The sequence below is a fragment of the Pseudomonas sp. GM74 genome, from assembly GCF_000282455.1.
Lineage (GTDB): Bacteria > Pseudomonadota > Gammaproteobacteria > Pseudomonadales > Pseudomonadaceae > Aquipseudomonas.
The window spans coordinates 1-57,671 of record NZ_AKJG01000039.1 but is presented as its reverse complement, the minus strand read 5'-3'; the positions used below and the strand labels follow the sequence as shown (position 1 = coordinate 57,671).

Below are 57,671 nucleotides of genomic sequence, written 5' to 3'. Positions count from 1 at the left end.
TGGCTTCTCGACGTTTTCTGCCGGGGCCGCCACCGTTGTGCCGCTGTCCTTGCCGAGAATGGCTTCGTCACGGCTCACGCCTGGCATGAAATCACCAGAGAGGCTGACAAGCTGATCATTTGGGTTGAAGATAACGCTGATGCGTTCCTGTTGGCGTTCACCGCCACCCGGTTGCAGGCTGTACAGATAATCCCAGCGATCGGCATGGAACGTGTCAGTCAGCAGAGGGTTGCCCATGATAAACCGTACTTGCTTACGGGTCATTCCCGGGCGTAACTGGTCTATCATGTCCTGCGTGACGACATTGCCCTGCTGGATGTCGATTTTGTAAACCCCGGGGAATGAACAACCGGCGAGTGCGAGCAGTCCCACAAAGGTGAAACTGGTTAGCAAGAGCTTGGTGTTTTGCATCGGTGGGCGACTTCCACTATCTTGGCTGGGACAACGTAAACGCCGATCATACCCGCATTAAGAGAAGCTGCGAAGCAGCATCGCGAGAAAGCTGACCATGGTTGAAAATAGCGAACTACGCAAAGCCGGCCTCAAAGTGACCCTGCCACGGGTCAAAATTCTGCAAATGCTCGATTCCGCCGAGCAGCGCCACATGAGTGCCGAGGATGTCTACAAGGCCCTTATGGAGGCTGGTGAGGACGTCGGTCTGGCCACGGTTTACCGTGTACTGACTCAGTTCGAGGCAGCTGGCCTTGTGGTGCGGCACAACTTCGACGGAGGCCATGCGGTCTTCGAGCTGGACGACGGAAAGCATCACGACCATATGGTCAACGTCGAAACCAGCGAAGTGATCGAATTCTTCGACGAAGAAATCGAGCGGCTTCAGAAAGCAATCGTCGACAAGTATGGCTTCGAGATGGTTGATCACAATCTGGTGCTGTACGTGCGCAAGAAAAAGTAAGCATGTCGCGCGAACTTGAGGTTCGCGAAACGAACGAAGGCGACCCCAGGGTCGCCTTCGTGCTTTCTGCCTTTATTCAAGCTTTTGCGGCGACCACCATTTTTTTTGCGTGCGCCAGGGATTCCTTGGTGAGATCTATGCCCCCCAGCATCCGTGCGACTTCTTCGACGCGGTCGTTTTTGCTCAGTTTGGAAACGGCCGTGCGGGTGGCATCTTCGCCGCGCACTTTATGCACAAATAGATGTTGATGACCTTGCGCCGCCACTTGCGGCAAGTGGGTCACGGTCAGTACCTGCCCACGCTCGCCGAGCCTGCGCAGCAACTGGCCGACGATTTCCGCGGTTGGACCGCCAATGCCGACATCGACTTCGTCGAACACCAGGGTCGGTACGCGGGAGGTCTGCGCGGTGATCACCTGGATGGCCAGGCTGATCCGTGACAGTTCGCCTCCGGATGCGACTTTTGCCAAGGCTTTCAATGGTTGGCCCGGGTTGGCGCTGACCAGCAGTTCAACCTGTTCAAGTCCGTTAGGCAGCAGTTCGTCGCTGCTGTTTGGGCGCAGTTCGATGGTGAAGCGCCCGCCTGGCATGCCCAGGCGCTGGATTTCCTGTTCCACGGCGCTGGCCAGGCTGCTCGAGGCTTGATGACGTAGGTCGCTCAGTTCCCGAGCCTTTTCCTGATAATGGCGAGCGTATGAAGAGAGCTCGTCGCTCAGCCGCTCGATGGATTCGTCGTTGGCGTTGAGGGTTTCGATTTCATCCAGCAGTTTCTGCTGCATCTCGGCGACTTCGGTCGGCTGGATGCGGTGTTTGCGCGCCAGGGTGTAGATCGCGTCGAGGCGTTCTTCGAGGTATTGAAGGCGCGACGGATCGGCATCGAAGTTGTCGAGGAAGCGGTTGAGCTCACCTACGGCCTCTTCAACCTGGATCTGTGCACTGGTCAACAGGCTGCTGGCCTCGCCCAGCGCACCGATCGAGCTGTTCACGCTCGACAGGCGGTTGAGGCTGGCGGTGAGGGCGTTCAGTACATTTCCGGAATCACTTTCACTGCATTGCTCGACAACTTGCCGACAGATCCCGAGCAGGGTCTCGGCGTTGGTCAGGTTCTTGTGTTCCTGCTCCAGTTGCTCCAGCTCATTGTCACCGAGGCCAAGGTTTTCCAGCTCTTCGAGTTGATAGCTGAGCAACTGATGGCGGGCGCGTTGCTCGTCGCCGGAGTTGGAGAGTCGCTCCAGCTCCTGGCGAGTCTGGCGCCAGCGCTGGGCGGCGAGTTGAACCTGGCGGGCCAGATCGGTCGCACCGGCATATTCATCGAGCAGGCGACGGTGGGTATCGGTCTTGAGCAGGGATTGGTGCTCGTGCTGGCTGTGAATGTCGATCAGCAGCTCGCCCAGCGCCTTGAGGTCGCCAAGCGGGCAGGGCGTGCCGTTGATGTAGCCGCGCGAACGTCCTTCGGATGTGATGACCCGGCGCAGGATGCACGGGCCGTCGTTCTCGAGGTCGCGCTCGGCCAGCCAGGCGCTGGCTTCCGGAATGTCGACCAGATCGAAGGTGGCCAGGATGTCGGCCTTGTCGGCGCCGGGGCGGACCACGCCGCTGTCGGCGCGATCGCCCAGGGTCAGGCCCAGCGCGTCGAGCATGATCGACTTGCCCGCGCCGGTTTCCCCGGTGATCACGCTCATCCCGCGATCGAGTTCGAGATCGAGATGTTCAACGATGGCGTAGTTGTGTACGGACAGGTGCACCAGCATATGGGCCGCTCCCAGGTGTTAGGTCTGGTTATTTATACAGTGTTTTGTTTCTGGCTGACAATGCCCCTCGTTAGCTCTATTCGCTCGGTCCGACGAAAGCCTTATCGCGACCGGGAATGACAAAGCAGTTGTTTTTTGTAGGGTTAATCGTCGGACCCCCTTGAAGCCGGATTTTGCGGCCCCATATAGCTGGGCAGAAGCGCGAGTTGAGCTCGCGGACGAAATTGAAAGGAGAAATCTATGGCTGACGAACAGACAGTGGATACGCAAAACCCAGACGCCAACCAGGCGCCCGAGGCTTCGGGTGATGACCTGGCGGCTCGTGTACAAGTGCTCGAAGAGCAACTGGCAGGCGCTCAGGATCAGGCTTTGCGTGTAGCCGCCGATCTGCAGAACGTCCGCCGTCGCGCCGAGCAGGATGTGGAGAAGGCTCACAAGTTCGCGCTGGAAAAATTCGCCGGCGACCTGCTGCCGATCGTCGACAGCCTGGAGCGCGGCCTGGAACTGTCCAGCCCGGACGACGAAAGCATCCGTCCGATGCGCGAAGGCATCGAGCTGACCCTGAAAATGTTCCAGGACACCCTCAAGCGTTATCAGCTTGAAGCGATCGATCCCCATGGCGAACCGTTCAACGCCGTTCACCATCAGGCGATGGCCATGCAGGAAAGCGCCGACGTCGAGCCGAACAGCGTTCTGAAGGTGTTCCAGAAGGGCTATCAGCTCAATGGTCGCCTGCTGCGCCCGGCGATGGTCGTGGTCAGCAAGGCGCCTGCGCCGGTTTCGCCTTCGATTGACGAGCAGGCTTGAAATCCGCCGCAAGGCCCCCATTTATAAGTCAAGCGTTTAAGTGCTACCGCAGTTAGCCACCACTGCTGCGGCAACCAAATCCAAAGTTTCGGGAGAGTGAACATGGGCAAAATTATCGGTATCGACCTGGGGACTACCAACTCCTGCGTCTCCGTGCTGGAAAACGGCAAGGCAAAAGTTATTGAAAACGCTGAAGGCGCGCGTACCACGCCGTCGATCATCGCTTACGCCAACGATGGCGAAATCCTGGTTGGCCAGTCGGCCAAGCGTCAGGCAGTGACCAATCCGCACAACACCCTGTATGCGGTGAAGCGTCTGATCGGTCGTCGTTTCGACGAAGAAGTCGTACAGAAAGACATTCAGATGGTCCCTTACAAGATCGTCAAGGCTGACAACAGCGACGCCTGGGTTGAAGTGAACGGCCAGAAAATGGCACCGCCACAAATCTCGGCTGAAATCCTGAAGAAAATGAAGAAGACCGCCGAAGACTACCTCGGCGAGACCGTGACTGAAGCGGTGATCACCGTTCCGGCCTACTTCAACGACAGCCAGCGCCAGGCGACCAAAGACGCCGGCCGCATCGCTGGCCTGGACGTAAAACGTATCATCAACGAACCGACCGCAGCCGCTCTGGCCTACGGTATGGACAAGGCCAAGGGCGATCACACCGTGATCGTTTACGACCTGGGCGGTGGTACTTTCGACGTTTCCGTGATCGAGATCGCTGAAGTCGATGGCGAGCACCAGTTCGAAGTACTGGCCACCAACGGTGACACGTTCCTGGGCGGTGAAGACTTTGACATTCGTCTGATCGACTACCTCGTCGACGAATTCAAGAAAGAAAGCGGCATGAACCTCAAGGGTGACCCGCTGGCCATGCAGCGCCTGAAAGAAGCCGCTGAAAAAGCCAAGATCGAACTGTCCTCGAGCCAGTCGACCGACGTGAACCTGCCGTACATCACTGCAGACGCCACCGGTCCCAAGCACCTGAACGTGAAGATCTCCCGCGCCAAGCTCGAAGCATTGGTGGAAGACCTGGTTCAGCGCACCATCGAACCTTGCCGCATCGCAATGAAAGATGCCGGTATCGACGTTGGCGCGATCAACGACGTGATCCTGGTGGGCGGTCAGACCCGTATGCCACTGGTTCAGAAGCTGGTGACCGAGTTCTTCGGTAAAGAAGCTCGTAAAGACGTCAACCCGGACGAAGCGGTTGCCATGGGTGCTGCCATCCAGGGCGCGGTACTGGCCGGTGACGTGAAAGACGTTCTGCTGCTCGACGTCAGCCCGCTGACCCTGGGTATCGAAACCATGGGTGGCGTGATGACCGCGCTGATCGAGAAAAACACCACGATTCCTACCAAGAAATCGCAAGTGTTCTCGACTGCCGACGACAACCAGGGCGCCGTGACCATCCACGTGCTGCAGGGCGAGCGTAAGCAAGCTGCTCAGAACAAGTCCCTGGGCAAGTTCGACCTGGCCGACATTCCACCTGCTCCACGTGGTGTGCCGCAGATCGAAGTGACCTTCGACATCGACGCCAACGGCATCCTGCACGTAGGTGCGAAGGACAAGGCTACCGGCAAGACTCAGTCGATCGTGATCAAGGCCAACTCCGGTCTGTCCGACGAAGAAATCGAGCGCATGGTGCGTGATGCCGAGGCGAACGCCGAGGAAGACCGCAAGTTCGAAGAGCTGGCCGCTGCCCGTAACCAGGGCGACGCGCTGGTTCACTCGACGCGCAAAATGGTTGCCGATGCCGGCGATAAAGTGAGTGCCGAAGAGAAGACTGCAATCGAAGCGGCTGTAGTTGCTCTGGAAGCCGCCGTTAAAGGCGACGACAAGGCTGCTATCGACGCCAAGGTTGAAGAGCTGTCGAAAGTCTCCGCTCCAGTGGCGCAGAAGATGTACGCCGAACAGGCTCAGCCTGCTGAAGGCGCGGCACCGCACGCTGAATCGGCTGAAAAGGCTGACGACGTTGTCGACGCCGAGTTCGAAGAAGTCAAAGACCACAAGTAAGTTGTTGGTCGGCCGGTTGACTGCCTTTAGGCGGTGACTGGTAGGATGTCGCCGCGCGGGAGCTTGCTCCCGCGTTGGCGTATCTGGAATACGCGAATTTTTACAGCATGCGACAGCGTTCGCGTGCTGCTGGCATGGCCGGGAATGCTCCTGCTTTCCGAGCCGAAAGTGCCACTTTGAAACAAAGACCAGGATCGTTGAATTGACGTGAGTTGGGTCCGGGCCTGTATTGGGGCTCAACGAGTTCGGCAAACTCAGGAGGGTTTTGTCGGACGTCCTCAAGAGTGCAAAGACTTATGGCAAAGCGTGACTATTACGAAGTGTTGGGTGTTGAGCGTGGCTCAAGCGAAGCGGACCTGAAGAAGGCTTACCGTCGCCTGGCGATGAAGCACCACCCGGACCGTAATCCCGATGACAAGGCGTCGGAAGAGATGTTCAAGGAGGCCAACGAGGCCTACGAAGTGCTGTCCGACTCCAGCAAACGCGCGGCATACGATCAGTACGGTCATGCCGGTGTCGACCCGAGCATGGGTGGCGGCGGTGCCGGTTTCGGTGGCCAGAACTTCTCCGACATCTTTGGCGATGTCTTCAGTGACTTCTTCGGTGGCGGTCGCGGCGGTTCCCGTGGCGGCGCTCAGCGCGGCAGTGACCTGCGCTACACCCTGGAACTGGATCTCGAAGAGGCGGTGCGCGGTACGACGGTGAATATCCGCGTTCCGACGCTGGTCAACTGCAAGCCTTGCGACGGCTCCGGGGCCAAGAAAGGTTCTGCGCCGGTGACCTGCCCGACGTGCGGCGGTATCGGTCAGGTGCGCATGCAGCAAGGTTTCTTCTCGGTGCAGCAGACCTGCCCGCGCTGCCATGGCCAGGGCAAGATCATTTCCGATCCGTGCGATTCCTGCCACGGCGAAGGTCGTGTCGAAGAGTACAAGACCCTGTCGGTGAAAGTGCCGGCCGGTGTCGATACCGGTGACCGCATTCGTCTGTCCGGCGAAGGCGAGGCGGGTGCCCAGGGCGGGCCGACCGGCGACCTGTACGTGGTGATCAACGTGCGCGAGCACGCGATTTTCCAGCGCGATGGCAAGCATCTGTTCTGTGAGGTGCCGATCAGCTTCGTCGATGCGGCGCTGGGTGGCGAGCTGGAGATTCCGACCCTTGATGGTCGGGTCAAGCTGAAGATCCCTGAGGGGACCCAGACCGGCAAGCAGTTCCGTGTGCGTGGCAAGGGTGTCGCGCCTGTGCGTGGCGGTGGTGCTGGCGACCTGATGTGCCGCGTTGCGGTCGAGACGCCGGTCAACCTGAGCCGTCGTCAGCGTGAAATGCTCGAGGAGTTCCGTAGTTCGCTGGCGGATGACAACAGCCATTCGCCAAAAACCACCGGTTGGTTCGAAGGCGTGAAGCGCTTCTTCGGCGATTTGTAAGGAGGCAGGCATGCGACGTATTGCAGTGATGGGCGCCGCCGGGCGCATGGGCAAGACCCTGATTGAGGCGGTGCAGCAGACCCCGGGTGCCGGTCTGACGGCGGCGGTGGATCGTCCCGACAGCACGTTGGTCGGCGCGGATGCCGGTGAACTGGCTGCGCTGGGTCGAATCGGTGTGCCTCTGTCCGGCGATCTGGATCGGGTGGTCGACGAGTTCGACGTGCTGATCGACTTCACGCACCCGACGGTGACCCTGAAGAACCTGGCTTTCTGCCGTAAGCACGGCAAGGCCATGGTCATCGGTACCACCGGTTTCAGTGTTGAAGAAAAGCAGTTGCTGGCGGAAGCGGGCAAGGACATTCCGATTGTCTTCGCGGCCAACTTCAGCGTGGGTGTCAATCTGTGCCTGAAACTGCTCGACACCGCTGCCCGTGTGCTGGGTGACGATGTCGACATCGAAATCACCGAAGCTCACCATCGCCATAAAGTCGATGCGCCGTCCGGCACTGCCGTGCGCATGGGTGAAGTGATTGCCGATGCGTTGGGTCGCGATCTGAAGAAGGTGGCGGTGTATGGTCGTGAGGGTCAGACCGGCGCTCGTGATCGCGAGACCATCGGTTTCGCCACTGTGCGCGCTGGCGACATCGTCGGCGATCACACCGTGCTGTTCGCCGCCGACGGCGAGCGTGTCGAGATCACCCACAAGGCGTCCAGTCGCATGACCTTTGCCAAGGGCGCGGTACGTGCTGCATTGTGGCTGGACGGGCGCGAGCCTGGTCTTTACGACATGCAAGACGTGCTCGAACTGCGTTAAGATGCACCCGAAATCGGGCTCGCGCACAGCGTTTGAGCCCGGTTTTGTTCCGCCAAGCGACGTCCTGTCGCATTCTCCAGCCTTTAAGGCTCATTGGCGGTAGACCAAAAAAGCCTTTTTCTGTAAGCTACAGCTTTAGTGTGTCCACTAAAAGCGCGCAGAATAATTCAGTGAAGAAGCGGGGTGACGTGTCCATACGTCACTCCGCTTTTTTACAACCTGCGATCGCCCTTTCAGGCTTTATTTACGGGAGGTCTTCTTGACTAAGCCAGCCATACTCGCCCTTGCTGATGGCAGCATTTTTCGCGGCGAAGCCATTGGAGCCGACGGTCAAACCGTTGGTGAGGTGGTGTTCAACACCGCAATGACCGGCTATCAGGAAATCCTTACCGATCCTTCCTACGCCCAACAGATCGTTACCCTGACTTACCCGCACATCGGCAACACCGGCACCACGCCGGAAGACGCCGAGTCCAATCGCGTCTGGTCTGCCGGCCTGGTCATCCGTGACCTGCCACTGGTTGCGAGCAACTGGCGTAACACGATGTCCCTGTCCGATTACCTGAAAGCCAACAACGTTGTGGCAATCGCCGGTATCGACACCCGTCGCCTGACGCGCATCCTGCGTGAAAAAGGCGCGCAGAACGGCTGCATCATGGCCGGTGACAACATCTCCGAAGAAGCTGCCATCGCCGCCGCCCAGGGCTTCCCTGGCCTCAAGGGCATGGACCTGGCGAAAGTCGTCAGCACCAAAGATTCCTACGAATGGCGTTCGACTGTCTGGGATCTGAAAACCGACAGCCACGCGACCCTCGAGGCGTCCGAACTGCCATACCACGTGGTTGCCTACGACTACGGCGTCAAGGTGAACATCCTGCGCATGCTGGTCGAGCGCGGTTGCCGCGTGACCGTTGTGCCTGCTCAAACCCCTGCTGCCGATGTGCTGGCGCTGAAGCCGGACGGCGTGTTCCTGTCCAACGGCCCTGGTGACCCGGAGCCTTGCGACTACGCGATCCAGGCGATCAAGGACGTGCTGGAGACCGAAATTCCGGTCTTCGGTATCTGCCTCGGTCACCAGCTGCTGGCCCTGGCCTCCGGTGCCAAGACCCTGAAAATGGGTCACGGCCACCACGGTGCCAACCACCCCGTCCAGGACCTGGACAGCGGCGTGGTAATGATCACCAGCCAGAACCACGGTTTTGCCGTAGACGAAGCGACCCTGCCGGCCAACGTTCGCGCGATCCACAAATCGCTGTTCGACGGCACCCTGCAAGGGATCGAGCGTACCGACAAGAGCGCCTTCAGCTTCCAGGGTCACCCGGAAGCCAGCCCTGGCCCGAACGACGTAGCGCCATTGTTCGATCGCTTCATCACCGAGATGGCCAAGCGACGCTGATCGCTCGCCCTGATGTAGCAAGGCTTGAGGGTGGTCCCGAAACCGGCGGCCCCCTCAAAGCTTCACAGATTGAACAAGACGGCTTGCCGACTGACCTGCGGATTTGAGTGACAAACCCATGCCAAAACGTACAGACATTAAAAGCATCCTGATTCTCGGTGCTGGCCCGATCGTGATCGGCCAGGCCTGCGAATTCGACTACTCCGGCGCCCAGGCCTGCAAAGCCCTGCGCGAAGAGGGTTACCGCGTCATCCTGGTGAACTCCAATCCGGCCACCATCATGACCGACCCGGCCATGGCCGACGCCACCTACATCGAACCGATCAAGTGGCAGACTGTTGCCAAGATCATCGAGAAAGAGCGTCCGGACGCGCTGCTGCCAACCATGGGTGGCCAGACTGCTCTGAACTGCGCCCTGGACCTGGAGCGCGAAGGCGTTCTGGAGAAGTTCGGCGTAGAGATGATCGGTGCCAACGCCGACACCATTGACAAGGCCGAAGACCGTTCGCGCTTCGACAAGGCGATGAAATCCATCGGCCTGGCATGCCCGCGCTCCGGTATTGCCCACAGCATGGAAGAGGCCAACGCGGTCCTCGAGAAGCTCGGCTTCCCGTGCATCATTCGTCCGTCCTTCACCATGGGCGGCACCGGTGGCGGTATCGCTTACAACCGTGAAGAGTTCGAAGAAATCTGCGCCCGTGGTCTGGACCTGTCGCCGACCAAAGAGCTGCTGATCGACGAATCCCTGATCGGCTGGAAAGAATACGAAATGGAGGTTGTCCGCGATAAGAAGGACAACTGCATCATCGTCTGCTCCATCGAAAACTTCGACCCGATGGGCGTGCATACCGGCGACTCGATCACCGTGGCTCCTGCACAGACCCTGACCGACAAGGAATACCAGATCCTGCGTAACGCCTCCCTGGCGGTACTGCGCGAGATCGGCGTGGAAACCGGCGGTTCCAACGTTCAGTTCGGTATCTGCCCGAACACCGGCCGCATGGTCGTGATCGAGATGAACCCGCGTGTATCCCGTTCCTCGGCACTGGCTTCGAAAGCCACCGGTTTCCCGATCGCCAAGGTCGCGGCCAAGCTGGCTGTGGGCTACACCCTGGACGAGCTGTCGAACGACATCACCGGCGGCAAGACCCCGGCGTCCTTCGAACCGTCCATCGACTACGTCGTCACCAAGCTGCCACGCTTCGCTTTCGAGAAGTTTGCCAAGGCTGACGCGCGCCTGACCACTCAGATGAAGTCGGTTGGTGAAGTCATGGCCATTGGCCGTACCTTCCAGGAATCCCTGCAGAAAGCCCTGCGCGGTCTGGAAGTGGGCGTTTGCGGTCTGGACGAGAAGGTTGATCTGGCCAACCCGGAAAGCATGAGCGTACTCAAGCGCGAGCTGACCGTGCCGGGCGCCGAGCGTATCTGGTACGTGGCGGACGCAATGCGCGCCGGCATGACCGTCGAAGATATCTTCGGCATGACCATGATCGACCCTTGGTTCCTGGTGCAGATGGAAGACCTGATCAAGGAAGAAGAGAAGGTCAAGACCCTGGGTCTGACCAGCATCGACCGCGATCTGATGTTCCGCCTCAAGCGCAAAGGCTTCTCCGATATGCGCCTGGCCAAATTGCTGGGTGTGACCGAGAAGAGCCTGCGTGCTCACCGTCACAAGCTGGAAATCTTCCCGGTCTACAAGCGCGTCGACACCTGCGCCGCCGAGTTCGCCACCGATACTGCCTACCTCTACTCGACGTACGAGGAAGAGTGCGAAGCGGCGCCATCGGGTCGCGACAAGATCATGATCCTGGGCGGCGGTCCTAACCGTATCGGCCAGGGCATCGAGTTCGACTACTGCTGCGTACACGCGGCACTGGCTCTGCGCGATGATGGTTACGAGACCATCATGGTCAACTGCAACCCGGAAACCGTTTCCACCGACTACGACACTTCCGATCGCCTGTACTTTGAGCCAGTGACCCTGGAAGACGTGCTGGAAATCGTCCGTGTAGAGAAGCCGAAAGGCGTGATCGTCCAGTACGGCGGCCAGACCCCGCTGAAACTGGCGCGTGCCCTGGAAGCTGCCGGCGTGCCGATCATCGGCACCAGCCCTGACGCCATCGACCGTGCCGAAGACCGTGAGCGCTTCCAGCAGATGGTCCAGCGCCTGAACCTGCGTCAGCCGCCAAACGCCACCGTGCGCAGCGAAGACGAAGCGATTCGTGCCGCCAGCAAGATCGGTTACCCGCTGGTGGTGCGTCCGTCCTATGTACTGGGCGGCCGTGCGATGGAAATCGTCTACGAAGAAGAAGAACTCAAGCGCTACCTGCGTGAAGCGGTTCAAGTGTCCAACGACAGCCCCGTGCTGCTGGACCACTTCCTCAACTGCGCCATTGAAATGGACGTGGATGCGGTCTGCGACGGCAAGGACGTGGTAATCGGCGCGATCATGCAGCACATCGAGCAGGCTGGTGTTCACTCCGGTGACTCCGCGTGTTCGCTGCCACCGTACTCGCTGCCGGCGCACATCCAGGACGAGATGCGCGAACAGGTCAAGAAAATGGCCCTGGAGTTGGGCGTGGTCGGCCTGATGAACGTTCAGTTGGCGCTGCAAGGCGAAGACATCTACGTCATCGAAGTCAACCCGCGTGCTTCCCGTACCGTACCGTTCGTGTCCAAGTGCATCGGTGTTTCCCTGGCGATGATCGCAGCGCGCGTGATGGCCGGTAAAACCCTGAAAGAGCTGGGTTTCACCAAGGAAATCATTCCGAACTTCTACAGCGTGAAAGAGGCGGTGTTCCCGTTCGCCAAATTCCCTGGCGTTGACCCGATCCTCGGCCCTGAGATGAAGTCCACCGGTGAAGTGATGGGCGTGGGCGACACCTTCGGTGAAGCGTTCGCCAAGGCCCAGATGGGTGCCAGCGAAGTTCTGCCGACCGGCGGTACTGCGTTCATCAGCGTACGTGACGACGACAAGCCACTGGTTGCGGGCGTGGCCCGTGATCTGATCAACTTGGGCTTCGAAGTGGTTGCCACTGCCGGTACTGCCAAGCTGATCGAGGCTGCAGGCCTGAAAGTGCGCCGTGTGAACAAGGTGACCGAGGGGCGTCCGCACGTGGTCGACATGATCAAGAATGACGAAGTCACGCTGATCATCAACACCACCGAAGGTCGTCAGTCGATCGCTGATTCGTACTCCATTCGTCGTAATGCCCTGCAGCACAAGATTTACTGCACCACCACCATTGCTGCTGGCGAAGCCATCTGTGAAGCGCTGAAGTTCGGTCCCGAGAAGACCGTGCGCCGCTTGCAGGATCTACACGCAGGATTGAAGGCATGAGCATAACGAAGTACCCAATGACCGTTCAGGGCGCTCGCGCCCTGGAAGAAGAACACACTCACCTGACCAAGGTCGTTCGTCCGAAGCTCAGCCAGGACATCGGTACGGCCCGCGAGTTGGGTGACTTGAAGGAAAACGCCGAATACCACGCTGCCCGTGAGCAGCAGGGTATGGTCGAGGCGCGGATCCGTGACATCGAAGGCCGCATGCAGAACGCGGTGATCATCGATGTGACGACCATTCCTCACACCGGCAAGGTGATTTTCGGCACAACCGTCGAAATCGCCAACGTCGAAACCGATGAAAGCGTGACTTACCAGATCGTTGGTGAGGACGAGGCTGACATCAAACTCGGCAAAATCTCTGTCGGCTCGCCGATTGCCCGTGCCTTGATTGCCAAGGAAGAGGGTGATGTGGTTGCAGTCAAAACGCCTGGCGGCGTTATCGAGTACGAGATTGTCGAAGTTCGCCACGTCTGAAGGCCGGCGCCCGTTTCGTGCGGGCGCCATGCTTTGGCAACTGACCCAGATGTTGTGGGTCGGCGGCCTGTGGCTGTTGCAAATCGGTCTGTTGCCGGTGCTGGGGCGAATTGGTCTGGCGCCGCTGCTGATCGATGAAATCGCAGGCATGCTCAATACGCTGGTAGTGGGATTCGCTACGGCGTGTGTGATTTTTCAGGCTTTGGTGCTGGTTAAGGCCGAGGGCCTTGCCAGTCTATGGCGGGATATTCGCGGGCAACTGCTGTTGATGGCGCTGTATGCGTGCGCGATGTACTTCGCGGTGCGTTTCGGCTGGCCGGATGCCGATCGTTGGCAGGCGTTCAGCTATCTTGTTCTGGGCTTTTCCGGGCTGGTGCTGGTGTTGCAGCCGATGCCGGGGTGGAGTGGCAGGGTGCGCGAAGCACACCCTTGACCCTTGCCATCACTTGAAGCGATGGACGTTCGACAGCTGCTTGTTGACGCTGAAGTTCTTGCGGTAGATCAGTGCCATCTTGCCGATGACCTGGACCAGATCCGCTTTGCCGACCTTGCAGAGCTCTGCAATGGACGCCAGGCGCGATTCGCGATCGAGGATGTTGAGCTTGATCTTGATCAGCTCGTGATCCGCCAATGCGCGTTCGAGTTCGGCTAACACACCTTCAGTCAAACCATTGTCTGCCACAATCAATACCGGTTTCAGATGGTGGCCAATGGATTTGTACTGTTTCTTCTGCTCTTGAGTGAGCGGCATAATCTGACCCCTGCGTCTGATCTTGTAAAAAGCGGCGGCCAGTTTACCCGAGCGAGTCCGGGACCGCCCAGTTAATCACGACCCGTTTTATTTCCGAGGTATCCCGTGGCCCGTTCCAAGACAAGCCTTAAGTGGCTGCAAGAACATTTCAACGACCCATTCGTCAAAATGGCACAAAAAGACGGGTACCGTTCCCGCGCCAGCTACAAACTGCTGGAGATCCAGGAAAAGGATCGCCTGATCCGCCCTGGAATGAGTGTAATCGACCTTGGTGCGGCACCCGGTGGGTGGTCCCAGGTGACCAGTCGTCTGATTGGTGGGCAGGGCACACTGATCGCTTCTGACATTCTTGAAATGGACAGCATCCCCGACGTCACCTTCATTCAAGGCGACTTTACCGAGGATGCCGTGCTGGCCCAGATCCTCGATGCCGTCGGAAATAAAGAAGTAGACCTTGTGATTTCCGACATGGCCCCCAATATGAGTGGATTACCGGCCGTGGACATGCCGCGAGCGATGTTCCTGTGCGAGTTGGCACTGGATCTTTCGACGCGGGTGCTCAAGCCCGGTGGTGATTTTTTGATCAAGATCTTCCAGGGCGAAGGCTTCGACGAGTTCCACAAGAGCGTTCGCCAGCAGTTCGAGAAGGTGCAGATGCGCAAGCCGACTTCGTCGCGCGACCGTTCTCGCGAGCAGTACCTGCTGGGCCGCGGTTTCCGCGGCCGCAGTGAGGAATGAGTGAATTTTCGATCGGGGTGATAGGATTTTTGTATTACGCCTTGTCAGAATTAGCGAATATTGTGTAGGAAGTGTTTCACAAAGGGTTACAGACGGCGCCTGCCAAGTTGTAGGTAATGTAGTAAGTTAGGCCGGTGAATATCATGCGAAGCGCGCGTCAGTAGCGGAGCTTGCTTCAGAGGGTAGTTAATTGAACGATATGGCAAAGAATCTGATCCTGTGGTTGATCATCGCGGCTGTCCTGGTGACGGTGATGAACAACTTCTCCAGCCCTAACGAGCCGCAGACCCTCAACTATTCCGACTTCATCCAGCAGGTTAAGGATGGCAAGGTCGAGCGCGTGGCGGTTGATGGCTACGTGATTACAGGCAAGCGCAACGACGGCGACAGCTTCAAGACCATTCGTCCCGCGATCCAGGACAACGGCCTGATCGGCGACCTGGTGGATAACCATGTCGTGGTCGAAGGCAAGCAGCCTGAGCAGCAATCCATCTGGACTCAGCTTCTGGTCGCCAGCTTCCCTATCCTCGTGATCATCGCCGTGTTCATGTTCTTCATGCGGCAGATGCAGGGCGGTGCCGGTGGCAAGGGCGGGCCGATGAGCTTCGGTAAAAGCAAGGCGCGCCTGCTCTCCGAGGATCAGGTGAAAACCACCCTGGCTGACGTTGCCGGTTGCGACGAAGCCAAGGAAGAAGTCGGTGAGTTGGTCGAGTTCCTGCGCGATCCGGGCAAGTTCCAGCGCCTGGGTGGCCGCATTCCTCGCGGTGTGCTGATGGTCGGTCCTCCGGGTACCGGTAAGACCTTGCTCGCCAAGGCCATCGCCGGCGAAGCCAAGGTGCCGTTCTTCACCATTTCCGGTTCCGACTTCGTCGAGATGTTCGTCGGTGTGGGTGCCAGCCGTGTTCGCGACATGTTCGAACAGGCCAAGAAACACGCTCCGTGCATCATCTTCATCGACGAAATCGATGCGGTCGGTCGCCATCGTGGCGCCGGTATGGGTGGTGGTCACGACGAACGCGAGCAGACGCTCAACCAGTTGCTGGTTGAGATGGACGGCTTCGAAATGAATGACGGCATCATCGTGATTGCCGCGACCAACCGTCCTGATGTACTGGATCCTGCGTTGCTGCGTCCGGGTCGTTTCGACCGTCAGGTCGTGGTCGGTCTGCCGGACATCCGCGGTCGCGAACAGATTCTCAAGGTTCACATGCGCAAAGTGCCGATGGGCGACGACGTTGCTCCGGCCGTGATTGCTCGTGGTACTCCTGGCTTCTCCGGTGCTGACCTGGCCAACCTGGTGAACGAGGCATCGTTGTTCGCTGCCCGTGCCGGCAAGCGCATCGTCGAAATGAAAGAGTTCGAACTGGCGAAAGACAAGATCATGATGGGCGCCGAGCGCAAATCCATGGTCATGTCCGAGAAAGAAAAGCAGAACACGGCTTATCACGAAGCGGGTCACGCCATCGTGGGGCGTGTCGTGCCAGAGCATGATCCGGTGTACAAGGTGTCGATCATCCCGCGCGGTCGTGCGCTGGGTGTGACCATGTTCCTGCCGGAAGAAGATCGTTACAGCCTGTCCAAGCGTGCATTGATCAGTCAGATCTGCTCGCTGTACGGTGGTCGTATCGCTGAAGAAATGACCCTGGGCTTCGATGGCGTGACCACCGGTGCCTCCAACGACATCATGCGCGCCAGCCAGATTGCGCGGAACATGGTGACCAAGTGGGGTCTTTCGGAAAAACTCGGTCCGTTGATGTATGCCGAAGAAGAGGGTGAAGTGTTCCTCGGTCGCGGCGGTGGCGGTCAGAGTGCAAGCTTCTCTGGTGAGACAGCCAAGTTGATCGACTCCGAAGTGCGCAGCATCATCGATCAGTGCTATGGCACCGCGAAGCAGATTCTCACGGACAACCGTGACAAGCTCGATGCGATGGCCGATGCCTTGATGAAGTACGAAACGATCGATGCCGAGCAGATCGACGACATCATGGCGGGTCGTACGCCTCGCGAGCCGCGCGACTGGTCGGGTGGCACGGGTACTTCCGGTACTCCGCCGGTGGTGCAGGATGAGCGTCCGGAAACACCGATCGGCGGTCCTGCTGCTGACGTATAAGGTTTGAAATGACTTCTGTTCAGTCCTCGACCCGGTTGCCTTGCGGCAATCGGGTTCTTGATTTGGCCCAGACGCATGTCATGGGTATTCTCAATGTCACCCCTGATTCTTTCTCCGATGGTGGCCAATACAGTCAGCTCGACGCGGCCATGCGTCACGCCGAAGCCATGGTGGCGGCAGGCGCTACGCTGATCGATGTCGGTGGAGAGTCCACCCGCCCCGGTGCCAGGGTCGTATCGCCTCTCGAAGAGCTGGAGCGCGTAGCTCCCATCGTCGAGCGCATCAGTCGCGAGCTGGATGTGATCATATCGGTGGACACCTCAACGCCTGCCGTCATGCGAGAAACCGCGCGCCTGGGTGCCGGGTTGATCAATGACGTACGTTCGTTGCGTCGCGATGGTGCCCTGGATGCTGCAGCGGCCACCGGGCTGCCGGTTTGCCTGATGCATATGCTGGGCGAGCCGGGCGATATGCAGGACAATCCGCAGTATCAGGATGTCACCAGGGAAGTCGGCGAGTTTCTCGCCGAGCGTCTGCATCAGTGTTCTTTGGCGGGTATTCCGGCTGAGCGGGTCATTCTTGATCCCGGCTTTGGCTTCGCCAAAACCTTGCAGCACAATCTAAGCTTGTTCAAGCATATGGAGGCCCTGCATGCCTTTGGGCGGCCACTGCTGGTCGGTGTTTCGCGCAAGAGCATGATCGGTCAGGCCTTGAATCGGCCGGTCGGAGAGCGTTTGTATGGCGGTCTTGCTCTCGCGGCGCTGGCTTTGCAGAAGGGCGCGCGTATCTTGCGCGTCCATGACGTGGCCGAAACAGTGGATGTGGTGAGAATGATTGCCGCAGTGGAATCAGCCGAATAAGAATCATGGAGCATTTATGACTAGGAAATATTTTGGTACCGACGGTATTCGTGGTCGGGTGGGTCAATACCCGATTACTCCTGATTTCATGCTCAAGCTCGGCTGGGCTGCTGGCATGGCTTTCCGCAAGATGGGCGCCTGCAAGGTGCTGGTCGGTAAGGACACCCGCATCTCCGGCTACATGTTTGAGTCGGCGCTTGAAGCGGGCCTGACGTCGGCAGGTGCCGATGTGATGCTGCTGGGGCCGATGCCGACTCCGGCAATCGCCTATCTGACGCGCACTTTCCATGCCGAGGCAGGCATCGTCATCAGTGCGTCGCACAATCCCCATGATGACAATGGCATCAAGTTCTTCTCTGGCAAGGGCACCAAGCTGCCGGATGAAGTCGAACTGATGATCGAAGAACTGCTCGATACGCCAATGACCGTGGTGGAGTCGAGCAAGATCGGCAAGGTGTCGCGGATCAACGACGCGTCGGGACGCTATATCGAATTCTGCAAGAGCAGCGTGCCGACCGGCACCAGCTTCTCGGGCCTGAAGATCGTGATCGACTGCGCACACGGTGCGACCTACAAAGTGGCGCCGAGCGTGTTTCGCGAGTTGGGCGCTGAAGTCGTCGTGCTGTCGGCGCAGCCCAATGGATTGAACATCAACGACAATTGCGGTTCGACCCATATGGGGTCGCTGCAGGCTGCCGTCGTGGCTGAGAAGGCCGATCTGGGCATTGCCTTCGATGGTGACGGCGACCGCGTTCAGATGGTCGATCACACTGGTGCGGTGGTGGATGGCGACGAACTGCTGTTCATCATTGCCCGTGATCTGCATGAGCACAACAAGCTGCAGGGCGGCGTGGTTGGAACCCTGATGAGTAACCTGGGGCTGGAGCTGGCCCTGGCGGACCTGGGTATTCCATTGGTGCGTGCCAACGTCGGTGACCGCTATGTCATTGCCGAGCTGCTGGAGCGCAACTGGGTCGTGGGGGGTGAAAACTCCGGGCACATTGTATGCTTCAGTCACACCACCACGGGTGATGCAATCATTGCCGCGCTGCAGGTGTTGATGGCTCTGAGCAGGCGTGACGAAGGTCTGGCGCAATCCCGACAGGCGCTGCGCAAGTGCCCTCAGGTGCTGATCAATGTGCGATTCGGTGGTGGCGCAAGCCCTCTCGATCATCCGTCGGTCAAGGAGGCCAGCGAGCGTGTGACCAAGGCCATGGCAGGTCGCGGGCGTGTGCTATTGCGCAAGTCCGGAACCGAACCACTGGTGCGTGTGATGGTCGAAGGCGAAGACGAAACGCAGGTTCGCGGCTACGCCGAAGAGCTGGCAAAACTGGTTACTGAAGTTTCTGCCTGAATTCGGCTTGCCAGCCATGATTGTGTTGGGTAACATCTGCGCCCACTTTGACCGACGAGGTACAGCATGCGTCGCCCTATGGTAGCTGGTAACTGGAAGATGCACGGTACCCGCGCCAGCGTCGCTGAGCTGATCGACGGCCTTCGTGACTTGGCCTTGCCGAGCGATGTTGATGTCGCGGTATTCCCGCCTTTGCTGCATATCAATCAAGTGATTGATGGCCTGGAAGGAAAGTCGATTTCGGTCGGCGCGCAGAATTCTGCGGTGGAATCCGGGCAAGGCGCGTTGACCGGTGAAGTTGCACCGAGTCAGTTGGTGGATGCAGGTTGTTCCCTGGTGCTTGTCGGGCACTCCGAACGCCGCCAGATCATGGGCGAGCAGGACGCAGTGCTGATCCGCAAGTTTGCAGCGGCACAGGCATGTGGCTTGATTCCGGTGTTGTGCATAGGGGAAACCCTTGAGCAGCGTGAAGCCGGAAAGACTCTTGAGGTTGTCTCGCGTCAGCTGGGCAGTATCATCGAGGAGCTGGGTGTCGGCGCCTTTGCCAGGGCAGTGATCGCTTACGAGCCGGTCTGGGCCATTGGCACCGGGCTGACTGCAACGCCGCAACAGGCGCAGGATGTGCATGCAGCCATTCGCGCCCAGTTGGCGGCAGAGAATTCTGAAGTCGCACAAGGTGTGCGGCTTCTATACGGCGGCAGCGTGAAGGCGGCCAATGCGGTCGAACTGTTCGGCATGCCGGATATCGATGGGGGCCTGATTGGTGGGGCTTCCCTGAATGCAGATGAGTTCGGTGCGATCTGTCGCGCCGCGGGAAACTGAAAAAATGCTGGAAACAGTCGTAGTCGTTTTTCATCTGCTGGGTGCATTGGGCGTAGTAGCTCTGGTTTTGCTGCAGCAGGGTAAAGGTGCGGATGCTGGCGCGTCTTTCGGAGCAGGTGCTTCAAATACTGTGTTCGGAAGCCAAGGTTCCTCTACCTTTCTTAGTAAGTTTACTGCTATACTTGCCGCAGGTTTTTTCATAACCAGCTTGGGGTTAGGTTACTTTGCTAAAGAGAAGGCTCATCAGCTGACTCAAGCAGGTCTCCCAAATCCAGCGGTACTGGAAGTTCCAAAGCAACAACCGGCTTCTGATGATGTCCCGGTGCTTCAAGAGCAAAAGTCGGCTACTCCAGCGACTGACGTGCCTCCAGCTCAAGAGCAGAAGTAAGAAGGGTTTCAAACGTAGTATTGCCGAGGTGGTGGAATTGGTAGACACGCAACCTTGAGGTGGTTGTGCCCATAGGGTGTAGGGGTTCGAGTCCCCTTCTCGGTACCAATTAGTCAGGAGAGCCCGCTGTTGCGGGCTTTCTTGCAGGTGGAAGGTTACATTGACCCTGTAGGGGATCGGTCGTATACTTCCGCCCCAGCTTTGTCGCGGGGTGGAGCAGTCTGGTAGCTCGTCGGGCTCATAACCCGAAGGTCGTCGGTTCAAATCCGGCCCCCGCAACCAGTTTAAGGAGCCCCTTTTAAGGGGCTTTTTGTTAGCTGGACACTTTCAACGCCGCTGTTCGACGGCGTTTCAAGGATGGGCGTTTCGCCCATTTTTTTATTTTGCATAGCATGCACATACATGCACTAGGGGGTTCAGGTGTCGAGCAAGCTAGAAGAGTTGCAGGCCTTGCTGGCCCCGGTGGTCGTGGCCCTAGGCTATGAATGCTGGGGTATCGAGTTTTCGGCTCAGGGTCGTCACTCGATGTTGCGCGTTTATATCGATAAAGAAGGCGGCGTGCTGGTGGACGATTGCGCCATCGTCAGCCGTCAGATCAGCGGTGTGCTGGATGTTGAAGATCCAATCTCCGTTGAGTACACCCTTGAAGTTTCCTCGCCTGGCATGGAACGCCCTCTGTTCACTCTTGAGCAGTTTGCAAAATTTGCCGGTGAACAAGTGAAGATCAAGCTGCGCTCGCCTTTTGAAGGACGACGCAACTTTCAGGGCCTTCTGCGCGGCGTAGAAGAGCAGGATGTCGTGGTGCAGGTAGAAGACCATGAGTTCCTGTTGCCGATCGATATGATCGACAAGGCCAACATTATTCCCAGTTTTGACTGAGGCGTGCCAGATACTGCGGATCCCGCGGATCCAATGGCTTGCGAAAGGCGAGGCGTACGATGAGCAAAGAAGTACTGCTGGTTGTTGAGTCGGTATCCAATGAAAAGGGCGTACCGGCAAACGTGATTTTTGAAGCGCTGGAGCTGGCCCTGGCCACTGCTACCAAGAAGCGTTTCGAAGACGAAGTTGATCTGCGTGTGGAAATCAATCGCCACACGGGTGCATACGAGACATTCCGTCGCTGGACGGTCGTCGAAGAAGCAGACCTGGACGATCCGGCCATCGAAACCTGGCCGAGCAAGGTTGCTGAAACGCACCCTGGCGCCAAGGTCGGTGACGTCGTAGAAGAGAAGATCGAGTCCATCGAGTTCGGCCGCATCGCTGCACAGACTGCCAAGCAAGTCATTGTGCAGAAAGTTCGCGAAGCCGAGCGCGCTCAGGTTGTTGACGCTTACCGCGAGCGCCTGGGTGAAATCATCTCCGGCACCGTGAAAAAAGTTACCCGCGACAACGTGATCGTTGATCTGGGCAACAACGCCGAGGCGTTGCTGGCCCGTGAAGACATCATTTCTCGCGAAACTTTCCGGGTTGGCGTGCGTCTGCGTGCGCTGCTCAAGGAAATCCGCACCGAGAACCGCGGCCCGCAGTTGATCCTGTCGCGTACCGCGCCGGAAATGCTGATCGAGTTGTTCCGCATCGAAGTGCCGGAAATTGCCGAAGGCCTGATCGAAGTGATGGCTGCGTCCCGTGATCCGGGGTCGCGCGCCAAGATCGCCGTTCGCTCCAAGGACAAACGCATCGACCCGCAAGGCGCTTGCATCGGTATGCGCGGTTCGCGCGTCCAGGCAGTGTCGGGTGAGTTGGGCGGTGAGCGTGTTGACATCGTTCTGTGGGACGACAACCCGGCTCAGTTCGTGATCAACGCCATGTCCCCGGCCGAGGTCGCGGCAATTATCGTTGACGAAGATGCCCACGCAATGGACATCGCCGTTGGCGCAGACAATCTGGCTCAGGCCATCGGTCGCGGTGGTCAGAACGTGCGTCTGGCCAGCCAGTTGACTGGCTGGACCCTGAACGTGATGACCGAATCGGACATCCAGGCTAAACAGCAAGCAGAAACCGGCGACATCCTGCGCAACTTCATCGACGAGCTGGAAGTCGACGAAGAACTGGCTCAGGTGCTGGTAGATGAAGGCTTCACCAGCCTGGAAGAGATTGCCTACGTACCGTTGGAAGAAATGCTCAACATCGACGGCTTTGACGAGGAAATCGTCAACGAGCTTCGCGCTCGTGCCAAGGATCGCTTGTTGACCAAAGCCATCGCTACTGAGGAAAAGCTGGCAGACGCCCATCCGGCCGAAGACCTGCTCTCGCTTGAGGGTATGGACAAGGATTTGGCGATGGAACTGGCGGTGCGCGGCGTAATTACCCGCGAAGACCTGGCCGAGCAGTCTATTGACGACCTGCTCGACATCGACGGCATTGACGATGATCGTGCCGGCAAGTTGATCATGGCCGCCCGAGCCCACTGGTTCGAGTAATTAGGCGCGGCCTGAGGAGAGAAGTGCATGACGCAAGTCACGGTGAAACAACTGGCCGATGAGGTCAAAACACCGGTAGAGCGCCTGTTGCAGCAGATGCGTGAGGCAGGTCTGCCGCACACCGCCGCCGAAGAACATGTGACTGACAGTGAGAAGCAATCGTTGCTGACTCACTTGAAAAGCAGCCACAAGGCGAAAGTGGAAGAACCACGCAAGATTACGCTGCAGCGTAAAACCACCAGCACCCTGCGTGTTGCTGGCAGCAAGAGCATCAGCGTTGAAGTACGCAAGAAGAAAGTCTTCGTACAGCGCAGCCCGGAAGAAATCGAAGCCGAGCGCAAGCGTGAACTGGATGAACGTCGCGCAGTAGAAAATGCTGCTCGTCAGAAGGCTGAAGAAGAAGCCAAGCGTCGCGCCGAAGAAGAAGCGCGTCGCCAGCCTGCTGCTGCGCCGACCGCTCAAGCCGAACCTGTTGCAGCGCCTGCTGCGGTGGCCGAGCCAGTTCGTGAAAGCGCACCGGTTGTGGCGGCAGCTCCAGCGCCTGCGGCCGATACCCGCAAGCGTGACGAACAGCGTCGTCCGGACAAGCCACGTGCCGACGACAACAGTCGTCGCGGTAGCGGCGATGGCGAGCGCAAAAACGCTCCGCATCGTGCTTCGGTCAAGGAAAAGGCTCCGGCTCCACGTGTTGCCCCGCGTACTACCGACGAAGAAAGCGATGGCTTCCGTCGTGGTGGTCGCGGCAAGGCCAAGCTGAAGAAGCGCAACGCCCACGGTTTCCAGAGCCCAACCGGCCCTGTCGTGCGCGAAGTGAAGATCGGCGAGACCATCACTGTGGGCGATCTGGCCCAGCAGATGTCGGTCAAGGCTGCTGAAATCATCAAGTTCATGTTCAAACTGGGTACTCCAGCGACCATCAACCAGGTACTGGATCAGGAAACTGCTCAGCTGGTTGCCGAAGAGCTGGGCCACAAAGTGACCCTGGTCAGCGACACCGCCCTGGAAGATTCCCTGGCCGAGTCCCTGAAGTTTGAAGGCGAGGCTGTTTCCCGTGCACCAGTCGTGACCGTAATGGGCCACGTTGACCACGGTAAGACTTCCCTGCTCGACTACATCCGTCGTGCCAAGGTTGCTGCTGGCGAAGCCGGTGGTATCACCCAGCACATCGGTGCTTACCACGTTGAAACCGACCGTGGCATGGTGACGTTCCTCGACACCCCTGGTCACGCTGCGTTTACCGCAATGCGTGCCCGTGGTGCCAAGGCGACCGACATCGTGATCCTGGTGGTTGCAGCGGACGACGGCGTAATGCCGCAGACCATTGAAGCTGTCCAGCACGCGGTAGCGGCTGGTGTGCCACTGGTTGTTGCAGTGAACAAGATCGACAAGCCAGGTGCTGACCTCGATCGCATCCGCAGCGAACTGTCGGTTCACGGCGTGACGTCGGAAGAGTGGGGTGGTGACACGCCATTCGTACCGGTCTCGGCGAAGATGGGTACTGGCGTCGACGAACTGCTCGAAGCCGTATTGCTGCAAGCCGAAGTTCTGGAACTGACTGCCACTCCATCGGCTCCTGGCCGTGGCGTCGTGGTTGAGTCCCGTCTGGACAAGGGCCGTGGCCCGGTGGCTACCGTTCTGGTTCAAGACGGTACCCTGCGTCAGGGCGACATGGTCCTGGTCGGTTCGAACTATGGCCGCGTTCGCGCCATGCTCGACGAGAACGGCAAGCCAATCAAGGAAGCCGGTCCGGCCATCCCTGTCGAGATCCTCGGCCTGGACGGTACCCCGGATGCTGGCGACGAGATGAGCGTGGTTGCCGACGAGAAGAAAGCCCGTGAAGTGGCTCTGTTCCGTCAAGGCAAGTTCCGCGAAGTCAAGCTGGCCCGTGCTCACGCCGGCAAGCTGGAAAACATCTTCGAAAACATGGGCCAGGAAGAGAAGAAGACGCTCAACATCGTCCTCAAATCCGACGTCCGTGGTTCGTTGGAAGCGTTGAACGGTGCCTTGAATGGCCTGGGCAACGACGAAGTACAAGTGCGCGTAGTGGGCGGCGGTGTCGGTGGTATCACCGAGTCCGATGCTAACCTGGCACTGGCTTCCAACGCTGTACTGTTCGGCTTCAACGTGCGTGCCGATGCCGGCGCTCGCAAGATCGTCGAGCAGGAAGGTCTGGATATGCGTTACTACAACGTGATCTACGACATCATTGAAGACGTCAAGAAAGCCCTGACCGGTATGCTCGGCAGCGATGTTCGCGAGAATATCCTGGGTATCGCCGAAGTGCGTGACGTGTTCCGTTCGCCGAAGTTTGGCGCGATCGCCGGTTGCATGGTTATCGAAGGTGTTGTGCACCGTAACCGTCCAATCCGTGTACTGCGTGAAGACATCGTTATCTTCGAGGGCGAGCTGGAATCCCTGCGCCGCTTCAAGGATGACGCTTCCGAAGTACGTGCCGGCATGGAATGCGGTATCGGCGTGAAGAGCTACAACGACGTCAAGGTCGGTGACAAGATCGAAGTCTTCGAGAAGGTGCAGGTTGCTCGCAGCCTCTAACTCGCGCACTTCAGGAGCCGTGACGGGTAGCCGCATGCAAATGCACGGCTCGTCACCAGGACTCTAAACGCAACGCCCGGTCTGGCTTTTGTCAGGCCGGGCGTTTGCCGCTTTCAGACCTCACGGGTTTCACCGTGGGGCAGTAACAGGTAACAATACATGGCAAAAGAATATAGCCGTACCCAACGTATCGGCGACCAGATGCAGCGCGAGCTGGCACAACTGATCCGTCGTGAAGTCAAAGACCCGCGCGTCGGTCTGGTCACCATTACCGCTGTGGAAGTCAGCCGTGACGTCGGTCACGCCAAGATCTTCATCACCGTGATGGGGCAGGACAGCGCCGAAGAAATCGCACAAAGCATCAAGGTGCTCAACTCCGCCGCCGGTTTCCTGCGCATGCAGCTGGCTCGCGAGATGAAGCTGCGCAGCGTTCCACAGCTGCACTTCCACTACGACGAAAGCGTCGTGCGTGGTGCGCATCTGTCGGCATTGATCGAGCGCGCAGTGGCTGAAGACAATCAGCATCCGGTTACGGCAGAAGCCGAAGACACCAAGGAGTAATCGGTGGCTCAGGTCAAACGTATCCGTCGTAACGTCAGCGGCATCATCCTTCTCGACAAGCCGCTGGGGTTCACCTCCAACGCGGCCTTGCAGAAGGTTCGCTGGTTGCTGAACGCCGAAAAGGCTGGTCATACCGGTAGTCTCGATCCCTTGGCCACCGGCGTGTTGCCGCTCTGCTTCGGCGAAGCCACCAAGTTCTCGCAATACCTGCTCGATTCCGACAAGGGCTATGAAACCCTGGCGCAACTGGGCAAGACCACCACCACGGCGGATGCCGAAGGTGAAGTTTTGCAGGAGCGCCCGGTGACCGTTGGTCGCACCGATGTCGAGGCTGTACTGCCGAAATTTCGTGGGCAAATCAGTCAGATACCGCCGATGTACTCGGCGCTCAAGCGTGATGGCCAGCCGCTGTACAAGCTGGCTCGTGCAGGCGAAGTAGTGGAGCGCGAACCGCGTTCTGTTACTATTACGCGCTTGGAATTGCTGGCCTTCGAAGGTGATACTGCGCGGCTGGCGGTGGATTGCAGCAAAGGCACCTATATCCGTACCCTGGTGGAGGATATCGGTGAGCAACTCGGTTGTGGCGCTTACGTTGCTGAACTGCGACGTACCCAGGCCGGGCCATTCACCCTGGCGCAGACGGTTACCCTCGAAGAGTTGGAAGCGGTACATGCCGAAGGCGGCAACGAAGCGGTCGATCGCTTCCTGATGCCATCGGACAGCGGCCTGCTGGATTGGCCACTGCTGCAGTTCTCGGAAGCGAGTGCGTTCTACTGGCTCAACGGCCAGCCGGTGCGTGCCCCGGATGCTCCGAAGTTCGGCATGGTGCGGGTACAGGATCACAATGGTCGCTTCATCGGTATCGGTGAAGTGAGCGAAGACGGGCGCATCGCGCCGCGTCGTTTGATTCGGTCAGAATGACCGAAACCAGTCTGTGTAACAGCAGGCTGGCGAGGGTGGCTGTCAACAGGCACGGTCACTACTCTTTTTTAGATACAGGGATTTGTCCCTGGCCTGTTGAAACTGTTTTTCGACAAACAGTTTCCTGATAAAAGGATTGCCTCATGGCTCTCGACGTTCAAGAAAAAGCTCAAATCGTTGCTGACTACCAGCAAGCTGTTGGTGACACTGGTTCGCCAGAAGTGCAAGTTGCACTGCTGACCGCCAACATCAACAAGCTGCAAGGTCACTTCAAGGCCAACGGTAAAGACCACCACTCCCGTCGTGGTCTGATCCGCATGGTTAACCAGCGTCGTAAGCTGCTGGACTACCTGAAAGGCAAGGATCTGGGTCGTTATCAGACTCTGATCGGTCGCCTGGGTCTGCGTCGCTAATAAGCGATTGCGCTAGAGGTTGGTTGTCTGTCGTGCACCAGCGGGTTTCCCGCCGGCGCATGGCAGGCTTCCAGCCTCAAGTTTTATCTGGATACCTGCTTTGCCTGAGTAACACCTGGACAAACCGGTCGGGCCGATACCCGGCATTGCCCAAGAATTTCGCAAGAAACCAGTTCCCCCAAGAGCCACAAAGAAGGTAGGACACCGTGAACCCGGTAATCAAAAAATTCCAGTTCGGTCAGTCGACCGTTACCCTCGAGACTGGCCGTATCGCCCGTCAGGCCTCCGGCGCAGTATTGGTCACCGTTGACGACGACGTCAGCGTATTGGTGACCGTAGTCGGTGCAAAACAAGCCGATCCAGGCAAGGGCTTCTTCCCTCTGTCTGTTCACTACCAGGAAAAGACTTACGCTGCCGGTAAGATCCCTGGCGGTTTCTTCAAGCGCGAAGGCCGTCCTTCCGAGAAAGAAACCCTGACTTCCCGACTGATCGACCGTCCGATCCGTCCGCTGTTCCCTGAAGGCTTCATGAACGAAGTGCAGGTTGTCTGCACCGTCGTTTCCACCAGCAAGAAGACCGATCCGGACATCGCTGCGATGATCGGTACCTCGGCTGCCCTGGCGATCTCCGGCATTCCTTTCGATGGCCCGATCGGCGCTGCCCGCGTTGCGTTCCACGAAAGCACCGGCTACCTGCTGAACCCGACTTACGAGCAGCAAGCTGCTTCGAGCCTGGACATGGTCGTAGCCGGTACTTCGGACGCCGTGCTGATGGTTGAATCGGAAGCCAAAGAGCTGACCGAAGACCAGATGCTGGGTGCGGTACTGTTTGCTCACGACGAGTTCCAGGTTGTGATCAACGCCGTCAAAGAACTGGCCGCTGAAGCTGCCAAGCCAACCTGGACCTGGGCTCCTGCGCCAGAAGCCACCGAACTGCTGGGCGCTATCCGTGCCGAGTTCGGCGAAGCGATCTCCCAGGCCTACACCATCACCGTCAAGGCCGACCGTTACGCTCGCCTGGGCGAGTTGAAGGACCAGGTCGTTGCCAAACTGTCCGGTGAAGAAGGCCAGCCTTCTTCCAGCGAAGTCAAAGCGGCTTTCGGCGAAATCGAATACCGCACCGTTCGCGAAAACATCGTCAACGGCAAGCCACGTATCGACGGTCGTGACACCAAGACTGTACGTCCGCTGAACATCGAAGTCGGTGTTCTGCCAAAAACCCACGGTTCGGCTCTGTTCACCCGTGGCGAAACCCAGGCTCTGGTTGTCGCAACTCTGGGTACTGCCCGTGATGCACAGCTGCTCGATACCCTGGAAGGCGAGAAGAAAGACCCGTTCATGCTGCACTACAACTTCCCTCCGTTCTCGGTGGGCGAGTGTGGTCGCATGGGTGGCGCTGGTCGTCGTGAAATCGGTCACGGCCGTCTGGCCCGTCGTTCGGTTTCGGCCATGCTGCCTGCCGCTGACGTGTTCCCGTACACCATCCGCGTGGTTTCGGAAATCACCGAATCCAACGGTTCGAGCTCGATGGCTTCCGTTTGCGGCGCTTCCCTGGCCCTGATGGATGCTGGTGTGCCGATGAAGGCGCCGGTTGCCGGTATCGCCATGGGTCTGGTTAAAGAAGGCGAGAAATTCGCCGTCCTGACTGACATCCTGGGTGACGAAGACCACTTGGGCGACATGGACTTCAAGGTAGCCGGTACCGCCAAAGGCGTCACCGCGCTGCAGATGGACATCAAGATCAAGGGCATCACCGAAGAGATCATGGAAATCGCTCTGGGCCAAGCCCTGGAAGCGCGCCTGAACATCCTCGGCCAGATGAACCAGATCATTGGCCAGTCGCGTACCGAACTGTCGGCCAACGCTCCGACCATGATCGCGATGAAAATCGACACCGACAAAATCCGTGATGTCATCGGTAAAGGCGGCGCGACCATTCGTGCGATCTGTGAAGAGACCAAGGCTTCGATCGACATCGAAGACGACGGTTCGATCAAGATCTTCGGCGAAACCAAGGAAGCGGCTGAGGCTGCCCGTCAGCGCGTTCTGGGTATCACCGCTGAAGCCGAGATCGGCAAGATCTACGTCGGCAAGGTTGAGCGCATCGTGGACTTCGGCGCATTCGTCAACATCCTGCCGGGCAAGGACGGTCTGGTTCACATCTCCATGCTGAGCGACGCTCGCGTTGAGAAAGTGACCGACATTCTGAAAGAAGGCCAGGAAGTGGAAGTTCTGGTACTGGACGTGGACAACCGCGGCCGTATCAAGCTGTCCATCAAAGACGTGGCAGCAGCCAAGGCTTCGGGCGTTTAATTACCCCCCGCGCTAACCGCTGAACAACAAAACGCCCCGACTGGTTCGGGGCGTTTTGCTGTGTGCAGGAAAAAACCGAGCGTGAAATTTGTTGTGGCGAGGGAGCAAGTTCCCTCGCCACAAGTTGCCGGAGTCGAAACTCAGTGCTAGGTTTAGCCCACCGCCCGTGTAGCTCAGCCGGTAGAGCAGCGCACTCGTAACGCGAAGGTCGCAGGTTCGATTCCTGTCTCGGGCACCATATCCCCCTCGGTTATTTCACCTTTCTGCTCAGGTCCTCGACGGTACGCTTGAGGTTCTCGAGTTCGCGGTCCTGATCGCTGACTTCCCGTTTCAGGCTGGAAATCTCGCTGCTGTTTGAACTGGAACTGGAGCCGCTGTTGCGTTTGAGTTCTTCAACCTGCTTGCCGAGGTTGTTGATGTCGCGCTCCTGCTCGGCCACCGTGCGCTTGAGTTCGTCGATTTCCTTGCTGCTGGAGCTTGAGCTGGAACCGCTGCTGCGCTTGAACTCTTCGATCTGTCGCGTCTGATTGTCGATCGTGTCCTGCATTTTTTTCAGATCGTCGAGGCTGTAATCGCTTCTGACGAGTACGTCTTTACCGTATTCATTGTGAATGACCGTGAGTCTGTCGCCGGAAGACGTGTAACCGCTACTCAATTCGACACTGGCCAGTGCGGTTCCCGGCAGCGCCAGGGCTCCCAGCAAGGTTGTCATCACCGTCGCGGACAGAACAGACGAAAACTTCAAAAAGCTGCGCATCACCGAGATTCCTTGTGACGTACCGATATGGCACATCGCTATGACTTCGGCGTTCAATTTATGTTCCCAAGGCCCGTTGGCTCTCGCGTACGCCGCTTTTTGTGGGAATGATGTAAAGAGCCATGTAAATCCCCAGCCAAACGTCCTATATTCGGAGCCTGCCTGAGCACCGCCCAGCAGTTTTCAGATGATCCAGAATGGTTCTGAAGGCCAGATGAACCGGGTTTAAGCCGGTTTTTGTGTCAGAGAGATCCTTGAAGATCCAGATCCATCTTCCATTCCCAGATCAGCGAGAACGCCATGACCGTTAAAGATATGACCCAGGAAGCCCGACACGAAGAGGCGCTGAAGAAGTATTTGCTCGATTCGCCCCAGCTAGCTGAAGAGATCAAGGACTTGCCCGCCGATGATCAGAAAGACCAGATTCAATGGGCGTTCGAGGACGAAGCGGAAGCCCAGGGCTTGCAGCCGTGGGAATTGACACTCAAGTACACCTCAACGCCGGAAGAGTACGAAGCAGAACGACTGAAGCTGCATAAAGAAGCGGCCGAAGTCTTGGGCGTCGAGTGGGAAGAGTACTGCGAGATGAACAATCTGGTGGTTTGAAAGCAGCTTCAAGCTTCAAGCGGCAAGCTACAAGTCAAAGCAGATTCGCTTGAAGCTTGCAGCTTGCCGCTTGTAACTGCTCCTAGAGACTCAGGCGCATCGACAGGTCGACCGCCTTCACATCCTTGGTCATCGCACCGATCGAAATGTAATCCACCCCGGTCTGTGCAATCGGCAGCAACGTGCTTTCGTTGATCCCGCCGCTGGCCTCCAGTTTGGCCTTGCCGGCGTTCAGGCGCACGGCTTCGCGCATGTCGTCCAGGCTCAGTTCGTCGAGCATGATGATGTCGGCACCGGCCGCCAACGCTTCTTTCAATTCATCCAGGCTTTCCACTTCAATCTCGACCGGTTTGCCCGGGGCGATCTTGTGCGCGGCGGCGATGGCCTGCGCGATGCCGCCACTGGCGGCGATGTGGTTTTCCTTGATCAGGAAGGCGTCATACAGGCCGATGCGGTGGTTGTGGCAACCGCCGCAGGTCACTGCGTACTTCTGCGCCAGGCGCAGCCCCGGCAGCGTTTTACGGGTGTCGAGCAGCTTGACCTGAGTCTCGGCGACGAAGTCCGCCAGGTATTGCGCGCGGGTCGCCACGCCGGAGAGCAATTGCAGGAAGTTCAGGGCGCTGCGTTCGCCGGTCAGCAGTGAGCGCGCCGGGCCTTCGAGGTGGAACAGCACCTGATTGGGCGTCACCCGTTCGCCGTCGGCAACCTGCCAGTGCACCGCCACCCGTGGGTCCAGTTGCCGAAACACGGTATCCACCCAGGCGGTGCCGCTGATGACGGCCGCATCACGGGTAATGATGGTGGCTTTGGCCAGGCGTTCGGCCGGGATCAACTGCGCGGTGATGTCGCCGCTGCCGATGTCTTCACGCAACGCACGGCGCACGTTGGCTTCGATTTCGGCGGTCAGATCGGCGAGACGTAGATTCGGCATAACGGACTCCACAAACAAAGTGGCTCGATTATAGGGCCATGTCAGCGACCAACCCAAGGCATCAGCGCGTTACGTTGGCGCTGGTGCCTGCATTTGGTCGAGTCCCTGACGTTGTCGGCGTCGGTCGTCGACTCCGAACAAGCGCCTGTTTGAGATCGGCAACCTCAAGCGCCTTAAACGCGGCAAGTGATCGCGCCCCGATGGATTATCGCGGCATACTGTGCCAACACAGTCGATGTTGAAGGAGTCGGTATGCAGTTGGACCCCGCGAGCGGTTGGTGTCAGGGTGTGCGTTTATGCCCTTCGCCCAACTTCAATGCGCGCCCCGAGGGCGAGATTTCCCTGCTGGTGATCCACAATATCAGTCTGCCGCCCGCGCAATTTCAGACCGGCAAGGTGCAGGAATTTTTCCAGAATCGTCTGGATGTCACGGAACATCCCTACTTTGCAGGGATCGCCGACCTGCGAGTGTCTGCGCACTTTCTGATTGAACGTGACGGCACCGTCACTCAGTTTGTCTCTTGTCTTGAGCGCGCCTGGCACGCCGGCGTCTCGTGTTTCCAGGGGCGGGAAACCTGTAACGATTTTTCCGTGGGCATCGAGCTCGAAGGCACGGATGATCTGCCGTTCACCGACGCTCAATACAGCGCGTTGACAGCCCTGACCCGCCAGTTGCAGCAGGCGTTCACGGCAATCACCACAGAGCGCATCTGCGGGCACAGCGACATTGCACCGGGGCGCAAAACCGATCCAGGGCCGGCGTTCGACTGGGCACGCTATCGTGCCGCCCTGGCACAAGAGGAAGGACGATGAGTTTTCTGGTGTTGCTGTTGGCGGTGTGGATCGAGAAGTTCTCGGCCCTGCGTCATCGGGTCCAGCGTGACAATGGCTGGACACACGAGCTGAACAAGCTTGAGGCCAGCCCGCGACTTTCAAACCGGCCATGGCTGGTGTTGGCGGTAATGGTCTTGTTGCCGGTGGCGTTGCTGGGGTTGCTGCTGGTCGTCATCGAGCCGGTGGCCTACGGGTTGCTGGCATTGCCGATCCATTTGCTGGTGGTGATCTACAGCCTGGGGCGCGGTGATCTGCTGGGCGATCTCGGACCGTTCCGCGATGCCTGGCGCCGGGAGGACCTGCAAGCGGCGGCCCATGTCGCCAAGCGCGATCTGGATATCTGTGCGGACAGTGGCGAGCAGTTGCTCGAGCAGGTCGAAGGGCATTTGCTGTGGGAGGCCTACCATAGCTTTTTCGCGGTGATTTTCTGGTACTTCCTGTTGGGGCCGGTCGCGGCACTGAGTTATCGACTGCTGGCGCTGGCCGAAGAACACGGGAAAACCCCTGCGCTGGTCGAGCGCGCCGGGCAACTGCGTCACGCCTTCGACTGGTTGCCGGTGCGTCTGCTGGCGGCGAGTTTGGCGTTGGTCGGCAATTTTGTCGCGGTCAGTCGGGTCATGCTGCATGAGCTGCTGAACTGGAACATCAGCGCAGCGCAATTGATCGTGAGAGTCGGGCTGGTGGCCGGTGAAATTCCGGCGCCGGTGACCGGCGCGGAAGGTATCAACAATCTGGACCGCATCTGGGCGCTGCTGCTGCGTGCGGCGGTGCTCTGGTATGCCGGGTTTGCTTTGTGGACAGTCCTGCATTAGCGGGGCCGCCGGAGCAGGCTCCCTCGCCACGGGGCGATCACTAGTCCGAAGTGCTTCGCCCTGTCGTTAACCTTAAGTTACAAAGCTTCCTGCCGATTTAAGTTATACAGAGATAGCGCCGAATAGTGGCTATCTGCCGTCTGTCTGCGCCCGCCAATAAAAAAAATAAGAAATTGAAGGGAGACATCCAGTGAAGAGCTTGCTCTATCCCGCTGTCGCACTGATGAACCGCCTGAGCTTCGGCATGAAGTTCAGCCTGATCAGCGTTCTGTTCCTGGTGCCGATGCTGGTGACCAACTTCTATCTGGTGCGTGACTCCTATCGCGAATTCCAGGGCACGCGCATCGAACTGCAAAGTCTCGACCTGTTGGGCAGCAGCCTGACGCTGCGGCGCGATCTGGAAACCCTTAACAACCTGGTGCAGATCAATGTCAGCCTCGGCCAATCCGGCAAGGCCGGCAATGTAGAGTCGAAGATCAGCGCCCTTGAGCAGAGCATTCTGACGCGCCTGCAAGGGCTGACGGCGATGACCAGCGACCCGGAGCAGGTCGCGGTGTTTGATGGCAAACGCGATGAAATGATCGCCGCGTTCCAGGCCCAGCAAACGGAAAACTCCCTGCAAAGCAAAAGTGCCTTGATCGGTAAACTGGTGGGCAGCGCGCAGATTTTCAGCCAGCTCATCACCAGCCAGTCCGGCCTCAGTCGCGACAACCAGAGCGACATGCGTCAGTTGAGCGAGCTCGTCACCCTCGTCACGCCGCGGGTCACCCAGATCCTGGGCGAAGGTCGGGCAATGGGGTCTTATTCGTTGGGGCAGGGGTTCATCAATTCGGCTTCGAGTACCCGTTTCGATGAATTGCTGGCGCAGATTGAAAAGCTCCAGGCCGAGTATGGCCTGAAGTTGCAGGATGCCCTGGGTTCCAGCAAAGCCGTACGCGAAACCCTGGCCGCACAGGCCGATAGCAGCCGGGCGTCGTTGAAGAAGGCCAGCGAGCTGTTCGAAGAACAAGTGGTTATGGCCGACACTCTGGATGCGCCGTGGCAGGGTTTTTACGATCAGGTCACTGCCCTGATGGACCAGACCTACCAACTCAATGAAGCAACCCTGAAGTATCTCGGCCCGCAGTTGCAGCAACGCCTGGACCAGAATCGTACACACATGATCATGCAGGCCGTGGCGTTGACTGTGGTGTTTGTACTGATCTTCTACCTCTACGGCGGTTTCTATGCCTCGACCCGCACCACCCTCAAACGCCTGGGTGGGGTGATGGACAAGGTGGCGGCCGGGGACATGACCGTGACCTTCAGCGCCCACAGCCGCGATGAGTTGGGTGAGCTGGGTGAGGTATTCAACGGCACGGTGAAAAAAATCCATGACCTGATCGAGCGGGTGGGGCAGACCGTCAGCGAAGTCGAGCGTCAGGCCGGGCAAGTGGAAAACGTTTCCGCGCAAAGCAACCAGGCCGTCGCCGGGCAGCGCACGCAGATCGAACAAGTGGCCACGGCGATGAACCAGATGTCGGCTACATCCCAGGAAGTGGCGCGCAGTGCCGCGGCGGCGGTGAGCAGTGCCCACAGCGTCAACGATGAGACCATCAATGGACGCGGCCTGGTGGAGTCGCAGCAAGGCAGCATTGCCGCACTGGCCAGCGAGATCGATCAATCGGTACTGGTGATCAACCAACTGGCCAGCGACAGCCAGTCCATCAGCCGCGTGCTCGAAGTGATCAAGAGCATCGCCGAGCAGACCAACCTGCTGGCGCTCAATGCCGCTATCGAGGCCGCACGGGCCGGTGAGCAGGGGCGAGGTTTCGCCGTGGTAGCCGACGAAGTCCGGACCCTGGCCAAACGAACCCAGCAATCGACCGAAGAAATCGAGCAGATGATCGCCAGGCTCCATGGTGGTGTCGGCGCAGCAGTCAAGGCCATGGGCACCAGCCATGAAATGGCCAGCGGCACGGTGGGGCAGTCGGAGAAGGTCCAGCGGGCGCTGGAAAACATCCTGGGTGCGGTCGGCATGATCGTCGACCAGAACCAGCAGATTGCCGCCGCCGTGGAGCAGCAAACCGCCGTGGCCCACGACATCGACCAGAACATCGTCGAGATCAATCGCGCCGGCGAGCGTACCGCTGAAGGTGCGCATCAGACCGAAGATGCCAGCCGGGCGTTGTCGGCCCAGGTCGTGGAGTTGAAGCAGTTGATCAGTGCATTCCGGGTCTGAAGTTCTCCTCGGGACCCTGTGGGAGCGGGCTTGCTCCGGGCGGTGATCCGACGAAAGCGATCTTTCAGTCACATTGATGTTGAATGTGCCGCCGTCTTCGCGGGCAAGCCCGCTCCCACAGTTGGCGGGTGCTGGCAGTTATGACCAGTTAAACAACTCGCAGGCATTGGCTGTACTGGCCGCGGCCAATTGTTCGGGGTTGATCGCCATGATGTCGGCCAGTGCCGCGCAGATTGCCGGCAAGTGTGCCGGGCTGTTGCGTTGGCCGGGGAACATGGCGGGCGCCATGTCCGGCGAGTCGGTTTCCAGCACCACAGAATCTAGCGGCAGCTCGGCGAGCACGCGGTGCATGCGCAGCGCTTGAGGCCAGGTCGCGGCGCCGCCAAGGCCGAGTTTGAAACCGAGCTTGATGTATTCCCGCGCCTCCTCCTTGCTGCCGGCGAAGGCGTGGATGATCCCGGCGCGTTTGAGGCGAAACCGTTTGAGCGTGGCAATCACCGCCGCATGGCTGCGCCGCACATGGATCAATGCCGGAAGATTGAAGTCCGCCGCCAGTTGCAATTGCGCCTCGAACAACGCCTGTTGGCGCTCGCGATCGAGGGATTCGATGAAGTAGTCCAGGCCGATCTCGCCCACCGCACACAGTTGCCGATGGCCAGCCAGGCGAGTCAGCCAGTCACCGAGTTCGCTCAGGTGTTGCGGGCGATGATCGTCCAGGTACACCGGGTGCAGTCCGAACGCGGCGTGCAGGTCGGGATCACTGCGCACCAGCTCCCAGACCCGCTGCCAATTGGCCTGATAAACCCCCAGCACCACGATCCGCCGCACCCCGAGGGCGCGGCTTTCGGCCAGCAGCGCCTGACGGTCGGCGTCGAAGTCCGGAAAATCCAGATGGGTGTGGGTGTCGATCAGCTCCACGGTTCAGTCCTGGCGAATACGCTGCTTGAACGTGCGCGCGATGGCTTGCACGCCGGGCCGGTAATCCGACTGCTCGATGGCTGCCAGGGCCAGCGCGAGGGCCTTGTCGGCGATCAACTGGTGTTGCTGGGCCATGGCGTTGACCGGCAGCGGCAGGAAGTCCAGCAACTGGGTGTCGCCGAATGTGCCGAGGCGCAGCGGGCGGTTTTTCAGCGGGAAGTCGTGCAGCGCATCGAACACGCCCTGAAGCAGCACGTAGGATGTGGTCACCAGGGCATCGGGCAAATGGCCCAGGCGTTGCAGCAACTCTTCCATCAGTTGTTTGCCGCACTCACGGCTGAAGGACTCGCCTTCTTCGATCAGCACCTCGCCGCTGAACCCGGCGAGCGCCTCTTTGAAGCCGGCGCAACGTTCCTGGCTGATGCTCAGCTCCGGGCGGGCGCCGATCAGCGCGATCTGTTTGGGCAACGGATCGAGCAGACTGCGGGTCAGTTGCAGACTGGCTTCGCGGTCGTCACTGATCACCGAGCAGAAATGCTCGGGTTCCATGACCCGGTCGATGGCGATGATCGGAATGCCCTTGGCCTGTAACTGGCGATAGCTGTCGTCGCCGGCCGGCAGGCAGCTGGCAACGATCAGTGCGTCGCAGCGCCGGGCGCGGAACAGTTGCAGCAATTGCCGTTCGCTGTCCGGTGCATCGTCGGAACTGGCAATCAGTAACTGATAACCCCGGGCTCGCGCACCTTGCTCCAGCAATTTGGCGATTCGCGCGTAACTGGGGTTTTCCAGATCCGGCAGAATGAACCCCAATGTGCGGGTGTGCCGGCTGCGCAAACCGGCAGCCTGTGGGTTAGGCGTGAAGCCATGTTGTTCGACGACCGCGCGCACGCGTTCGACGGTAGCGCTACTGATGCGCTGTTGTTCGGCCTTGCCATTGATGACATAGCTGGCGGTGGTGACGGACACACCGGCCAACTGGGCGATATCGCTGAGTTTCAACCCGCTGTTTCCTTGTTTTTTCGAGATTGCCTCGACATTTTCGTCAATCCTAACCGATTAAGGCAGGCGACCATTGTCGCAACGCATCCGACAAGTTGGGCTTCAAGGATGGGCCAATATCGAGTAACGTGCCAATCGATCTAGATTAAACGTTTCAGCAAGCGTATTTTCTACGTTTTAGGCGCCTTTGGCCGGTTCTGCCGTGAAACCGCCAAAAGCGATGACCAAGCGCCTAAGCTGACTCATTCAAAACAATACCTGGTGCCCCAAGGCGCCAAAAAGGAGAAAGCATGCTCGAGCTCACTGTAGAGCAGATTTCCATGGGCCAGTCGGCTGTGGACAAGTGCGCAGCGCTGCAATTGCTGGCCCGGCATCTGGTCGCCGACGGCCTGGTTGCCGAGGGGTATCTCGCCGGTTTGCAGGCGCGGGAAGCCCAGGGCTCGACCTTTCTCGGTCAAGGTATTGCCATCCCCCACGGTACGCCCGAAACCCGCGACCTGGTGTTCACCACTGGTGTGCGCCTGATGCAGTTCCCTGAAGGTGTGGACTGGGGCGATGGTCATATCGTTTACCTGGCGATCGGTATCGCCGCCAAATCCGATGAGCATCTGCGCCTGTTGCAATTGCTCACCCGCGCGCTCGGCGAGACTGACCTGGGCCAGGCCCTGCGTCGCGCCGGGTCCGCCGAAGCCTTGTTGAAGTTGCTGCAAGGCGCGCCGCAGGAGCTGGCGTTGGATGCGCAGATGATCGGCCTCGGTGTGGCGGCCGAAGATTTCGAAGAACTGGTCTGGCGCGGTGCTCGTTTGCTGCGGCAGGCCGACTGCGTGAGCAACGGTTTCTCCGCCGTGCTGCAGCAGGTTGAAGCATTGCCCCTGGGCGATGGCCTGTGGTGGCTACACAGCGAGCAAACGGTGAAGCGTCCGGGCCTGGCCTTCGTCACCCCGGACAAACCCCTGCGTTATCTCGGCCAGCCGCTCAATGGACTGTTCTGCCTGGCCAGCCTCGGTGAGGCCCATCAAGCCTTGCTCGAACGCCTGTGCGCGTTGTTGATCGAAGGGCGTGGCCATGAGTTGGGGCGCGCCACCAGCAGCCGCAAGGTTCTCGAAGTGCTCGGTGGTGAAGTGCCCGCCGACTGGCCCAGCGCGCGAATTGCGTTGGCCAACGCCCACGGTTTGCATGCGCGCCCGGCGAAAATCCTCGCGCAACTGGCAAAGAGTTTTGAGGGCGACATCCGCGTGCGCATCGTCGATGGTCACGACAGCGCCGTGTCGGTAAAGAGCTTGAGCAAGTTGCTCAGCCTCGGCGCCCGTCGTGGGCAGGTCCTGGAAATCATCGCCGAACCGGGCATCGCGGCCGATGCATTGCCTGCCTTGTTGGCCGCCATCGAAGAAGGCCTCGGTGAGGAAGTCGAACCGCTGCCGACGGTCAGCCAGGCGCGCGAAGTCGTTGCCGATATGGCCGAAGTGGTCCTTGCCCCAGTGTCAGGCAGCGTGACTCAGGCGATTGCAGCCGCCCCGGGGATCGCCATCGGCCCGGCGCATATTCAAGTGCTGCAAACCATCGATTACCCGTTGCGCGGCGAGTCCGCCGGCATCGAGCGCGAGCGTCTCCAGCACGCCCTGGCGCAGGTACGCAGTGACATCCAGGGCCTGATCGAGCGCAGCAAGAGCAAAGCCATCCGCGAAATCTTCATCACCCACCAGGAGATGCTCGACGACCCGGAACTCACCGATGAGGTCGATACGCGCCTCAAGCAGGGCGAAAGCGCCGAGGCGGCGTGGATGGCCGTGATTGAAGCGGCGGCCCGGCAGCAGGAAGCGTTGCAGGATGCCTTGCTCGCCGAGCGTGCGGCCGACTTGCGTGACATCGGACGTCGGGTGCTGATGCAACTCAGCGGCATCGAAACACCGAGCGAACCGGATCAACCGTACATTCTGGTGATGGACGAGGTCGGCCCGTCCGACGTCGCGCGTCTCGACCCCGCTCGCGTGGCGGGGATTCTCACCGCCCGGGGAGGTGCTACGGCACACAGTGCGATTGTCGCCCGGGCCTTGGGCATTCCGGCCTTGGTCGGCGCCGGCCCCGGCGTGTTGCTGCTGGCACCGGGTACGCCGTTGCTGCTCGATGGCCAGCGTGGTCGCCTGCATGTGGACGCTGACGCGGCGACCTTGCAACGCGCCACGGCCGAACGCGATACCCGCGAGCAACGCTTGAAGGCGGCTGCTGAGCGGCGCCATGAATCTGCGCTGACCACCGATGGCCACGCCGTCGAAGTGTTCGCCAACATTGGTGAAAGCGCCGGCGTGACCGGCGCGGTGGAGCAGGGTGCCGAAGGCATTGGCCTGTTGCGCACCGAACTGATTTTCATGGCCCACCCGCAAGCACCCGACGAAGCGACCCAGGAAGTCGAGTACCGCCGCGTCCTCGATGGTCTGGCCGGTCGGCCGCTGGTGGTGCGCACCCTCGATGTCGGTGGCGACAAACCGCTGCCGTACTGGCCGATTGCGAAGGAAGAAAATCCCTTCCTCGGCGTGCGCGGCATTCGCCTGACCTTGCAGCGCCCGCAGATCATGGAGGCGCAACTGCGCGCCTTGCTGCGGGCTGCCGACAACCGGCCGCTGCGGATCATGTTCCCGATGGTGGGCAGCGTCGACGAGTGGCGCCAGGCCCGTGACATGACCGAACGCCTGCGGCAGGAAATCCCGGTCGCCGACCTGCAACTGGGGATCATGATCGAAGTGCCGTCGGCGGCATTGCTGGCGCCGGTGCTGGCCCAGGAAGTCGACTTTTTCAGCGTCGGTACCAACGACCTGACCCAATACACCCTGGCCATCGACCGTGGTCATCCGACGCTGTCGGCCCAGGCCGATGGCTTGCATCCGGCAGTGCTGCAACTGATCGACATCACCGTGCGCGCGGCCCATGCTCATGGCAAATGGGTCGGTGTGTGCGGTGAGCTCGCGGCCGACCCGCTGGCGGTGCCGGTGTTGGTCGGTCTCGGGGTGGATGAGCTCAGCGTCGGGGCGCGCAGCATCGCCGAAGTCAAGGCGCGGATTCGCGAACTGGGCTTCACTCAGACTCAAACCCTTGCCCGTCAGGCCCTGGCCGTGGGCAGCGCCAACGAAGTGCGTGCATTAGTGGAGGCCCTGTAATGGCTCGGATTCTCACCCTGACCCTCAACCCGGCGCTGGACCTGACCGTCCAGTTGCCGCGCCTTGAAGCCGGCCAGGTCAACCGCAGCGATGTGATGCACACCCACGCCGCCGGCAAAGGCGTGAACGTGGCGCAAGTGCTGGCGGACCTGGGGCATCAACTGACCGTCAGTGGCTTTCTCGGCGAAGACAACCTGCAAGCGTTCGAAACTTTGTTCGCCAAACGCGGTTTTGTCGATGCCTTCATCCGCGTTCCGGGCGAGACCCGCAGCAATATCAAACTGGCGGAAAGCGACGGGTGCATCACCGACATCAACGGGCCGGGGCCGCAGGTCAGTGAAGCGGCGCAGCAGGCCTTGATCGATCGACTGGAGCAGATTGCCCCGGGGCACGATGCGGTGGTTGTCGCCGGAAGCTTGCCGTTGGGCGTCAGTGCGCAATGGTTGCAGGCGTTGATCTTGCGCTTGAAGAACCTGGGGCTGAACGTCGCCCTCGACACCAGCGGCGAGGCGTTGCGTGCAGCGCTGAAAGCGGGCCCGTGGTTGATCAAACCCAACACTGAAGAGCTGGCCGAGGTGCTGGACTGCGAGGTCGTGTCAGTCAGCGCCCAATCCATAGCGGCGGAGCGTTTGCACGCCCAAGGCATCGAGCATGTAGTGATCTCCCACGGTGCCGAAGGCGTGAACTGGTTCAGCGTCGGCTCTGCATTGCATGCCACGCCACCCAGGGTCAACGTCGCCAGCACGGTGGGCGCGGGTGATTCGTTGCTGGCGGGGATGCTCCACGGTTTGCTCAGTGCCGATACGCCTGAGCAGACCTTGCGCACCGCCACGGCGATTGCCGCGATGGCAGTGACCCAGATCGGATTCGGCATTGGCGATGCAGCGCAACTGGCGCAGCTCGAACAGGGTGTACGCGTGCGTCCCCTGACAGAACAATAAGAGGGTTTGTCATGAAGTTAGCCATCGTTACGGCCTGCCCGAACGGCATGGTCACCAGTGTGCTGTGTGCCCGGCTGCTCGATGCCGCGGCCCAGCGCCAGGGCTGGAGCACAAGTGTCGAAGTCACCGATGCCGCGCATCCCGAAAAACAACTGTCGGCGGCCATCCTCGACGCGGCCGAGTGGGTGCTGCTGGTGACCAGCGCGCCCGTGGACATGTCGCGGTTTGTCGGCAAGCGGGTGTTCCAGAGTACTCCGGCCCAAGCCCTGCAGGACGTGGAATCCGTGCTGCGGCGTGGAGCACAGGAGGCTCAGGTTTACGCCGCCGAAGAGGCCGTCGTCGAACCTGTGGCGGTTGTCCGGAACACGCCGCGACTGGTGGCCGTCACCGCGTGCCCGACGGGCGTCGCTCACACGTTCATGGCCGCCGAGGCCTTGCAGCAAGCGGCCAAGCGCCTGGGCTATGACCTGCAGGTGGAAACCCAGGGCTCGGTCGGTGCGCGCAATCCGTTGAGCGCAGAAGCGATTGCCGAGGCCGATGTGGTGCTGCTGGCGGCCGATATCGAAGTCGCCACCGAGCGTTTCGCCGGCAAGAAAATCTATCGCTGTGGCACCGGCATTGCCCTCAAGCAAGCAGAGGCGACCTTGAAAAAGGCCTTGGCCGAAGGCCAGCAGGAAAGCGCATCGAGCGTTGGCAAAACAACGGCCAAACAGGAGAAGACGGGCGTCTATAAACACCTGCTGACCGGCGTGTCGTTCATGTTGCCGATGGTGGTCGCCGGCGGCTTGATGATCGCCTTGTCGTTCGTGTTCGGCATCACCGCGTTCAAGGAAGAGGGCACGCTGGCGGCGGCGTTGATGCAGATCGGCGGCGACACTGCGTTCAAGCTGATGGTGCCTCTGTTGGCGGGTTATATCGCCTATTCCATTGCCGACCGTCCGGGCCTCGCGCCGGGGATGATCGGTGGCATGCTGGCGAGCACCCTGGGCGCCGGTTTCATCGGCGGGATCATTGCAGGTTTTCTTGCCGGTTACGCGGCCAAGGCGATCAACCGTTATGCGCGATTGCCGCAAAGTCTTGAGGCGCTCAAGCCGATCCTGATCATCCCGCTGCTGGCGAGTCTGTTCACCGGTCTGGTGATGATCTACGTGGTCGGCAAACCGGTGGCCGGGATGCTTGCCGGGCTCACGCACTTCCTCGACAGCATGGGTACCACCAACGCGATTCTGCTGGGTGTGCTGCTGGGCGGCATGATGTGCGTCGACCTCGGCGGGCCGATCAACAAGGCGGCCTATGCCTTCTCGGTGGGCTTGCTGGCGTCGCAGAGTTACGCGCCGATGGCGGCGACCATGGCGGCCGGCATGGTGCCGCCGATCGGCCTGGGCATCGCCACGTTCATTGCCCGACGCAAGTTCGCCCAGACCGAGCGCGAGGCCGGTAAGGCAGCGCTGGTGCTGGGGCTGTGCTTCATCTCCGAAGGGGCGATTCCATTTGCAGCCAAGGATCCGCTGCGGGTGATTCCGGCGAGCATCGCCGGCGGTGCGCTGACCGGTGCGCTGTCGATGTATTTCGGCTGCAAACTGATGGCGCCCCATGGAGGGTTGTTCGTGATGGCGATCCCGAATGCGATCAACCATGCGCTGCTTTATTTGCTAGCGATTGTGGCGGGGAGCCTGTTGACGGCGGTGGCGTATGCGCTGGTCAAGCGGCCGGAAGATGTGGAGTTGGCACTGGAGCCGGCCAAGGCCTAGATCAAAAGATCGCAGCCAGCTCCTACATATGAAATGCGATCCCCTGTAGCAGCTGGCGAAGCCTGCGTTCGGCTGCGTAGCAGTCGTAAATCCGGCTTGCACGATCTCTCTGACGTACCGCGAACTCTGATTTTACGACTGCTGCGCAGCCGAACGCCGCCTTCGGCAGCTGCTACAAAATGCGGATTCTGCGTGTCATGTGTGGGTCACACGGCCATGCTTTAGTTTTTCCTTTTTCAGGGAGAACACCATGAGCGATTTCAACCTCGGGCGCCGTCGTGTCATGCAAGCGGTCGGCGCCGGGCTGTTGTTGCCGGGGCTGGCGCCGGCGGTGATCGCTTCGGTCAAGGATCGGCCGCAACTCACCGACGGCGTGCAGTCCGGCGACCTGCTGGGCGACCGGGCGATCATCTGGAGTCGCTGCGACCGCCCCGCGCGGATGGTGGTGGAGTGGGACACCCGCAGCCTGTTTCCCAACCCCCGGCGATTCGTCTCGTCCCTGGCCGATGCGCGCACCGATTTCACTGCGCGGGTCGAACTCACCGGGCTACCCGCCGACCAGGCGATTTTCTATCGCGTGCAGTTCGAGGACGCCCAGAGCGGCGTTGCCAGCGAGCCCTGGTTCGGTCACTTGCGCAGCGTGCCGCAAACCCGGCGCGACCTCCGTTTTGTCTGGAGCGGCGACACCGTCGGCCAGGGCTTCGGCATCAACCCGGACATTGGTGGCATGCGCATTTACGAAGCAATGCGCCTGCGTTTGCCGGACTTTTTTATCCACAGCGGCGACACCATTTACGCCGACGGCCCGATACCGGCGCAGCTCACCACCGAAGGCGGTCGGGTGTGGCGCAACATCACCACCGAGGCCAAGAGCAAAGTCGCCGAGACCCTCGATGAGTATCGCGGTAATTACCGCTATAACCTGATGGACGAAAACATCCGTCGCTTCAACGCCGAGGTCCCGCAGATCTGGCAGTGGGACGATCACGAAGTGGTGAACAACTGGTCGCCGGGCAAGCAGCTGGATGCGCGTTACCAGGACAAGGATATCCACAGCCTGGTGGGCCGCGCACGCCAGGCCTGGCTCGAATATGCACCGATGCGCTTGCAGAGCGCCGATGGTGGCGGGCGGATCTATCGCAAACTGGGTTACGGGCCGCAGCTCGATGTTTTCGTGCTGGACATGCGCAGTTATCGCGGGGCCAACGATGACAATCTGGGCGCTGAAAAACCCTTCCTCGGGCGTGAGCAACTGGACTGGCTCAAACGCGAAATGCAGGCCTCGAAGGCGCAATGGAAAGTGATCGCCGCCGACATGCCCATTGGCCTCGGCGTGCCCGACGGCGAGGTCAGCCCCGGTGTCGCGCGCTGGGAAGCGGTGGCCAACGGTGACCCCGGCCCGGCTCAGGGGCGCGAACTGGAAATCGCCGAACTGCTCGGTTTCCTGCGGGCGCAGCAGGTGCGCAATTTCATGTTCCTGACCGCGGATGTGCATTACTGCGCGGCCCATCATTACCACCCGGATCGGGCGGCGTTCCAGGATTTCGAACCGTTCTGGGAGTTCGTTGCCGGGCCGCTGAATGCCGGAAGCTTTGGACCGAACACGCTGGATAAAACCTTTGGTCCTGAAGTGGTGTTCGAAAAGGCGCCGCCAGCGCAGAACGTCTCGCCGTTTGCCGGGTTTCAGTTTTTTGGCGAGGTGAATATCGATGGGCAGAGCGGGGAGTTGAGCGTGGTGTTACGGGATCTGGACGGGGTGTCGGTGTTCGAGCAGAAGCTGCAGCCGGTTTGATCGCTGGACTCAAAGCCCCTGTGGGAGCGAGCTTGCTCGCGATGGCGTCATCACTTTCAACCGTGATGTCGCCTGACACTCCGCTATCGCGAGCAAGCTCGCTCCCACAGGGAACCTAGTGAATCAGTACACGTCGCGGCGGTAGCGGCCCTGTTCGATCAGGTGCTCCACTTTGGCGGCGCCCAGTACCTCGTTGAGCACCTGGTCCACGCCCGAAGCCATGCCTTGAAGGCTGCCGCAGATGTAGATCACCGCACCGTCCGCCAGCCACTTCTCGAGTTCGGCTGCCGATTCACGCAGGCGATCCTGTACATAAATCTTTTCGGCCTGGTCGCGGGAAAACGCCAGGTCAAGGCGCGCCAGATCACCATTGATCAGCCACTCCTCCAGTTCCTTGCGGCACAGGTAATCGTGCTCGCGATGGCGCTCGCCAAACAGCAGCCAGTGGCGTTGCTGACCATCGGCAATCCGTGCCTTGAGCAGGCTGCGCAACCCGGCCAGGCCCGTGCCGTTGCCCAGCAGGATCATCGGCACCGGTTGGGCCGGCAGATGGAAACCGCTGTTGCGCCGCACGCGCAGGCTGATGGAGCTGCCCACCGGCGCGTGTTCGGTCAGCCAGCCGGAACCGACGCCGAGGTTGCCGTCGGCATGCACTTCCTGACGCACGATCAATTCCAGCACGCCATCGGCCGGGATCGAGGCAATGGAATACTCGCGCATGGCCAACGGCACGAGGGCCTCTACCAGCGCCTGCGCGTGCAGGCCGACCAGGTGGGCGCGGTTCTCCGGCAACTGGCGGCTGGCCAGGGCCTGTTCGAGGGTTTCTTCCAGGCCGTTGAGTTGCACCCTGGTTTCACCGTGGATCCCCATTCCGTCGAGGAAGTGCTCAATGGCCCACGGGCAATTGCGCGGCATCACTTCCACCAGGTCGCCCGCCAGCCAGCTGCTGGTGGAAGGAGGCTTGAGGCCCAACAAGTACACCGGCGAACCACTGCTGTCCGGGTTGAGCAGTTCACGACGCAGCAGAGTCCAGTTGTCGTAGTTGGGCGCTTGCCAGGTATCCACGGGGGCCTGGCCGGTCAACAGGCCCAACTGCTGTTGCCAGTGACGCAAGGCGTAAGGGTCACCGCTGTCGACCTCCACCGGGGCGAACAGGGTCTTTGCGCCCTGTTCGCCCAGCCAGGCGTGCAGGCGTTTGGCGAAACCGCAGAAGTGTTGGTACTGCCGGTCGCCTAGCCCCAGGACGGCGTAATTCAGGCGTCCCAGGCTCGGTGCCCGGCCCAGTACCTTGCGCTCGAACCCACGGGCGCTGTCCGGTGCTTCGCCGTCGCCGAAGGTGCTGACGACGAACAAGGCATTGTTCGATTCATGCAAGTCCTGCTCACTGACGTCCGCCAACGGCTGCACTTTGACCGGCAAGCCTGCGGCCTGCAATTGCCCGGCGGTCTGCCATGCCAGCTGCTCGGCAAAACCACTTTGGCTGGCGAAGCCGATCAGCCACGCAGGCGCATCGCTGGCGGTTTGCACGAGGTCTTTGCGCGCATCCTTGATCTGGCGTTTTTTGCGGCGACGATCCAGGTACAGCATCCAGCCGGTGACGAAGAACAGCGGCATGGTCAGCGCGGTGATGGTCAGGATGATGCGCCCGACGATGCCGAAGTAACTGCCGACGTGCAGCGCATAGATGCTGGTCAGCAGTTGCGCCTTGAGACTCTTGTCGCTGTAGCGATCAACGCGCTTGACCACGCCGGTGGCCGGGTCGAGGGTGATCTGGTTCAGGGCGCGGTCGTGAGGCGAAGTTTTCAGCAGGAAGTACACGGTCGCGGGTTGGCCGGCCACGGGGGGCATGCGTACGTTATAGGAACTGAGCTGCGGACCGGCCGCGCTGTAGATGCTGCTCCACATTGCCGCGTAATCGGCCGTCGGTGCCGGACCGCTCGGCGCAGGGCCGCGACCGCCGCGCACGCGTTCGCTCTGCGCAGAGTCGGAGAGCAAGCGTGTCAGGCCTTTGTTGTACCACTCGTAGGACCAGGACAACCCGGTCAGTGCCGCCAGGAGGTAAAACACCAGGCACCAGGTGCCGGCCACCGAGTGCAGGTCCCAGTTGAAGCTGCGGCCCTTTTTCTTCCAGTCCAGGGTCAGCCAGGCGCGCCAGCTTTTCCACTGGCGAGGCCAGCGCAGGTACAGGCCGGACAGGCAGAAGAACACCAGGATCAGCGTGCACGCACCGGTGATCTGCCGACCCGTGTCACCCATGGCGAGGAAGCGGTGCAGTTGCAGCATCAGGCCGAAAAAGCCCTGGCCGGTGGCGTCGCCGAGGAATTTGGCGGTGTACGGGTCGAAGTAGCGCATCTCGCCACGGCGTTCACCCGGCGGCGGGGTGAACCACACTTTGGCGGCGTTGCCGCTGTCGGTTTCCACCGTGAGCATCGAGACTTTTTTGCCCGATGCGGCTTCGATTCGCTCCACCAGTTCGACGGGCGGCAGCACACCGGCGACCTGTTTCTCGACCTGTAAAACAGAAGGATTGAGTGTGCTCAGGATTTCATCCTGAAACGACACCGCCGCCCCGGTGATGCCCATCAGGGCCAGGACCAGCCCGGCGCTGATGCCGAAAAACCAGTGCAACTGGAACAGGGTTTTCTTCAACACGTCGCTCGCCTTGTTCGTTCAAATTGATTCATCACGGCGCGCATTATGCCGTGGGGTTGTCGAGAAGCATTCTTTTTTACACACAAAAGCCCCGTTCACGGTATGAACGGGGCCTGACCTGATTTCAACTTCATCCTCTTTTGTGGGAGCAAGCCCGCTCCCACAGTTTCGACACCTGTCAGAAGTGGAAGTTGGTGCTCAGCAAAGCGGTGCGACCGGCCGCCTGGTTGGCGAAGTGAGTCGAGAACACCTTGTCGTAGTAGGTTTCGTCGGTCAGGTTCTGCACGTTCAGTTGCAGGTCGACGTTTTTGCTCAGCTTGTAGGCCGCCATTGCGTCGTAACGAACGTAGGAATCAACCATGGTGGTGTTGGCGGCACTGCCGAACACGTCATCGACATAGAACGCACCGCCACCGATGGTCAGCTTTGGCGTGACCTGGTAGGTCGTCCACAGGCTGGCGCTGTTTTTCGGCGTGTTTGGCAGTTCGTTGCCGTTGTTGGCTTTGTTGGCCGGCAGGTCACCACCATCGATTTGCTCGCTGTCCATGTAGGCGTAACCGGCGAAGACCTGCCATTTGTCGGTGAGTTTGCCGGTGGCCGACAGTTCGACACCTTGAACGCGGGTTTTGCCGACGTTTTCGTACGTCGTGGTATTGGTCTGCACACGAGCGTTTTCTTTCTCGGTGCGGAAGATGTCGGCAGTCAGGGACAGACGATCGTTCAGCAGGTCCCACTTGGTACCGATTTCGTAGTTCTTGGTGGTTTCCGGCTCCATGTCGCTTTTGAGCAGGTTGCCGTTGCGATCCGGCGTGCCGCCCAGCGGGTTGCCTTCCGAACCTTCGCCCAGGGTATTGCCCGGTGGCGTGGCGGACGTCGCGTAAGACGCATAGATGCTGCCGTTTTCGGCTGGTTTGTACACCACGCCGAACTGACCGGTAACGAATTCGCTGGTGTCATCGCCCTTGGACGTGGTCACGCTGGAACCGTTGAAGGTTTTGTATTCGGTGTCGAAATGGTCGTAGCGCAGGCCCATGTTCACCAGCCACTGCTCGGACAACGTCAGGGTGTCGAACACATACAGCGCGTAGGTGTTGGCCTTGGTATCGGTGCCGGCATAGTTGCGCGAGATGGCGCCGCTCCACGGATCATTCGGGTTCGGGTTGGACAGCGAGGTGCAGTTGTAACCGCTTGGCGCGCCGATCAGGGCCGGCGAGCAGTTGGTGGTCGCTGCTGCCGTTCTCGGGGTGGTGTCCGTGTTGACGTTGTACGTCGACTTTTCGCTTTCCTCGTGGGTGTATTCGACACCGGTGGAGAAGCTGTTCTTGAACCCGGCGATGTACACATCACCAAACAGATCGGTCTGGTTGGTGGTGGTCTCGGTGTTGCTCACACGGGTGTTCGCCCGGCGCCAGACGCTGCCGTTGTTGACGTTGCCTTTACTGTCGTCCGGCTGGGTCAGGATGTAGTCCTGCATGCTGGTGCCGTGACGCAGGGTGTTCTTGACGGTCAGCGCGTCGCTCAGGTCGTGCTCGATGGCGAAGGTCGCGGTGTCGGTGCGGGTCTTGCGGAAGTCGCGATCGGTCAGACCATAGAAGTTGCTGCTGTCGCCGCCGTCATTCGGCTTGTCCGGGTTGGCCTTGGTACGGGCAGCCGAGCCACCGACCGGGATGGAGTACGGAATACCCGAGTCCGGCAGGTCGTTGCTTTCGAGATGGTAGTAGTCGAGGTTGACGCGTGTGTCCGTACCCAGGCCGAAAGCCAGGGACGGTGCAACACCCCAGCGGTCGTAGTTGACGCTGTCACGTCCGGCGACGTTGCTCTCGTGGCTCAGCAGGTTCAGACGGCCAGCGGCGGTGTCGGTGAACTGGTAGTTGCCGTCGAAGGTGTAGCGCTGGGTCTGGTCGGAGCCCCAGGTGAAACCACCGTCGAGCGAATTGCCCAGGTGAGCTTTCTTGCTGACCAGGTTGATGCTGCCGCCCGCTGCGCCACGACCGCCAATGGCGGAGTTCGGGCCCTTGCTGACTTCGATCGATTCAACGGCGAAGATCTCTCGGCTCTGGGAGCCGGTATCGCGCACGCCGTCCAGGTAGGTGTCGCCCTGGGCGTCGAAGCCGCGGATGAACGGACGGTCACCCTGGGGGTTGCCACCTTCACCGGCACCGAAGGTGATGCCTGGAACGGTACGCAATGCGTCCTGCATGTTGAGGGCGCCGGTGTCTTTGAGAACCTGTTGCGGAATGACGGTTACCGAGCGCGGCGTGTCGATCAGCGGGGCGGTGTACTTGGGCGAGGAGGCCTTTTCGACGTTGTAGGTCGTCTCGTCCTGGGCTTCGCCGGTGATGGCGGTGGCGCCCAGCGAAATCACATTGTCCGGTGCTTTTTCGTCGGTTTTTTCCGCCGCGAAAACCATATGGCCCGCAGAGCCGGCAGTAATCGCCATGCCGATGGCCGATGCGAGCAAACGTGGTGAACTGACCGGTACTTGTGGTTGTTGACGCGACATTTGAATTCCCCTCCCCCAGGATTTGAGGCGGCGGAATATAGGGTAAATACGTATTCGTAACAATTGCGAAACATTACTATTCGCACTTAATTTACATTCTTTACAATTTAACCTTACGGTTTTTGCTGACTCATTCGTCAGATGGGTTTTACACAGGCAATAAGAATCAATACCATTGGCGCCCCTTTGTTTTCAGGTGTCTTGTCATGCTGCTGCACATTCCCGGCCTGTTCGAAAAAGACGAGGTGCAGCGCATTCGCGAGGCTCTGGAGCAGGCCGATTGGGCGGATGGCAAGATCACCGCGGGCTACCAGTCGGCGAAAGCCAAGCACAATTTGCAGCTGCCGGAAGGGCATCCGCTGGCCAAGGAGATCGGCGCGGCGATGCTGGAACGGCTGTGGAAAAATCCGCTGTTCATGTCAGCTGCCTTACCGCACAAAGTCTTTCCTCCGTTGCTGAACTGTTACACCGCCGGTGGCAGTTTCGACTTCCATATCGACAACGCGGTGCGTCAACCCAAGGGCAGCATCGAGCGGGTGCGCACGGATTTGTCCGCCACGCTGTTCTTCAGCGAGCCGGAGGATTACGACGGCGGCGAGCTGGAGATCCAGGACACCTTCGGCACCCAACGGGTGAAGCTGCCCGCCGGCGACATGGTGTTGTACCCCGGTACCAGCCTGCACAAGGTCAACGCGGTTACGCGGGGAGCGCGACTGGCCTCGTTTTTCTGGACCCAAAGCCTGGTGCGTGAAGACAGCCAGCGCGCCCTGTTGTTCGAGATGGACGGGGCCATCCAGCAGCTGACCCGCGATGTGCCCGATCATCCATCGCTGATCCGCTTGACCGGTACTTATCACAACCTGTTGCGTCGCTGGGTCGAGGTGTAAGTGGCGGATTTTCGTTTACGCCGCGAGGAAACTCTCGACGGTGAGCGCCTGCGCGCGATGCTCGACGAAAGTCCGGCCCGGGCGGCCCAGGCTATCCTGATTGCCGCGCGAGAAGGTGAGGTCGAGGCCCAGGCCTTGCTCGGGCAGATTCTGCTCGACGGCCAGGGGATCGCGCAGGACAAGCCGCTGGCGCTGAGCTGGTTCGGCATCGCCGCGCGCCAGGGTCACCTGATGGCGCGCAACATGCTCGGCCGTTGTCATGAGCATGGTTGGGGCTGTGCTGCCGATGCATCACTTGCTGCACGGCATTATCGAATCGCGGCGCAGGCCGGACTGGATTGGGCGATGTACAACTACGCCAATCTGCTGGCGACCGGTCGCGGGGTGGTTGAGGACCAGCTTCAAGCACTGAGTCTCTATCGCCGTGCGGCTGAGTTGGGCCATGCAAAATCGATGAATCTGTTGGGGCGGTATCTGGAAGAAGGGCGGGTCTGTCCGGCGGATCCGGCAGCGGCCCGTGACTGGTATCGGCGTTCGGCCGAAGGCGGGGACTTTCGCGGGCAGTTCAGCTTTGCAGCGGTCTTGACCGACGAAGGGAATATCGAGGATGCGTTGGTCTGGCTGCGCAAGGCGTTGGCCGCTGGCAACCCGAACTTTCTGCGAGTGGCGAGTCAGGCGCTGATGGGCGCGGTCGATCCGAGGATCCAGGCACTGGCCCACGAATTCCATCATCGAGTCGTCGAATTAACCCCAGTCCCTTAAGTCTTTGTGGGAGCGAGCTTGCTCGCGATGACGTCATGACATTCAACATCAATGTTGACTGACCTATCGCCATCGCGAGCAAGCTCGCTCCCACAGGGATTTGCGTAAACAAAAAAGCCCATGACGTGTCATGGGCTTTTTGCTTTCTGCGTGATGTATTTACACGTAGAACGACTTCAGCGGCGGGAAGCCATTGAACTCGACGGCGCTGTAGCTGGTGGTGTACGCACCGGTCGACAGCCAGTACAGGCGATCACCGATGGCCAGGTTCAGCGGCAGGCCGTACTTGTAGTTTTCGTACATGATGTCGGCGCTGTCGCAGGTAGGGCCGGCGATGACCACTTCTTCCATCTCGCCCTTTTTCTCGGTCCAGATCGGGAACTTGATGGCTTCGTCCATGGTTTCGATCAGGCCGGAGAACTTGCCCACATCCGTGTACACCCAACGCTCTACCGCGGTACGGGATTTACGTGCGACCAGTACCACTTCGCTGACCAGGATACCGGCGTTGGCGATCAACGAACGGCCTGGTTCCAGGATGATTTCCGGCAGGTCATCACCGAAGTCTTCCTTGAGGAAGCGGATGATTTCCTCGGCGTAGGTTTCCAGGCTGTTGGTGCGGGTGATGTAGTTGGCCGGGAAGCCGCCGCCCATGTTGATCAGTTTCAGGTGAATGCCGTCTTCTTCCTTCAGGCGTTCGAAGATCACTTTGACCTTGGCGATCGCCGCGTCCCAGACGCTGATGTCGCGCTGCTGCGAGCCAACGTGGAACGAGATGCCGTAAGGCACCAGGCCCAGGTCGCGAGCGAGGATCAGCAGGTCCATGGCCATGTCGGTCTGGCAGCCGAATTTGCGCGACAGTGGCCAGTCGGCGGTGGTCGAGCCTTCGGTCAGGATGCGCACATAAACTTTAGCACCCGGGGCGGCCTTGGCGATGTTGCGCAGGTCGGCTTCGGAGTCGGTGGCAAACAGGCGCACGCCCTTCTCGTAGAAGTAGCGGATGTCCTTGGATTTCTTGATGGTGTTGCCGTAGCTGATCTGGTCGGCGCTGACGCCGCGACCCAGCACTTTGTCCAGCTCATAGATAGAGGCAATGTCGAAGCTCGAGCCTTTTTCTTTGAGCAGGTCGATGATTTCCACAGCCGGGTTGGCCTTGACCGCGTAGTAGACCTTGGCGAATTCGAAACCGGCGCGCAGGTCGTCATAGGCCTGGCTGATCATCGCAGTGTCGATCACCACGAACGGGGTTTCCTGTTTGTCGGCGAACGCCTTCATTTTCTGAAAGGTTTCGCGCGCGAAATAGTCTTCGACCTGGATCGACATACCTGGGAGCTCCTAATGGCAAACGAGTAAAAACAATGGGTGCGAGGGTGTGTCATCAATGAATTCGCGAGTACGTTGCGCCTGAGCGCGTGCCAGGCAAGGCGTAGGCCGCCGCTAATGGCCACTCCCTTCGCAAGGCCTACAACGCAGCATGGCGCGCGCTCAGACACAACCCGAAGGGCCGGGCCTGCTTTTGCGCAGGGCTGCGTTACTCGTACCTTATTTGGAACAACCAAACTTCGGTCCTCGCGCCTTACCCTGCGCAAAAGCAGGCTCCGGCGTACTCGTGAATTCATTGATGACACACCCTCCTGAACGTCCTCCGTATCCCCACTTTGGTTCGCCTACTTCCCAAGGCATGTCGCCGAAAGCAAAAAGGCCATGGGAAGTGCAGCTTTCCCTTGGCCTTGCTGTCTCGTCGTCAGTACTTGAGCCGGATGGATCGTTTCCAGCATGGACGTTCGGCGCGAACTTTAGGGCGTGAGGGGCTTGAGATCAACAAAAAATGTCGCGTTTTTGCACTCTTCTGACGCGCGTTACTAGCATTACTCTTTGTAACCGACACAGATGACAGTCGGATGTTCCCGAAGATTTATGAAGTGTTAAAAATACCTGCACGTTCGACGCTTTTGTACCCTAAGTCACTAGGAAGTACGATGGCGACAATATGGGCGACGTTGGCAGCGAAAAGGTAGGCTGAGGGGGGATTTGACTATTCCGGAGCGTGTTTCCAGATAGCTTTTGCAGACGCTACTGTTGATATTTTTTTCCGGCCTGCGAATCACTGGAAAAACGCACAGAACCTGTGGGAGAGAGCTTGCTCGCGATGACATTTTCACAGCCGGCATCGTAGTTGCCTGAAATGGTGCCATCGCGAGCAAGCTCGCTCTCACAGGTTTTGTATTTTTACCCGGTAATGTGAGCTGTCAGGCGACCACTGCCTCGGCAGGCGACACGATGTTGGTCTTCATCCCGCGCGAACGACCTGAGCTCAGGTAAGCCGCAATCGACTCCTGAGTGACTTCGCCAAGGAACACCCGCTCGGCATCCATCACCGGCAACCACGCTCGATTGAACTCGTACATGCGCGACAGCAGGATGCGCAAATGTTCGTCGTACGCCGCCGTGGCGTTGAACTCCCGTTGGTACTGCGCGCAGGTGCCGGTCTGACGGTGCAGGTCGCGACGTCGTACATAACCCAGGGCTTTGTTCTCGGCACAAGTGACCACCACGTAGCGTCGGTCATGCTCGTCCATCAACTCCAGCGCTTCGGCCACTGGCGTTTCCGGGCTGACGGAAGGTGCGTTGTCCGCCGCGTCTTCGGCTTTCACCAACAGCAGGCGTTTCAGCGTGCTGTCCTGGCCGACGAAGTTACTGACAAACTCATCCGCCGGGTGTGCGAGCAAGGTGTCCGGGTGATCGATCTGCAACAGTTTGCCAGCGCGGAAGATCGCGATCTTGTCGCCCAGCTTGATCGCTTCGTCGATGTCGTGGCTGACCATGATTACGGTCTTGTTCAGCGCCCGCTGCATTTCGAAGAACTCGTTCTGGATCATCTCGCGGTTGATCGGGTCGACCGCCCCGAACGGCTCGTCCATCAATAGCAGTGGTGCATCGGCGGCCAGTGCGCGAATCACGCCGATCCGCTGTTGCTGCCCACCGGACAATTCCCGTGGATAACGATGCAGGTATTGCTTGGGTTCGAGCTTGATCATGCTCATCAACTCGCGGGCGCGGTCCTGGCATTTCTGCTTGTCCCAGCCGAGCAGTTTCGGTACCACGACGATGTTCTCCTCGATGGTCATGTTCGGGAATAAACCAATCTGCTGGATCACGTAGCCGATGTTACGACGCAGGGTCACTTCGTCGAGGCCGGTGGTGTCTTCGCCGTTGATCAGGATTTTGCCCGAGGTCGGTTTGATCAGGCGATTGATCATTTTCAGCGTGGTGCTTTTGCCGCAACCCGATGGCCCGAGGAACACGCAGATTTCGCCTTCATTGACGGTCAGGCTCACCGAGTCCACGGCTTTCACATCTTTGCCGTTGCTTTGGAAGGTCTTGCTGAGGTTTTGAAGTTCGATCATTTGAGGAGTCCTTTTGGAGTCAACGAGCGTTGCAGCACTTGCAGGATCAGGTCGGCGATGATCGCCAGCACACTGACCAGTACGGCGCCGACGATCAGCATCGACATGTCGCTGCGGCTGATGGAAGCGAGGATGAGTACGCCCAGGCCGCCGGCGCCGATGGTGGCGGCGATGGTCATGACGCCGATGTTCATCACCACGGCGGTACGCACACCGGCGAGGATCACCGGCACGGCGATGGGCAACTCGACCATGCGCAGGCGCTGGCCGAAGGTCATGCCGATGCCGCGGGCGGCTTCGCGGATGCCCGGCTCGACGCTGGTCAGGGCCAGGTAGGTGTTACGCATGATCGGCAGCAGCGAGTACAGGAACACCGCGGTAATCGCCGGCATCGGCCCCAGGCCCTGACCGAACTTTGAGTAGAACGGCAGCAGCAGGCCGAACAGGGCAATCGACGGTACGGTCAGCAGCACCGTGGCGCTGGCCTGCAAAGGCCCGGCGAGGCTCGGGAAGCGTGTCATCAGGATGCCCAATGGCACGCCGACCAGAATCGCCAGGGACACGGCGATGCCGACCAGGGTGATGTGTTGCCACGTCAGGTGTAAGACCAATGGCCAGTCGAGATGGGAAAAGGCGTTCAGGAATTCCATGACTTTTCCTCCTTAATTGATCGGGTGCTGGTGCAGGAAATCGGCGGCAACGGCTGAAGGACTTTGGTGCTCGACGTCGACCCGGGCGTTGAGTTCGCGCATGGTGTTGTCGTCGAACAGTTCCGCCAGCGGCTTGAGCTGTGCGGCCAACTGCGGATGCGCATCGAGGTAGGCCTGACGCACCACCGGTGCGGCGGTGTAGTCGGGAAAGTAATGCTTGTCGTCTTCCAGCAGCTTCAGTTTGAAGGCGTTGAGGCGACCGTCGGTGGTGTAGACCAGACCGGCAAACACCTGACCGTTGCGCAAGGCGGTGTAGACGAGGCCGGCGTCCATCTGCCGGACGTTCTTGCGGGTCAGGTTCATGTCGTAGAGCTGGACCATGCCATCAAGACCGTCCGAACGGTTGGCGAACTCGGTATCCAGCGCCACCAGGTTGTTGGTCTCGGCTTCCTTGCGCAGCACCCTGTTCAGTTCGCTGATGGTGTTGATGTGCGGGTATTGGTCGGCGACGTTCTCCGGCAGGGCGAGGGCGTAGGTGTTGCTGAATTTCGACGGGGTGAGCCAGACCAAGCCTTTTTTCGCGTCGAGTTCTTTTACTCGTGCGTAGGACTGTTCGCTGTCGAGTTTTTCGGTGACATGGTTGTAGGCCACCAGCGAAACGCCGGTGTATTCCCAGAGCATGTCCAGCTGGCCACTTTCGTGGGCGCTACGGGCCAGATTGCTGCCCAGACCACCGGTCACTTGCACCTCGTAACCCTTGGTGCGCAGGTACTGCGAAGTGATTTCCGCCAGCAGGGTCTGTTCGGTGAACACCCGGGCGCCGATGCGGATCAAGGGTTTGTCAGCGGCTTGGGCAAATCCTGCGAACAGCAGGACGCAGCCTAGTAAAAAGCTTGAAGTTTTCATGACGATTCCTTTGCCGAGGCTTAAGACGGGCGCAAGCCGCGTTCGAGCCAGAGGCGGCTGGCGAGTGTCACCAGGCCGTCGAGCAACAAGGCCAGCAGGGCGGTGCAGGCCGCGCCGAGCAGCAATTGCGGCTGATTGTTCAGGGCAATGCCGGGGAAGATCAGGCTGCCGAGACTGTTGGCGCCGATCAGGAACGCCAGCGGCGCCGTCCCGACATTGATCGCCAATGCCACGCGCACGCCACCGATGATGATCGGCACCGCGTTGGGCAATTCGACTTTCCACAGCACCTGGCGCGGGGTCATGCCGATGCCGACGGCGGCTTCCTTGAGCGAGCCCTGAACGTTTTTCAGGCCTTCATAAGTGTTACGCACGATGGGCAGCAAGGAGGCGAGGAACAGGGCGAAGATGGCAGGGCCGCTGCCGATGCCGAGGATGCCAAGGGCGATGGCCAGGACGGCCAGGGGCGGAACGGTGTTGCCGATGTTGAAGAGCTGCATGAAGCGTTCGGCGCGGCCGACCATGGACGGGCGGCTGAGGAGGATGCCGGCAGGAATGCCCACGACAAGGGCGGCCAGCATGGAAGCGAGGACGAGAACCAGATGAGCTTGCAGGTAAAACAACAAATCGTCGCGGTAGTGTTCGATCGTGTTGATGCCGATCCATTGGATCAGCAGGGCCAGAAGGGCGATTACCAGCGCGCCTCCTATCAGCCCTTTGCCATAGTGGATAGCCACAGGCGGACTCCTTTTTTCAGTCGGCGAACACTTTTTCGTGTGGCAACGCCTTGCTTGGCTGCCGAAAAAATGTCGCGATAAGCAGCTCGGGCAGGCCGGCAAAGCAGCGTGCAATCGAGCCATGAGCACAGCCTCGTCAGGCCGAATTGCAGGTGTTTCAGGCCCCCGACGAGTGGTCGTAACGGGGGAGTGGACGTCTCCGTGCTTTAAAAGGTTCCCCAATCCAACATTATTTGGCCACCTGTCGTCGCACCTCGATTCACGTAGCAGCTGCCGAGCCTGCGAGGCTGCTGCTACGGGCGAACGGTGGT

46 protein-coding genes and 3 tRNA genes (1 of these 49 running past the window's edge) are annotated in these 57,671 nt (G+C 59.7%); 35 read left to right on the top strand and 14 right to left on the bottom strand.

Annotated elements, in window-relative coordinates; genetic code table 11:
* Positions 1–411 carry the 5' portion of an outer membrane protein assembly factor BamE gene (locus PMI34_RS21625; protein WP_007973139.1) on the bottom strand. It extends 117 nt beyond the left edge of the window, so 411 of the gene's 528 nt are visible here — the first part of the coding sequence; it begins with the start codon at positions 409–411; its stop codon lies beyond the left edge, outside the window.
* 97 nt (positions 412–508) lie between these two features.
* On the opposite strand from PMI34_RS21625, the gene fur reads away from it, so the two are divergent.
* Positions 509–913 (top strand): ferric iron uptake transcriptional regulator, encoded by a 405-nt coding sequence (gene fur / locus PMI34_RS21630; RefSeq protein WP_003197684.1) that lies wholly within the window; start codon positions 509–511, stop codon positions 911–913.
* 76 nt (positions 914–989) lie between these two features.
* Here fur and recN read toward each other — a convergent pair whose 3' ends face one another.
* On the bottom strand, positions 990–2,663 hold the full coding sequence (gene recN / locus PMI34_RS21635; protein ID WP_008047468.1) for a DNA repair protein RecN: 1,674 nt from the start codon (positions 2,661–2,663) through the stop codon (positions 990–992).
* A 240-nt stretch (positions 2,664–2,903) separates the two neighbouring features.
* Between recN and grpE the strand changes: the two genes are divergently transcribed.
* From grpE to PMI34_RS21675, 8 genes are all read left to right on the top strand, one after another.
* Entirely contained in the window at positions 2,904–3,470 is a 567-nt protein-coding gene (gene grpE, locus PMI34_RS21640; protein WP_008047467.1) for a nucleotide exchange factor GrpE, read from the top strand.
* A gap of 102 nt (positions 3,471–3,572) precedes the next feature.
* Positions 3,573–5,489 carry a molecular chaperone DnaK gene (gene dnaK / locus PMI34_RS21645; protein ID WP_008047465.1) on the top strand — a complete coding sequence of 639 codons (1,917 nt, stop codon included), beginning with the start codon at positions 3,573–3,575 and terminating at the stop codon, positions 5,487–5,489.
* Between the two features lie 296 nt (positions 5,490–5,785).
* Positions 5,786–6,910, top strand: a complete 1,125-nt coding sequence (dnaJ, locus tag PMI34_RS21650) for a molecular chaperone DnaJ (RefSeq protein ID WP_008047463.1) — start codon at positions 5,786–5,788, stop codon at positions 6,908–6,910.
* Positions 6,911–6,920: 10 nt separating this feature from the next.
* Positions 6,921–7,724 carry a 4-hydroxy-tetrahydrodipicolinate reductase gene (dapB, locus tag PMI34_RS21655; RefSeq protein ID WP_008047460.1) on the top strand — a complete coding sequence of 268 codons (804 nt, stop codon included), beginning with the start codon at positions 6,921–6,923 and terminating at the stop codon, positions 7,722–7,724.
* 259 nt (positions 7,725–7,983) lie between these two features.
* The gene (gene carA / locus PMI34_RS21660; protein ID WP_008047458.1) at positions 7,984–9,120 is read left to right on the top strand and encodes a glutamine-hydrolyzing carbamoyl-phosphate synthase small subunit; all 1,137 of its coding nucleotides are present in this window, start codon (positions 7,984–7,986) and stop codon (positions 9,118–9,120) included.
* A gap of 118 nt (positions 9,121–9,238) precedes the next feature.
* Entirely contained in the window at positions 9,239–12,460 is a 3,222-nt protein-coding gene (gene carB, locus PMI34_RS21665) for a carbamoyl-phosphate synthase large subunit (RefSeq protein WP_008047456.1), read from the top strand.
* 2 nt (positions 12,461–12,462) lie between these two features.
* Positions 12,463–12,939 (top strand): transcription elongation factor GreA, encoded by a 477-nt coding sequence (gene greA, locus PMI34_RS21670; protein ID WP_032829443.1) that lies wholly within the window; start codon positions 12,463–12,465, stop codon positions 12,937–12,939.
* Between the two features lie 28 nt (positions 12,940–12,967).
* Positions 12,968–13,372: a hypothetical protein gene (locus PMI34_RS21675; RefSeq protein ID WP_008047454.1), complete on the top strand. Its 405-nt coding sequence runs from the start codon at positions 12,968–12,970 to the stop codon at positions 13,370–13,372.
* A gap of 9 nt (positions 13,373–13,381) precedes the next feature.
* Here PMI34_RS21675 and PMI34_RS21680 read toward each other — a convergent pair whose 3' ends face one another.
* Positions 13,382–13,690, bottom strand: a complete 309-nt coding sequence (locus PMI34_RS21680) for a YhbY family RNA-binding protein (protein WP_007942889.1) — start codon at positions 13,688–13,690, stop codon at positions 13,382–13,384.
* A gap of 105 nt (positions 13,691–13,795) precedes the next feature.
* Between PMI34_RS21680 and rlmE the strand changes: the two genes are divergently transcribed.
* The 16 genes from rlmE (at position 13,796) to PMI34_RS0127105 (ending at position 29,380) form a co-directional block, all read left to right on the top strand.
* A complete protein-coding gene (rlmE, locus tag PMI34_RS21685; protein ID WP_007988685.1) occupies positions 13,796–14,428 on the top strand; it encodes a 23S rRNA (uridine(2552)-2'-O)-methyltransferase RlmE in 633 nt (210 codons plus the stop codon).
* A gap of 199 nt (positions 14,429–14,627) precedes the next feature.
* Positions 14,628–16,538 carry an ATP-dependent zinc metalloprotease FtsH gene (ftsH, locus tag PMI34_RS21690; RefSeq protein ID WP_015093436.1) on the top strand — a complete coding sequence of 637 codons (1,911 nt, stop codon included), beginning with the start codon at positions 14,628–14,630 and terminating at the stop codon, positions 16,536–16,538.
* An 8-nt stretch (positions 16,539–16,546) separates the two neighbouring features.
* On the top strand, positions 16,547–17,398 hold the full coding sequence (gene folP, locus PMI34_RS21695) for a dihydropteroate synthase (RefSeq protein WP_008047450.1): 852 nt from the start codon (positions 16,547–16,549) through the stop codon (positions 17,396–17,398).
* Positions 17,399–17,414: 16 nt separating this feature from the next.
* Positions 17,415–18,752, top strand: coding sequence for a phosphoglucosamine mutase (gene glmM, locus PMI34_RS21700; protein ID WP_008047448.1), 1,338 nt, complete (start codon positions 17,415–17,417; stop codon positions 18,750–18,752).
* Positions 18,753–18,818: 66 nt separating this feature from the next.
* Positions 18,819–19,574 carry a triose-phosphate isomerase gene (gene tpiA, locus PMI34_RS21705; protein WP_008047446.1) on the top strand — a complete coding sequence of 252 codons (756 nt, stop codon included), beginning with the start codon at positions 18,819–18,821 and terminating at the stop codon, positions 19,572–19,574.
* 4 nt (positions 19,575–19,578) lie between these two features.
* Complete coding sequence (gene secG, locus PMI34_RS0127115) at positions 19,579–19,962, top strand: preprotein translocase subunit SecG (protein WP_011332406.1); 384 nt, start codon at positions 19,579–19,581, stop codon at positions 19,960–19,962.
* A gap of 22 nt (positions 19,963–19,984) precedes the next feature.
* Positions 19,985–20,070: transfer RNA gene (locus PMI34_RS21710), tRNA-Leu, on the top strand.
* 97 nt (positions 20,071–20,167) lie between these two features.
* Positions 20,168–20,244: transfer RNA gene (locus tag PMI34_RS21715), tRNA-Met, on the top strand.
* Positions 20,245–20,382: 138 nt separating this feature from the next.
* Positions 20,383–20,841: a ribosome maturation factor RimP gene (gene rimP, locus PMI34_RS21720; RefSeq protein WP_007973115.1), complete on the top strand. Its 459-nt coding sequence runs from the start codon at positions 20,383–20,385 to the stop codon at positions 20,839–20,841.
* A gap of 59 nt (positions 20,842–20,900) precedes the next feature.
* A complete protein-coding gene (nusA, locus tag PMI34_RS21725; RefSeq protein WP_007988680.1) occupies positions 20,901–22,382 on the top strand; it encodes a transcription termination factor NusA in 1,482 nt (493 codons plus the stop codon).
* Between the two features lie 27 nt (positions 22,383–22,409).
* Complete coding sequence (gene infB / locus PMI34_RS21730) at positions 22,410–24,935, top strand: translation initiation factor IF-2 (RefSeq protein WP_008047445.1); 2,526 nt, start codon at positions 22,410–22,412, stop codon at positions 24,933–24,935.
* A gap of 159 nt (positions 24,936–25,094) precedes the next feature.
* Positions 25,095–25,496 (top strand): 30S ribosome-binding factor RbfA, encoded by a 402-nt coding sequence (rbfA, locus tag PMI34_RS21735; protein ID WP_008047443.1) that lies wholly within the window; start codon positions 25,095–25,097, stop codon positions 25,494–25,496.
* A gap of 3 nt (positions 25,497–25,499) precedes the next feature.
* A complete protein-coding gene (gene truB / locus PMI34_RS21740; protein ID WP_008047441.1) occupies positions 25,500–26,417 on the top strand; it encodes a tRNA pseudouridine(55) synthase TruB in 918 nt (305 codons plus the stop codon).
* Positions 26,418–26,560: 143 nt separating this feature from the next.
* Positions 26,561–26,830, top strand: coding sequence for a 30S ribosomal protein S15 (gene rpsO / locus PMI34_RS0127110; RefSeq protein ID WP_015093441.1), 270 nt, complete (start codon positions 26,561–26,563; stop codon positions 26,828–26,830).
* Between the two features lie 206 nt (positions 26,831–27,036).
* Positions 27,037–29,142 carry a polyribonucleotide nucleotidyltransferase gene (pnp, locus tag PMI34_RS21745; RefSeq protein WP_007915263.1) on the top strand — a complete coding sequence of 702 codons (2,106 nt, stop codon included), beginning with the start codon at positions 27,037–27,039 and terminating at the stop codon, positions 29,140–29,142.
* Positions 29,143–29,304: 162 nt separating this feature from the next.
* Positions 29,305–29,380 (top strand) — tRNA-Thr (locus tag PMI34_RS0127105).
* 12 nt (positions 29,381–29,392) lie between these two features.
* On the opposite strand, the gene PMI34_RS21750 is transcribed toward PMI34_RS0127105, so the two are convergent.
* The gene (locus PMI34_RS21750) at positions 29,393–29,899 is read right to left on the bottom strand and encodes a hypothetical protein (protein WP_007988672.1); all 507 of its coding nucleotides are present in this window, start codon (positions 29,897–29,899) and stop codon (positions 29,393–29,395) included.
* 300 nt (positions 29,900–30,199) lie between these two features.
* On the opposite strand from PMI34_RS21750, the gene PMI34_RS21755 reads away from it, so the two are divergent.
* Positions 30,200–30,505 (top strand): DUF6388 family protein, encoded by a 306-nt coding sequence (locus PMI34_RS21755; protein WP_008047438.1) that lies wholly within the window; start codon positions 30,200–30,202, stop codon positions 30,503–30,505.
* A gap of 82 nt (positions 30,506–30,587) precedes the next feature.
* Here PMI34_RS21755 and nadC read toward each other — a convergent pair whose 3' ends face one another.
* A complete protein-coding gene (gene nadC, locus PMI34_RS21760) occupies positions 30,588–31,436 on the bottom strand; it encodes a carboxylating nicotinate-nucleotide diphosphorylase (protein ID WP_008047437.1) in 849 nt (282 codons plus the stop codon).
* Between the two features lie 252 nt (positions 31,437–31,688).
* Between nadC and ampD the strand changes: the two genes are divergently transcribed.
* The 3 genes from ampD to PMI34_RS21775 all read left to right on the top strand — a co-directional run bounded on the left by ampD (position 31,689) and on the right by PMI34_RS21775 (position 35,303).
* A complete protein-coding gene (ampD, locus tag PMI34_RS21765; protein ID WP_008047436.1) occupies positions 31,689–32,249 on the top strand; it encodes a 1,6-anhydro-N-acetylmuramyl-L-alanine amidase AmpD in 561 nt (186 codons plus the stop codon).
* The gene (gene ampE / locus PMI34_RS21770) at positions 32,246–33,082 is read left to right on the top strand and encodes a regulatory signaling modulator protein AmpE (protein WP_008047435.1); all 837 of its coding nucleotides are present in this window, start codon (positions 32,246–32,248) and stop codon (positions 33,080–33,082) included. Before ampD ends, ampE begins: the two co-directional genes overlap by 4 nt.
* Positions 33,083–33,272: 190 nt before the next feature.
* Positions 33,273–35,303 carry a methyl-accepting chemotaxis protein gene (locus tag PMI34_RS21775; RefSeq protein ID WP_008047434.1) on the top strand — a complete coding sequence of 677 codons (2,031 nt, stop codon included), beginning with the start codon at positions 33,273–33,275 and terminating at the stop codon, positions 35,301–35,303.
* A gap of 138 nt (positions 35,304–35,441) precedes the next feature.
* On the opposite strand, the gene PMI34_RS21780 is transcribed toward PMI34_RS21775, so the two are convergent.
* Positions 35,442–36,221: a TatD family hydrolase gene (locus tag PMI34_RS21780; protein ID WP_008047433.1), complete on the bottom strand. Its 780-nt coding sequence runs from the start codon at positions 36,219–36,221 to the stop codon at positions 35,442–35,444.
* Positions 36,222–36,224: 3 nt separating this feature from the next.
* Positions 36,225–37,220 carry a catabolite repressor/activator gene (cra, locus tag PMI34_RS21785; protein WP_008047432.1) on the bottom strand — a complete coding sequence of 332 codons (996 nt, stop codon included), beginning with the start codon at positions 37,218–37,220 and terminating at the stop codon, positions 36,225–36,227.
* A gap of 290 nt (positions 37,221–37,510) precedes the next feature.
* Between cra and ptsP the strand changes: the two genes are divergently transcribed.
* From ptsP to PMI34_RS21805, 4 genes are all read left to right on the top strand, one after another.
* Complete coding sequence (gene ptsP, locus PMI34_RS21790) at positions 37,511–40,372, top strand: phosphoenolpyruvate--protein phosphotransferase (protein WP_008047429.1); 2,862 nt, start codon at positions 37,511–37,513, stop codon at positions 40,370–40,372.
* Positions 40,372–41,313, top strand: a complete 942-nt coding sequence (gene pfkB / locus PMI34_RS21795) for a 1-phosphofructokinase (protein ID WP_008047427.1) — start codon at positions 40,372–40,374, stop codon at positions 41,311–41,313. Before ptsP ends, pfkB begins: the two co-directional genes overlap by 1 nt.
* Before the next feature lie 11 nt (positions 41,314–41,324).
* Entirely contained in the window at positions 41,325–43,064 is a 1,740-nt protein-coding gene (locus PMI34_RS21800; RefSeq protein WP_008047424.1) for a PTS fructose-like transporter subunit IIB, read from the top strand.
* Between the two features lie 250 nt (positions 43,065–43,314).
* The gene (locus tag PMI34_RS21805; RefSeq protein ID WP_008047422.1) at positions 43,315–44,856 is read left to right on the top strand and encodes an alkaline phosphatase D family protein; all 1,542 of its coding nucleotides are present in this window, start codon (positions 43,315–43,317) and stop codon (positions 44,854–44,856) included.
* 123 nt (positions 44,857–44,979) lie between these two features.
* On the opposite strand, the gene PMI34_RS21810 is transcribed toward PMI34_RS21805, so the two are convergent.
* Positions 44,980–47,508, bottom strand: a complete 2,529-nt coding sequence (locus PMI34_RS21810) for a PepSY domain-containing protein (RefSeq protein WP_008047421.1) — start codon at positions 47,506–47,508, stop codon at positions 44,980–44,982.
* Between the two features lie 178 nt (positions 47,509–47,686).
* The gene (locus PMI34_RS21815; RefSeq protein WP_008047420.1) at positions 47,687–50,011 is read right to left on the bottom strand and encodes a TonB-dependent receptor; all 2,325 of its coding nucleotides are present in this window, start codon (positions 50,009–50,011) and stop codon (positions 47,687–47,689) included.
* Between the two features lie 206 nt (positions 50,012–50,217).
* On the opposite strand from PMI34_RS21815, the gene PMI34_RS21820 reads away from it, so the two are divergent.
* Entirely contained in the window at positions 50,218–50,898 is a 681-nt protein-coding gene (locus PMI34_RS21820) for a Fe2+-dependent dioxygenase (protein WP_008047419.1), read from the top strand.
* 57 nt (positions 50,899–50,955) lie between these two features.
* On the top strand, positions 50,956–51,660 hold the full coding sequence (locus tag PMI34_RS21825) for a tetratricopeptide repeat protein (protein WP_050562093.1): 705 nt from the start codon (positions 50,956–50,958) through the stop codon (positions 51,658–51,660).
* A 159-nt stretch (positions 51,661–51,819) separates the two neighbouring features.
* Here the strand turns inward: PMI34_RS21825 and PMI34_RS21830 are convergent, their stop codons facing one another.
* The 5 genes from PMI34_RS21830 to PMI34_RS21850 form a co-directional block, all read right to left on the bottom strand.
* Complete coding sequence (locus tag PMI34_RS21830; RefSeq protein ID WP_008047417.1) at positions 51,820–52,983, bottom strand: type III PLP-dependent enzyme; 1,164 nt, start codon at positions 52,981–52,983, stop codon at positions 51,820–51,822.
* Positions 52,984–53,909: 926 nt separating this feature from the next.
* On the bottom strand, positions 53,910–55,067 hold the full coding sequence (locus PMI34_RS21835) for an osmoprotectant ABC transporter ATP-binding protein OsmV (protein ID WP_008047416.1): 1,158 nt from the start codon (positions 55,065–55,067) through the stop codon (positions 53,910–53,912).
* Entirely contained in the window at positions 55,064–55,717 is a 654-nt protein-coding gene (locus PMI34_RS21840; protein WP_008047415.1) for an ABC transporter permease, read from the bottom strand. Before PMI34_RS21840 ends, PMI34_RS21835 begins: the two co-directional genes overlap by 4 nt.
* 12 nt (positions 55,718–55,729) lie before the next feature.
* Positions 55,730–56,623 carry a glycine betaine ABC transporter substrate-binding protein gene (locus PMI34_RS21845; protein ID WP_008047413.1) on the bottom strand — a complete coding sequence of 298 codons (894 nt, stop codon included), beginning with the start codon at positions 56,621–56,623 and terminating at the stop codon, positions 55,730–55,732.
* Between the two features lie 20 nt (positions 56,624–56,643).
* Positions 56,644–57,360, bottom strand: a complete 717-nt coding sequence (locus tag PMI34_RS21850) for an ABC transporter permease (RefSeq protein WP_008047412.1) — start codon at positions 57,358–57,360, stop codon at positions 56,644–56,646.
* Positions 57,361–57,671: the final 311 nt, after the last annotated feature.

Bases quoted from the DNA above. Each gene is read 5' to 3' on its own strand.
- fur (WP_003197684.1), top strand. From the start codon at position 509: ATGGTTGAAAATAGCGAACTACGCAAAGCCGGCCTCAAAGTGACCCTG.
- recN (WP_008047468.1), bottom strand. From the start codon at position 2,663: ATGCTGGTGCACCTGTCCGTACACAACTACGCCATCGTTGAACATCTC.
- grpE (WP_008047467.1), top strand. From the start codon at position 2,904: ATGGCTGACGAACAGACAGTGGATACGCAAAACCCAGACGCCAACCAG.
- dnaK (WP_008047465.1), top strand. From the start codon at position 3,573: ATGGGCAAAATTATCGGTATCGACCTGGGGACTACCAACTCCTGCGTC.
- dnaJ (WP_008047463.1), top strand. From the start codon at position 5,786: ATGGCAAAGCGTGACTATTACGAAGTGTTGGGTGTTGAGCGTGGCTCA.
- dapB (WP_008047460.1), top strand. From the start codon at position 6,921: ATGCGACGTATTGCAGTGATGGGCGCCGCCGGGCGCATGGGCAAGACC.
- carB (WP_008047456.1), top strand. From the start codon at position 9,239: ATGCCAAAACGTACAGACATTAAAAGCATCCTGATTCTCGGTGCTGGC.
- PMI34_RS21675 (WP_008047454.1), top strand. From the start codon at position 12,968: ATGCTTTGGCAACTGACCCAGATGTTGTGGGTCGGCGGCCTGTGGCTG.
- PMI34_RS21680 (WP_007942889.1), bottom strand. From the start codon at position 13,690: ATGCCGCTCACTCAAGAGCAGAAGAAACAGTACAAATCCATTGGCCAC.
- ftsH (WP_015093436.1), top strand. From the start codon at position 14,628: ATGGCAAAGAATCTGATCCTGTGGTTGATCATCGCGGCTGTCCTGGTG.
- folP (WP_008047450.1), top strand. From the start codon at position 16,547: ATGACTTCTGTTCAGTCCTCGACCCGGTTGCCTTGCGGCAATCGGGTT.
- glmM (WP_008047448.1), top strand. From the start codon at position 17,415: ATGACTAGGAAATATTTTGGTACCGACGGTATTCGTGGTCGGGTGGGT.
- tpiA (WP_008047446.1), top strand. From the start codon at position 18,819: ATGCGTCGCCCTATGGTAGCTGGTAACTGGAAGATGCACGGTACCCGC.
- secG (WP_011332406.1), top strand. From the start codon at position 19,579: ATGCTGGAAACAGTCGTAGTCGTTTTTCATCTGCTGGGTGCATTGGGC.
- nusA (WP_007988680.1), top strand. From the start codon at position 20,901: ATGAGCAAAGAAGTACTGCTGGTTGTTGAGTCGGTATCCAATGAAAAG.
- infB (WP_008047445.1), top strand. From the start codon at position 22,410: ATGACGCAAGTCACGGTGAAACAACTGGCCGATGAGGTCAAAACACCG.
- rbfA (WP_008047443.1), top strand. From the start codon at position 25,095: ATGGCAAAAGAATATAGCCGTACCCAACGTATCGGCGACCAGATGCAG.
- rpsO (WP_015093441.1), top strand. From the start codon at position 26,561: ATGGCTCTCGACGTTCAAGAAAAAGCTCAAATCGTTGCTGACTACCAG.
- PMI34_RS21750 (WP_007988672.1), bottom strand. From the start codon at position 29,899: ATGCGCAGCTTTTTGAAGTTTTCGTCTGTTCTGTCCGCGACGGTGATG.
- PMI34_RS21755 (WP_008047438.1), top strand. From the start codon at position 30,200: ATGACCGTTAAAGATATGACCCAGGAAGCCCGACACGAAGAGGCGCTG.
- nadC (WP_008047437.1), bottom strand. From the start codon at position 31,436: ATGCCGAATCTACGTCTCGCCGATCTGACCGCCGAAATCGAAGCCAAC.
- ampD (WP_008047436.1), top strand. From the start codon at position 31,689: ATGCAGTTGGACCCCGCGAGCGGTTGGTGTCAGGGTGTGCGTTTATGC.
- ampE (WP_008047435.1), top strand. From the start codon at position 32,246: ATGAGTTTTCTGGTGTTGCTGTTGGCGGTGTGGATCGAGAAGTTCTCG.
- ptsP (WP_008047429.1), top strand. From the start codon at position 37,511: ATGCTCGAGCTCACTGTAGAGCAGATTTCCATGGGCCAGTCGGCTGTG.
- pfkB (WP_008047427.1), top strand. From the start codon at position 40,372: ATGGCTCGGATTCTCACCCTGACCCTCAACCCGGCGCTGGACCTGACC.
- PMI34_RS21800 (WP_008047424.1), top strand. From the start codon at position 41,325: ATGAAGTTAGCCATCGTTACGGCCTGCCCGAACGGCATGGTCACCAGT.
- PMI34_RS21805 (WP_008047422.1), top strand. From the start codon at position 43,315: ATGAGCGATTTCAACCTCGGGCGCCGTCGTGTCATGCAAGCGGTCGGC.
- PMI34_RS21815 (WP_008047420.1), bottom strand. From the start codon at position 50,011: ATGTCGCGTCAACAACCACAAGTACCGGTCAGTTCACCACGTTTGCTC.
- PMI34_RS21820 (WP_008047419.1), top strand. From the start codon at position 50,218: ATGCTGCTGCACATTCCCGGCCTGTTCGAAAAAGACGAGGTGCAGCGC.
- PMI34_RS21825 (WP_050562093.1), top strand. From the start codon at position 50,956: ATGCTCGACGAAAGTCCGGCCCGGGCGGCCCAGGCTATCCTGATTGCC.
- PMI34_RS21830 (WP_008047417.1), bottom strand. From the start codon at position 52,983: ATGTCGATCCAGGTCGAAGACTATTTCGCGCGCGAAACCTTTCAGAAA.
- PMI34_RS21835 (WP_008047416.1), bottom strand. From the start codon at position 55,067: ATGATCGAACTTCAAAACCTCAGCAAGACCTTCCAAAGCAACGGCAAA.
- PMI34_RS21840 (WP_008047415.1), bottom strand. From the start codon at position 55,717: ATGGAATTCCTGAACGCCTTTTCCCATCTCGACTGGCCATTGGTCTTA.
- PMI34_RS21845 (WP_008047413.1), bottom strand. From the start codon at position 56,623: ATGAAAACTTCAAGCTTTTTACTAGGCTGCGTCCTGCTGTTCGCAGGA.